Source organism: Rhizorhapis suberifaciens (assembly GCF_014200045.1).
GTDB lineage: Bacteria > Pseudomonadota > Alphaproteobacteria > Sphingomonadales > Sphingomonadaceae > Rhizorhapis > Rhizorhapis suberifaciens.
This window is the reverse complement of record NZ_JACHOV010000001.1, coordinates 113230-167727: the sequence shown is the minus strand read 5'-3', so window position 1 is coordinate 167727 and position 54498 is coordinate 113230. Positions and strand designations below refer to the sequence as shown.

At 58.2% G+C, this 54498-nt stretch carries 62 protein-coding genes and 2 tRNA genes (2 of these 64 cut by a window edge); 37 read left to right on the top strand and 27 right to left on the bottom strand.

Going from position 1 to position 54498, the window contains the following annotated elements:
* The 5 genes from rnpA to HNQ99_RS00835 form a co-directional block, all read left to right on the top strand.
* A protein-coding gene (gene rnpA, locus HNQ99_RS00855) for a ribonuclease P protein component (RefSeq protein WP_184474012.1) crosses the window boundary here: on the top strand, positions 1 to 372 show its 3' portion. 51 nt of this gene lie to the left of the window's left edge; only the last 372 of its 423 coding nucleotides appear in the window; its start codon lies off the left edge, out of view; the stop codon is at positions 370 to 372.
* Positions 369 to 581, top strand: a complete 213-nt coding sequence (gene yidD / locus HNQ99_RS00850) for a membrane protein insertion efficiency factor YidD (RefSeq protein WP_184473749.1) — start codon at positions 369 to 371, stop codon at positions 579 to 581. The genes rnpA and yidD overlap by 4 nt, the downstream gene beginning before the upstream one ends.
* A gap of 34 nt (positions 582 to 615) precedes the next feature.
* Positions 616 to 2313, top strand: coding sequence for a membrane protein insertase YidC (gene yidC / locus HNQ99_RS00845; protein ID WP_184473748.1), 1698 nt, complete (start codon positions 616 to 618; stop codon positions 2311 to 2313).
* Positions 2314 to 2408: 95 nt separating this feature from the next.
* Positions 2409 to 3050, top strand: coding sequence for a ribosome biogenesis GTP-binding protein YihA/YsxC (gene yihA / locus HNQ99_RS00840; protein WP_184473747.1), 642 nt, complete (start codon positions 2409 to 2411; stop codon positions 3048 to 3050).
* Between the two features lie 125 nt (positions 3051 to 3175).
* Complete coding sequence (locus tag HNQ99_RS00835) at positions 3176 to 3838, top strand: glutathione S-transferase family protein (protein ID WP_184474010.1); 663 nt, start codon at positions 3176 to 3178, stop codon at positions 3836 to 3838.
* A 15-nt stretch (positions 3839 to 3853) separates the two neighbouring features.
* On the opposite strand, the gene HNQ99_RS00830 is transcribed toward HNQ99_RS00835, so the two are convergent.
* Positions 3854 to 4303, bottom strand: coding sequence for a cupin domain-containing protein (locus tag HNQ99_RS00830; RefSeq protein WP_184473746.1), 450 nt, complete (start codon positions 4301 to 4303; stop codon positions 3854 to 3856).
* A gap of 50 nt (positions 4304 to 4353) precedes the next feature.
* On the opposite strand from HNQ99_RS00830, the gene dapE reads away from it, so the two are divergent.
* On the top strand, positions 4354 to 5496 hold the full coding sequence (gene dapE, locus HNQ99_RS00825; protein WP_184473745.1) for a succinyl-diaminopimelate desuccinylase: 1143 nt from the start codon (positions 4354 to 4356) through the stop codon (positions 5494 to 5496).
* An 8-nt stretch (positions 5497 to 5504) separates the two neighbouring features.
* Here dapE and HNQ99_RS00820 read toward each other — a convergent pair whose 3' ends face one another.
* Entirely contained in the window at positions 5505 to 6407 is a 903-nt protein-coding gene (locus HNQ99_RS00820; RefSeq protein ID WP_184473744.1) for a pirin family protein, read from the bottom strand.
* A 24-nt stretch (positions 6408 to 6431) separates the two neighbouring features.
* Positions 6432 to 6716 (bottom strand): BolA family protein, encoded by a 285-nt coding sequence (locus HNQ99_RS00815; RefSeq protein WP_184473743.1) that lies wholly within the window; start codon positions 6714 to 6716, stop codon positions 6432 to 6434.
* Positions 6717 to 6767: 51 nt separating this feature from the next.
* Here HNQ99_RS00815 and HNQ99_RS00810 point away from each other — a divergent pair, with 51 nt between their 5' ends.
* From HNQ99_RS00810 to HNQ99_RS00785, 6 genes are all read left to right on the top strand, one after another.
* Entirely contained in the window at positions 6768 to 7382 is a 615-nt protein-coding gene (locus HNQ99_RS00810; RefSeq protein ID WP_184473742.1) for a J domain-containing protein, read from the top strand.
* Between the two features lie 118 nt (positions 7383 to 7500).
* A complete protein-coding gene (cobS, locus tag HNQ99_RS00805; protein ID WP_184473741.1) occupies positions 7501 to 8508 on the top strand; it encodes a cobaltochelatase subunit CobS in 1008 nt (335 codons plus the stop codon).
* 59 nt (positions 8509 to 8567) lie between these two features.
* Positions 8568 to 8729, top strand: a complete 162-nt coding sequence (locus tag HNQ99_RS00800; RefSeq protein ID WP_184473740.1) for a HepT-like ribonuclease domain-containing protein — start codon at positions 8568 to 8570, stop codon at positions 8727 to 8729.
* Between the two features lie 3 nt (positions 8730 to 8732).
* A complete protein-coding gene (cobT, locus tag HNQ99_RS00795; protein ID WP_184473739.1) occupies positions 8733 to 10559 on the top strand; it encodes a cobaltochelatase subunit CobT in 1827 nt (608 codons plus the stop codon).
* 128 nt (positions 10560 to 10687) lie between these two features.
* Positions 10688 to 12163: a cysteine--tRNA ligase gene (cysS, locus tag HNQ99_RS00790; RefSeq protein ID WP_184473738.1), complete on the top strand. Its 1476-nt coding sequence runs from the start codon at positions 10688 to 10690 to the stop codon at positions 12161 to 12163.
* A gap of 156 nt (positions 12164 to 12319) precedes the next feature.
* Positions 12320 to 13693 carry a class II 3-deoxy-7-phosphoheptulonate synthase gene (locus tag HNQ99_RS00785; RefSeq protein WP_184473737.1) on the top strand — a complete coding sequence of 458 codons (1374 nt, stop codon included), beginning with the start codon at positions 12320 to 12322 and terminating at the stop codon, positions 13691 to 13693.
* 214 nt (positions 13694 to 13907) lie between these two features.
* On the opposite strand, the gene HNQ99_RS00780 is transcribed toward HNQ99_RS00785, so the two are convergent.
* Positions 13908 to 15284: a DEAD/DEAH box helicase gene (locus tag HNQ99_RS00780; RefSeq protein ID WP_184473736.1), complete on the bottom strand. Its 1377-nt coding sequence runs from the start codon at positions 15282 to 15284 to the stop codon at positions 13908 to 13910.
* A gap of 342 nt (positions 15285 to 15626) precedes the next feature.
* Here HNQ99_RS00780 and HNQ99_RS00775 point away from each other — a divergent pair, with 342 nt between their 5' ends.
* From HNQ99_RS00775 to HNQ99_RS00725, 11 genes are all read left to right on the top strand, one after another.
* Positions 15627 to 16535, top strand: coding sequence for a PAS domain-containing protein (locus tag HNQ99_RS00775; RefSeq protein WP_184473735.1), 909 nt, complete (start codon positions 15627 to 15629; stop codon positions 16533 to 16535).
* Positions 16536 to 16583: 48 nt separating this feature from the next.
* Entirely contained in the window at positions 16584 to 17159 is a 576-nt protein-coding gene (locus HNQ99_RS00770; protein WP_184473734.1) for a NifU family protein, read from the top strand.
* A gap of 77 nt (positions 17160 to 17236) precedes the next feature.
* The gene (gene tsaB / locus HNQ99_RS00765) at positions 17237 to 17860 is read left to right on the top strand and encodes a tRNA (adenosine(37)-N6)-threonylcarbamoyltransferase complex dimerization subunit type 1 TsaB (protein ID WP_184473733.1); all 624 of its coding nucleotides are present in this window, start codon (positions 17237 to 17239) and stop codon (positions 17858 to 17860) included.
* Positions 17857 to 18351, top strand: a complete 495-nt coding sequence (rimI, locus tag HNQ99_RS00760) for a ribosomal protein S18-alanine N-acetyltransferase (protein ID WP_184473732.1) — start codon at positions 17857 to 17859, stop codon at positions 18349 to 18351. The genes tsaB and rimI overlap by 4 nt, the downstream gene beginning before the upstream one ends.
* 93 nt (positions 18352 to 18444) lie before the next feature.
* Entirely contained in the window at positions 18445 to 18864 is a 420-nt protein-coding gene (locus HNQ99_RS00755) for a MucR family transcriptional regulator (protein ID WP_184473731.1), read from the top strand.
* A 132-nt stretch (positions 18865 to 18996) separates the two neighbouring features.
* Positions 18997 to 19419, top strand: a complete 423-nt coding sequence (locus tag HNQ99_RS00750) for a Fur family transcriptional regulator (RefSeq protein WP_184473730.1) — start codon at positions 18997 to 18999, stop codon at positions 19417 to 19419.
* Positions 19420 to 19701: 282 nt separating this feature from the next.
* A complete protein-coding gene (locus HNQ99_RS00745; protein ID WP_184474009.1) occupies positions 19702 to 20427 on the top strand; it encodes a lysophospholipid acyltransferase family protein in 726 nt (241 codons plus the stop codon).
* Positions 20428 to 20437: 10 nt separating this feature from the next.
* Positions 20438 to 21772 carry a tRNA (N6-isopentenyl adenosine(37)-C2)-methylthiotransferase MiaB gene (miaB, locus tag HNQ99_RS00740; RefSeq protein WP_184473729.1) on the top strand — a complete coding sequence of 445 codons (1335 nt, stop codon included), beginning with the start codon at positions 20438 to 20440 and terminating at the stop codon, positions 21770 to 21772.
* Between the two features lie 116 nt (positions 21773 to 21888).
* Complete coding sequence (locus tag HNQ99_RS00735; RefSeq protein WP_184473728.1) at positions 21889 to 22884, top strand: PhoH family protein; 996 nt, start codon at positions 21889 to 21891, stop codon at positions 22882 to 22884.
* On the top strand, positions 22877 to 23380 hold the full coding sequence (ybeY, locus tag HNQ99_RS00730) for an rRNA maturation RNase YbeY (protein WP_184473727.1): 504 nt from the start codon (positions 22877 to 22879) through the stop codon (positions 23378 to 23380). Before HNQ99_RS00735 ends, ybeY begins: the two co-directional genes overlap by 8 nt.
* A gap of 17 nt (positions 23381 to 23397) precedes the next feature.
* The gene (locus HNQ99_RS00725; protein ID WP_184473726.1) at positions 23398 to 24321 is read left to right on the top strand and encodes a hemolysin family protein; all 924 of its coding nucleotides are present in this window, start codon (positions 23398 to 23400) and stop codon (positions 24319 to 24321) included.
* 28 nt (positions 24322 to 24349) lie between these two features.
* On the opposite strand, the gene HNQ99_RS00720 is transcribed toward HNQ99_RS00725, so the two are convergent.
* From HNQ99_RS00720 to HNQ99_RS00710, 3 genes are read right to left on the bottom strand one after another with little or no spacing between them, the layout of a single operon-like run.
* Complete coding sequence (locus HNQ99_RS00720) at positions 24350 to 25006, bottom strand: glutathione S-transferase family protein (protein ID WP_184473725.1); 657 nt, start codon at positions 25004 to 25006, stop codon at positions 24350 to 24352.
* A gap of 2 nt (positions 25007 to 25008) precedes the next feature.
* Complete coding sequence (locus tag HNQ99_RS00715) at positions 25009 to 25494, bottom strand: VOC family protein (protein ID WP_322790285.1); 486 nt, start codon at positions 25492 to 25494, stop codon at positions 25009 to 25011.
* Positions 25495 to 25497: 3 nt separating this feature from the next.
* Entirely contained in the window at positions 25498 to 26274 is a 777-nt protein-coding gene (locus tag HNQ99_RS00710) for a VOC family protein (protein ID WP_184473724.1), read from the bottom strand.
* A gap of 197 nt (positions 26275 to 26471) precedes the next feature.
* Here HNQ99_RS00710 and HNQ99_RS00705 point away from each other — a divergent pair, with 197 nt between their 5' ends.
* Positions 26472 to 27185 carry a winged helix-turn-helix transcriptional regulator gene (locus HNQ99_RS00705; RefSeq protein ID WP_184473723.1) on the top strand — a complete coding sequence of 238 codons (714 nt, stop codon included), beginning with the start codon at positions 26472 to 26474 and terminating at the stop codon, positions 27183 to 27185.
* On the opposite strand, the gene HNQ99_RS00700 is transcribed toward HNQ99_RS00705, so the two are convergent.
* Genes HNQ99_RS00700 through HNQ99_RS00690 form a run of 3 tightly spaced genes read right to left on the bottom strand, consistent with a single transcriptional unit; the run spans position 27182 to position 30872 of the window.
* Complete coding sequence (locus HNQ99_RS00700; protein ID WP_246414315.1) at positions 27182 to 28714, bottom strand: malonate--CoA ligase; 1533 nt, start codon at positions 28712 to 28714, stop codon at positions 27182 to 27184. The genes HNQ99_RS00705 and HNQ99_RS00700 overlap by 4 nt on opposite strands.
* 31 nt (positions 28715 to 28745) lie before the next feature.
* A complete protein-coding gene (locus HNQ99_RS00695) occupies positions 28746 to 29939 on the bottom strand; it encodes an SGNH/GDSL hydrolase family protein (protein WP_184473722.1) in 1194 nt (397 codons plus the stop codon).
* Positions 29940 to 29957: 18 nt separating this feature from the next.
* A complete protein-coding gene (locus HNQ99_RS00690) occupies positions 29958 to 30872 on the bottom strand; it encodes an ROK family protein (protein WP_184473721.1) in 915 nt (304 codons plus the stop codon).
* Between the two features lie 205 nt (positions 30873 to 31077).
* On the opposite strand from HNQ99_RS00690, the gene HNQ99_RS00685 reads away from it, so the two are divergent.
* Positions 31078 to 32007, top strand: a complete 930-nt coding sequence (locus HNQ99_RS00685) for a Gfo/Idh/MocA family protein (RefSeq protein ID WP_322790284.1) — start codon at positions 31078 to 31080, stop codon at positions 32005 to 32007.
* A 41-nt stretch (positions 32008 to 32048) separates the two neighbouring features.
* On the opposite strand, the gene HNQ99_RS00680 is transcribed toward HNQ99_RS00685, so the two are convergent.
* On the bottom strand, positions 32049 to 32912 hold the full coding sequence (locus tag HNQ99_RS00680; RefSeq protein ID WP_184473719.1) for an SMP-30/gluconolactonase/LRE family protein: 864 nt from the start codon (positions 32910 to 32912) through the stop codon (positions 32049 to 32051).
* Positions 32913 to 32922: 10 nt separating this feature from the next.
* Positions 32923 to 34722, bottom strand: coding sequence for an IlvD/Edd family dehydratase (locus HNQ99_RS00675; protein ID WP_184473718.1), 1800 nt, complete (start codon positions 34720 to 34722; stop codon positions 32923 to 32925).
* A 230-nt stretch (positions 34723 to 34952) separates the two neighbouring features.
* Here HNQ99_RS00675 and HNQ99_RS00670 point away from each other — a divergent pair, with 230 nt between their 5' ends.
* Genes HNQ99_RS00670 through HNQ99_RS00660 form a run of 3 tightly spaced genes read left to right on the top strand, consistent with a single transcriptional unit; the run spans position 34953 to position 36919 of the window.
* Positions 34953 to 35831: a 2-dehydro-3-deoxygalactonokinase gene (locus tag HNQ99_RS00670; protein WP_184474006.1), complete on the top strand. Its 879-nt coding sequence runs from the start codon at positions 34953 to 34955 to the stop codon at positions 35829 to 35831.
* Entirely contained in the window at positions 35828 to 36481 is a 654-nt protein-coding gene (locus HNQ99_RS00665; RefSeq protein WP_184473717.1) for a 2-dehydro-3-deoxy-6-phosphogalactonate aldolase, read from the top strand. The genes HNQ99_RS00670 and HNQ99_RS00665 overlap by 4 nt, the downstream gene beginning before the upstream one ends.
* A gap of 54 nt (positions 36482 to 36535) precedes the next feature.
* On the top strand, positions 36536 to 36919 hold the full coding sequence (locus tag HNQ99_RS00660) for a VOC family protein (RefSeq protein WP_184473716.1): 384 nt from the start codon (positions 36536 to 36538) through the stop codon (positions 36917 to 36919).
* A gap of 143 nt (positions 36920 to 37062) precedes the next feature.
* Here the strand turns inward: HNQ99_RS00660 and HNQ99_RS00655 are convergent, their stop codons facing one another.
* Both HNQ99_RS00655 and HNQ99_RS00650 read right to left on the bottom strand, forming a co-directional pair.
* Positions 37063 to 38853, bottom strand: coding sequence for a tetratricopeptide repeat protein (locus HNQ99_RS00655; RefSeq protein ID WP_184473715.1), 1791 nt, complete (start codon positions 38851 to 38853; stop codon positions 37063 to 37065).
* Positions 38854 to 39041: 188 nt separating this feature from the next.
* Positions 39042 to 39127: transfer RNA gene (locus HNQ99_RS00650), tRNA-Tyr, on the bottom strand.
* A gap of 97 nt (positions 39128 to 39224) precedes the next feature.
* On the opposite strand from HNQ99_RS00650, the gene rlmB reads away from it, so the two are divergent.
* Together rlmB and HNQ99_RS00640 are read left to right on the top strand one after the other, a co-directional pair.
* Positions 39225 to 39965 carry a 23S rRNA (guanosine(2251)-2'-O)-methyltransferase RlmB gene (rlmB, locus tag HNQ99_RS00645; protein ID WP_184473714.1) on the top strand — a complete coding sequence of 247 codons (741 nt, stop codon included), beginning with the start codon at positions 39225 to 39227 and terminating at the stop codon, positions 39963 to 39965.
* A gap of 33 nt (positions 39966 to 39998) precedes the next feature.
* The gene (locus tag HNQ99_RS00640; RefSeq protein WP_184473713.1) at positions 39999 to 40763 is read left to right on the top strand and encodes a hypothetical protein; all 765 of its coding nucleotides are present in this window, start codon (positions 39999 to 40001) and stop codon (positions 40761 to 40763) included.
* A 17-nt stretch (positions 40764 to 40780) separates the two neighbouring features.
* Here HNQ99_RS00640 and HNQ99_RS00635 read toward each other — a convergent pair whose 3' ends face one another.
* On the bottom strand, positions 40781 to 41446 hold the full coding sequence (locus HNQ99_RS00635; RefSeq protein ID WP_184473712.1) for a uracil-DNA glycosylase: 666 nt from the start codon (positions 41444 to 41446) through the stop codon (positions 40781 to 40783).
* Positions 41447 to 41469: 23 nt separating this feature from the next.
* Here HNQ99_RS00635 and folK point away from each other — a divergent pair, with 23 nt between their 5' ends.
* From folK to HNQ99_RS00610, 5 genes are all read left to right on the top strand, one after another.
* Positions 41470 to 41979, top strand: a complete 510-nt coding sequence (folK, locus tag HNQ99_RS00630; RefSeq protein ID WP_184473711.1) for a 2-amino-4-hydroxy-6-hydroxymethyldihydropteridine diphosphokinase — start codon at positions 41470 to 41472, stop codon at positions 41977 to 41979.
* 40 nt (positions 41980 to 42019) lie between these two features.
* Positions 42020 to 42095, top strand: a tRNA-Lys gene (locus HNQ99_RS00625).
* Positions 42096 to 42278: 183 nt separating this feature from the next.
* Complete coding sequence (locus tag HNQ99_RS00620) at positions 42279 to 42539, top strand: type II toxin-antitoxin system ParD family antitoxin (protein WP_184473710.1); 261 nt, start codon at positions 42279 to 42281, stop codon at positions 42537 to 42539.
* 14 nt (positions 42540 to 42553) lie between these two features.
* Complete coding sequence (locus HNQ99_RS00615) at positions 42554 to 42862, top strand: type II toxin-antitoxin system RelE/ParE family toxin (protein ID WP_322790283.1); 309 nt, start codon at positions 42554 to 42556, stop codon at positions 42860 to 42862.
* A gap of 492 nt (positions 42863 to 43354) precedes the next feature.
* Positions 43355 to 44350: a hypothetical protein gene (locus HNQ99_RS00610; protein ID WP_184473709.1), complete on the top strand. Its 996-nt coding sequence runs from the start codon at positions 43355 to 43357 to the stop codon at positions 44348 to 44350.
* A 183-nt stretch (positions 44351 to 44533) separates the two neighbouring features.
* On the opposite strand, the gene HNQ99_RS00605 is transcribed toward HNQ99_RS00610, so the two are convergent.
* The 5 genes from HNQ99_RS00605 to HNQ99_RS00585 all read right to left on the bottom strand — a co-directional run bounded on the left by HNQ99_RS00605 (position 44534) and on the right by HNQ99_RS00585 (position 48255).
* Entirely contained in the window at positions 44534 to 44974 is a 441-nt protein-coding gene (locus HNQ99_RS00605) for a very short patch repair endonuclease (protein WP_281376738.1), read from the bottom strand.
* Positions 44971 to 46020 carry a DNA cytosine methyltransferase gene (locus HNQ99_RS00600; protein WP_184473708.1) on the bottom strand — a complete coding sequence of 350 codons (1050 nt, stop codon included), beginning with the start codon at positions 46018 to 46020 and terminating at the stop codon, positions 44971 to 44973. The genes HNQ99_RS00605 and HNQ99_RS00600 overlap by 4 nt, the downstream gene beginning before the upstream one ends.
* The gene (locus HNQ99_RS00595) at positions 46017 to 46712 is read right to left on the bottom strand and encodes an MAE_28990/MAE_18760 family HEPN-like nuclease (protein ID WP_184473707.1); all 696 of its coding nucleotides are present in this window, start codon (positions 46710 to 46712) and stop codon (positions 46017 to 46019) included. The genes HNQ99_RS00600 and HNQ99_RS00595 overlap by 4 nt, the downstream gene beginning before the upstream one ends.
* 17 nt (positions 46713 to 46729) lie before the next feature.
* Positions 46730 to 47851 (bottom strand): DUF262 domain-containing protein, encoded by a 1122-nt coding sequence (locus HNQ99_RS00590; protein WP_184473706.1) that lies wholly within the window; start codon positions 47849 to 47851, stop codon positions 46730 to 46732.
* 206 nt (positions 47852 to 48057) lie between these two features.
* Positions 48058 to 48255, bottom strand: coding sequence for a DUF5818 domain-containing protein (locus HNQ99_RS00585; protein ID WP_184473705.1), 198 nt, complete (start codon positions 48253 to 48255; stop codon positions 48058 to 48060).
* Positions 48256 to 48666: 411 nt separating this feature from the next.
* Here HNQ99_RS00585 and HNQ99_RS00580 point away from each other — a divergent pair, with 411 nt between their 5' ends.
* Complete coding sequence (locus HNQ99_RS00580; protein ID WP_184473704.1) at positions 48667 to 49311, top strand: hypothetical protein; 645 nt, start codon at positions 48667 to 48669, stop codon at positions 49309 to 49311.
* Positions 49312 to 49432: 121 nt separating this feature from the next.
* On the opposite strand, the gene HNQ99_RS00575 is transcribed toward HNQ99_RS00580, so the two are convergent.
* Positions 49433 to 49903 (bottom strand): hypothetical protein, encoded by a 471-nt coding sequence (locus HNQ99_RS00575; protein ID WP_184473703.1) that lies wholly within the window; start codon positions 49901 to 49903, stop codon positions 49433 to 49435.
* 88 nt (positions 49904 to 49991) lie between these two features.
* On the opposite strand from HNQ99_RS00575, the gene HNQ99_RS00570 reads away from it, so the two are divergent.
* On the top strand, positions 49992 to 50261 hold the full coding sequence (locus tag HNQ99_RS00570) for a hypothetical protein (protein ID WP_246414305.1): 270 nt from the start codon (positions 49992 to 49994) through the stop codon (positions 50259 to 50261).
* Positions 50262 to 50284: 23 nt separating this feature from the next.
* On the opposite strand, the gene HNQ99_RS00565 is transcribed toward HNQ99_RS00570, so the two are convergent.
* From HNQ99_RS00565 to HNQ99_RS00540, 6 genes are all read right to left on the bottom strand, one after another.
* Positions 50285 to 52012 (bottom strand): AAA family ATPase, encoded by a 1728-nt coding sequence (locus tag HNQ99_RS00565; RefSeq protein ID WP_184473701.1) that lies wholly within the window; start codon positions 52010 to 52012, stop codon positions 50285 to 50287.
* Positions 51999 to 52148: a hypothetical protein gene (locus tag HNQ99_RS00560; protein ID WP_184473700.1), complete on the bottom strand. Its 150-nt coding sequence runs from the start codon at positions 52146 to 52148 to the stop codon at positions 51999 to 52001. Before HNQ99_RS00560 ends, HNQ99_RS00565 begins: the two co-directional genes overlap by 14 nt.
* Positions 52145 to 52426, bottom strand: coding sequence for a hypothetical protein (locus tag HNQ99_RS00555; RefSeq protein WP_184473699.1), 282 nt, complete (start codon positions 52424 to 52426; stop codon positions 52145 to 52147). Before HNQ99_RS00555 ends, HNQ99_RS00560 begins: the two co-directional genes overlap by 4 nt.
* Positions 52423 to 52644 carry a helix-turn-helix transcriptional regulator gene (locus HNQ99_RS00550; protein ID WP_184473698.1) on the bottom strand — a complete coding sequence of 74 codons (222 nt, stop codon included), beginning with the start codon at positions 52642 to 52644 and terminating at the stop codon, positions 52423 to 52425. The genes HNQ99_RS00555 and HNQ99_RS00550 overlap by 4 nt, the downstream gene beginning before the upstream one ends.
* A gap of 133 nt (positions 52645 to 52777) precedes the next feature.
* On the bottom strand, positions 52778 to 53416 hold the full coding sequence (locus HNQ99_RS00545) for a hypothetical protein (RefSeq protein WP_184473697.1): 639 nt from the start codon (positions 53414 to 53416) through the stop codon (positions 52778 to 52780).
* Positions 53417 to 53501: 85 nt separating this feature from the next.
* On the bottom strand, positions 53502 to 54498 hold the 3' portion of the coding sequence (locus HNQ99_RS00540; RefSeq protein WP_184473696.1) for a tyrosine-type recombinase/integrase. 158 nt of this gene lie beyond the right edge of the window; only the last 997 of its 1155 coding nucleotides appear in the window; its start codon lies off the right edge, out of view; the stop codon is at positions 53502 to 53504.

Genomic DNA, 54498 nt, shown 5'->3' with positions numbered 1-54498 from the left:
ATGCCTGGTTTCGTCCTGCTGGTTCGCGACCGCGCGGATGGCGATCCGGTGAAACGGTTGGGTATTACTGTTACGAAAAAAATTGGCGGCGCTGTCGTCCGGAACCGGATGAAGCGCCGTTTTCGCGCTCTGGCGCGGGAGTTGCTGCCGACGCTGGGCCAGGCCGGAGCCGATCATATCCTGATCGGGCGCGTCGGCGGCCTGGAGCGGGATTTCGACCTGCTTCGCGAGGAGATGGCGAAAGCGCTGCGGAAGTTGGGGGACAGTGCCAGCTCGCGAAAGCAGGAGCATAGAGGGCCAGAACGTCGGGCTCGTGAACCTGAACCTGGGCTCCTGCCTTCGCAGGAGCACGGGAGCGATGGCAAACCATGATCGCCCGCTTCTTCATCCTGATTGCGCGCCTCTGGCAAGTTGGTCCTTCCCGGGTTCTGCCCCCTTCCTGCCGCTACGCGCCCAGCTGTTCGGAATATGCAATTCAGGCGCTCTATAAATATGGTGCGCTAAGGGGTGGCTGGCTGGCGATCAAACGGCTAATGCGATGCCATCCGTGGGGCGGGTCGGGTTTCGATCCGGTTCCTTGATCGAGCGATAACCAAAGAGATTCGGGAGTTTTACGTGGACGACAAGCGCAACATCATCCTGGCGGTCGTGCTGACGGCATTGATCCTGTTCGGATGGCCCTATGTCGCCGAGAAAATATCCCCGACCCCCAAGCAGCCGCCACGCCAGGCGCAACAGGTTGCCCCGGCAACCGACAATGGCCCGGTAGCCGCGGAAAGCGGCGCGAAGGCCATTCGACCCCTGAAGCAAGTGCTGGGCGAAGATCCCCGTCTCCCCATCGAGACACCCAAGCTTACCGGATCCATCAACCTTAAAGGCGCGCGGATCGACGACATCGTACTTCCCACTTACAAGCAGACGATCAAGAAGGACTCTTCGGACGTCCATCTATTTGCGCCCAGCGGCACCAAAGATGCCTATTTTGGCGGCTTTGGCTGGACCGGCGATGGCCTGAAGGCGCCAGACGCCAACACTATATGGACGGCAAGCGGCAAAAAGCTGACGCCGACAAGCCCGGTGACGCTCAAATGGAACAATGGCCAGGGACAGCTTTTTGAAATCAAGCTGGCTGTGGACAATGATTATATGTTCACCGTCACACAAAAGGTAACGAATACTGGCAGCGGCGCGGTAGGCGTCCGACCTTATGGCTATATCAGCCACAAGGGCGTGTCGGAGGACCCCAGCAGCTGGACCATTCATACCGGACCGATAGGCGTGTTCGACGGCAAGGCCAATTATGACGTCGACTTCAAAGATCTGGACGAAGATGGCGATGCAGGCTTCACTAGTTCAGGAGGCTGGATTGGCTTTACGGACAAATACTGGCTCTCGGCCCTGGTGCCCGATCAGAAGACTGCGGTCAGCTCCAAATTCCGCAAGGGCGACGATGATCTGTATCAAGCCGATTTCAGCCTGAATCCCGCGCTGCTGGTTCCCGGAAAATCCGTCAGCCAGACCTCCCGGCTGTTCGTCGGAGCCAAGGAAACCAAACTGCTCGAGCGCTATCAGGATGAGGGGATCACTTTGTTCGACCGCGCGATCGATTGGGGTTGGTTCTACTGGTTCGAAAAGCCGATCTTCTTTGTGCTTCACTGGCTGTTCGAGGCCATTGGCAATTTTGGCGTGGCGATCATCTGCCTCACCTTCATTGTTCGGTTGCTGATGTTCCCTATCGCGCAGAAGCAGTTCGCCTCAATGGCAGCGATGCGGGCGGTGCAGCCGAAGATGAAGTTGCTGCAGGAAAAATATAAAAACGACAAGCCCAAGCTGCAGCAAGAGATGATGGAGTTGTACCGCAAGGAAAAGGTCAATCCGCTTGCCGGCTGCCTTCCCATGTTCCTACAAATCCCGATTTTCTTCGCCCTCTACAAGGTGCTGATGCTGACGATCGAAATGCGGCACCAGCCATTCGTGCTGTGGATCAAGGATCTGTCCGCACCCGATCCGTTGCACATTTTGAACCTGTTTGGCCTGTTGGATTTCAACCCACCCGCATTCCTGGGCATTGGCGTGCTTGCGTTGCTGCTGGGTATTACCATGTGGCTGCAGTTCAAGCTCAATCCGGCCCAGATGGATCCGACGCAGCAGCAGATATTCATGATCATGCCGTGGATGATGATGTTCATCATGGCCCCCTTCGCTGCGGGCCTGCTGGTCTACTGGATTACTTCCAACATCCTCACCATCGCGCAGCAGAAATGGCTCTACAGCCGCCATCCCGCGCTGCGCGAGCCGGTGAAGGCCGAGTAATGCTTCATGCTCTCGCCATCCCAGCGACGGCGGGATCCTCCGGATGGGTCAGGAGATGGATTCCCGCCTTCGCGGGAATGACGTTTGGAATATAAATGACAGAAGCACCAGAACAGGACCCCATCGAAACTGCGCGGAAGACTTTCGCGGGACCGATCGCGTTCCTGAAATCCGCCCCGGATCTTAAATTCTTGCCTGATCCGGTGGTCAAGGAAGTGGCCTTTGCAGGGCGGTCCAATGTGGGCAAGAGTTCGCTGCTGAATGCGCTGACCGGCCGCAACGGACTGGCGCGCACGTCCAACACGCCCGGCCGCACGCAGGAACTCAACTTCTTCGACGTCGGGGAACCCTTGCTCTTTCGCCTGGTGGACATGCCGGGCTATGGCTTTGCGAAGGCGCCCAAGGATATTGTCCGCAAATGGCGTTATCTGGTGAACGACTATTTGCGCGGCCGGTCAGTGCTGAAACGCACCCTGCTCCTGATCGACAGCAGGCATGGCATCAAGGACGTGGACCGCGATATCATGAAGATGCTGGACGATGCGGCTGTCAGCTACCGCATCGTGATGACGAAGGCCGATAAAGTGAAAGCAAGCGACCTTACCGCCACCTGCGATGCCGTCACCGCCGAAATCCGCAAGCGCCCGGCGGCGCATCCGGACATCGTGATCACCTCCAGCGAAAAAGGCATGGGAATTGCGGAACTGCGGGCCGCCGTGATCGATGCGCTGGAATAGCGCTTAACTCTTGCCCTTTCCCGTCATTCCCGCGTAGGCGAGAATCCATCTCCTGATCTCGCATCAGGCGGATAGTCCGGGAGCTCGATCCCCCTTCGCGGGGATGACGGGGAATATTTATGACCATGAAACTCTTCATAGGAAACAAGGCCTATTCCAGCTGGTCCCTGCGCGGCTGGCTGGCGTGCAAGCAGGCGAGTCTGCCTTTCGAAGAGATTGTCGTTCCGCTTTACGATCAGGAATGGGAAAAGCGCCGCCAAGGCGACGAGTTCGCGCCATCCTCCGGAAAGGTGCCGATCCTGTGGGACGGCGAAACCGTAGTGTGGGACAGCCTCGCCATTGTCGAATATCTGAACGACAAAACCGGCAACAGCCGCTTTTGGCCGGAACTGGCTGCCGCACGCGGCATGGCGCGTTCCATGGCGGCGGAAATGCATTCAAGCTTCAACGCGCTCCGCCGCGAGCACAGCATGAACATCCGCCAGATCTATGAGGCCCACCAGCCCTCGGCGGAAGTCATGCAGGACATCGAACGCATCATGCAGCTCTGGGCCGAGGCGCGGGCCCGCTTCGGCGGCGAGGGGGATTTCCTGTTCGGCGAATTCGGCGCGGCGGACATCATGTTCGCGCCGGTGGTGACTCGCTTCATCACTTACTCGCTCCCCGTCGCCCGTTTTGCCCAATCCTATATGCAGGCAGTGATCAGCCATCCCTTCATGCAGGAATGGATCGGCGGCGCGCAGGCGGAGGACTGGGTGATTGAAAGGTTTGAAAAGCCGGTGGAGTAACCCCCTGTTCCGCACTCAAAATTCGCTGCCATCCTTGCGTCTCTGCCGTCCCACCTTCGCGTCCAGGTGCATGTCGATATCAGGATAGTGACAATCCGTGTCGCTCGGCTTTCCAATGACCACGAACACGCACTCCGACGTACTTTCATTGACGACATGATGCGCGTTACCATCGCCCTTGGGATAGGCCACACAATCGCCGGACCGAAGGAGGGTTCGTCCCGAATTGTCGATCAGCACGGCTTCCCCGGCCAGCATCACCAGGAATTCATCCTCGCCCTCGTGCCAATGTCGTTGCCCGGACCAGGCGCCCGGCTTCAGCACCACATGACTAACCCCAAAATCCCTAATGCCGCTGACCGGCGCCAGCCGCCTATACCAGCGCCCTTGCACCACGTCGGCATATTCAGGCGGATAGCCAGTAGCATTGGTCTGGGGGATCGCTTCAAGGTCGAGCTTCGGCATTGAAACATCTCCTTCTGGTAAAAACCGCGCCGCTGCGCTAACCGGCGCGAATGGATAGCGCCCATTCTTCTTTGACCGATCCGGTGGCCCTTGCAAGCCGCCTGATCGCCTGCCCGTCGGTGACTCCCGCCACGGGCGCGGTCTTCGAAGTGCTGGAGGAGATGCTGGTCGCGCTTGGTTTCGATGTCGAACGCTTCATCAGCGGTTCGGCACCGGATGGGCCGGTCGAAAACCTCCTTGCCCTGCGCGGCAATGGCGAAGGACCGCATTTCGCCTTTGCTGGGCATCTGGACGTTGTGCCGCCCGGCAATGGCTGGTCCACCGATCCTTTTGAGCCGACCCAGCAGGGCGACCTGCTATATGGCCGCGGCGCAGTCGACATGAAGGGAAGCATTGCGTGCTTTGTCGCCGCGCTGGCCCGTTCCGAGGTTCAGCCCGGCAGCATCAGCCTGATCATTACCGGCGATGAGGAAGGCGCGGCGGTTTACGGCACGTTGGCGCTCATGGACCGGATGGCAGAGCGCGGCGTGCGGCCAGACCTTTGCCTGGTCGGCGAACCCACGTCGGTCAACCGCCTGGGCGACATGATGAAGATCGGCAGGCGCGGCTCCGTCAATATGTGGATCAGCGTCAAGGGCACGCAGGGGCACGTCGCATATCCACATTTGGCGAATAATCCGATCAGCCCGCTGATCCGTATTCTTGCTGCCATAGAGGCAATCGACCTGGATCAGGGGACGAAGTGGTTCCAGCCCAGCAATATCGAGATTACCGATCTGGAGGTCGGCAACCCGGCCACCAACGTCATTCCCGCCGAGGCCAAGGCACGCATCAGCATCCGCTTCAACGATCAGCATAGCGGCGTGGAACTGGTGGAGCGAATTCGCGCTATCGTCGAGGCCGAAGGGGGCGAATTGCTGGCGAAGATCAGTGGCGAACCCTTCTTCACTCCTCCGGGCGGATTTTCGGACATGATTTCTGCTGCGATCCGCGATGCAACCGGTGTGGAACCTGAACTTTCCACCAGCGGCGGCACGTCAGACGCGCGTTTCCTCTCGCGGCTCTGCCCGGTTGTCGAATTCGGCCTTTGCAACGCGACCATGCATAAATTGGATGAGGCCGTCGCAGTGCAGGATCTGGAAACGCTGACGACAATCTATAGCGACGTGCTAAGGCGCGCCCTTAGCCGTTGACGTGCTGATCAGGGATAGCTGACCGTCTTCGGCGTTCCTTTTGGGATCGGAATATATTCTTCGGCGTCGCCCGGAATTTTGGCGAAGCGCCCCGCTTCCCAATCTTCTCTCGCGGCCATAATGCGGTCCTTGCTCGAGGATACGAAGTTCCACCAGACATGGCGTGGGGTGGTAAAAGCCTCGCCTCCGCACAACATCACCCGAGCGCCATCGACACTGCGCAACGTGATGCTGGTCCCAGGCCTAAGGACATATAAGGTCATCGGCCGCAATGCGAGGTTGTCGAGCGCGGCATCCCCTCCGGCCAGGTAAATGGCGCGCTCCTCCGCATCGCAGTCGATGGGTATGGCCCCTCCGGGTTGCAGGTTGATGTCCGCATAGATCGTGTTGGCATAAGTGGTGACAGGAGCCGCCTGCCCCCATAATTTGCCCATGATCACCCGTGCTCGCGCCCGATGAGCGTCGACGAGCGGAAGCGATGCTTCGGGAACATGTTCAAAGGCGGGATCCATTTCTTCCCGTCCGTCGGGCAGAGCAAGCCAGGTTTGTATCGCCGAAATCTTCGATGCCTTCGCACGATCCGCATCAGGCGAGCGCTCGCTATGGACTATGCCGCTTCCCGCCGTCATCAGATTGACGGCGCCCGGCTCAATCGGCTGGCAGGAACCAAGAGAATCCCGGTGCAGGAAGCTGCCCTCATACATATATGTCACGGTGGCCAGATTGATGTGCGGATGAGGCCGTACGTCGACACCCTGCCCCGGTTCCAGCTTTGCTGGCCCGGCTTGATCGAAAAAGATGAACGGCCCGACCATCGTGCGGTCCGGCGATGGCAAGGATCGGTAGACCCGAAAATCACCAAGATCATGGCTGACAGGCGTAATAGTCTGGATCACCGGTATATTGGTCATGGGCTTACCTCCAGGTCGGCAGAATCATTCGCCGGGCGCGCTGGCTTTGATGGCAAGCGCATGGACTTTTTCAGCGAGCACGTCCGCAAGAGCTTTGTTCACCATGCGCTGACGGTTGACGCGGCTTTGACCGGCAAAGGCTTGCGACACGATCTCTACGGTAAAATGGCTTTCGCCTGAACCGTCATCGCCCATATGGCCGCTATGCTTGGCACTGTCATTGATGACGGATAGATGAAGGGGAGAGAGAGCTGCATGCAGCCTTTGTTCGATTTCGGTGGCCACGGGGCCTTTCGGTGATTGGGTCATCGTCCCTATATACCGCTTTCGATTCCAACTTTAAGCGTTGACGGCAGAATTTTGGCAACCGGTCCATCAGAAGAAAGAAGAAAGCATGAACGCTTCCACGGGCGCGTAGCGGGGCGGCAAGCATGCTGCGCCGTGGCTGGATGCGATCAGGCAGGTGAATTCCGCGCACCGCAAGAAGGAGGGCGGCAGGGCCAGCCCGATAATCAGGGGTCCTGGCTATGGCTTTGCCTGGATCATGTGCGGGAATTCAATCAACGGTACAATTATTTTTCAGGCATGACGACTGAGGAAATCCAAGAGGCGCAGCGCCCCTATGCCGGGTGGGAACGCGAAACCCGCGCCTTTTCTTCCAGTGCGGCATCTCCGCCTCCCCGCTGGCAGGATTTTGCAGACCCGCTTGATGCGATCGGGGCGCGATACAAGGAAAAGTTAAAAAAAGTGCACGCGCGGCAGGACGGAAAGCCTTTGTCGAGCGACGACCGCAAAGCGCTTCGAACGCTGGGCCTAGCGACCGATGCCGACCGAAAAGCATTGCGCGCGCGCTATACCGAATTGGTCCGCAAATATCATCCTGACAAGAATGGCGGCGACCGCAGCTTCGAGAAAGCATTGCAGGACGTGATCTCAGCTTATACGCACCTGCGAAAGGCACCCGCCTTTGGGTGATTCTGACCTCCGCCCGTCCTTGCGCGGTTAACGGCGTACCAGTGGATGGAAAAACATGTCTCGACTTTGCTCGACATAAGCGGAATTGTGAATTTAGAGATTTTTACAAGGCAAGCACATGACCGACATTCCTAACGCCCAACCTGATACGCGTGCCGAGACGCTGATGGACACGCCCGACAAGGTCGTCAATGTCCGCAAGGTCTTCGGTATCGACATCGATCTGGAAGTCCCGGCCTTTTCCCAGGCGGATGAACGCGTGCCCGACATCGACCCTGCCTATGTGTTCGATCCGGACACCACGATGGCGATCCTTGCTGGTTTTTCGCACAATCGACGCGTGATGGTGCAGGGCTATCATGGCACCGGCAAGTCCAGCCATATCGAGCAGGTGGCAGCGCGACTCAACTGGCCTTGCATCCGCATCAATCTCGACGCGCACATCAGCCGCATCGACTTGGTCGGCCGCGACGCCATCGTGCTGAAAGACGGGCAGCAGGTAACGGAGTTCAAGGAAGGCTTGCTCCCCTGGGCCTTGCAGCACCCTGTGGCGCTCGTGTTCGACGAATATGACGCCGGACGCCCCGACGTAATGTTCGTTATCCAGCGCGTTCTGGAAACCGACGGCAAGATGACCTTGCTCGATCAGAACCGGGTGATTCGCCCCAATCGCTGGTTCCGTCTGTTCGCTACCTCCAACACCATTGGCCTGGGTGATACGACCGGCCTGTACCACGGTACGCAGCAGATCAACCAGGGCCAGATGGATCGCTGGAATCTAGTGGTGACGCTGAACTATCTGCCCGCTGCGACCGAGGCGCAAATCGTGCTCGCCAAGTCCGGCGAATATGATCATGAGGGCGGGAAGAAGACCGTTGAAAACATGATCAAGGTGGCCGAGCTGACACGCCGCGGTTTCATCAATGGCGACATTTCTACCGTCATGAGCCCTCGCACCGTGATCAGCTGGGCGCAAAACGCACTGATTTTCAACAGCGTCGGATTTGCCTTCCGCCTCTCGTTCCTCAACAAATGCGATGAGGCGGAGAGGACGCTGGTGGCGGAATATTATCAGCGCGTCTTCGGTGACGACCTGCCGGAAAGCGTCGTGGGACGAGCGGAGTGACAAAGGCTTCCCTCCTGGCCTGATCGTCGAAGGCAGTTATCAAAATTGGATCTGATTGGATGAGTATTATTGCACCGAACATTCCTACAGGAGCAGTTCGCGGATTGAGCAACATGCTTCGTCATGAATATGATGCGATTGATCTCCGTTCGCTATTTAACACGATAATGGATGATCTTCCGGTGTTGCGGCAAGCCTGTATCTCCGCATTGGTCAAATAAGCGATGACTCAACGCTCCGCCCTGGATGAATTCAAGGCCGTGCTGGGCGGCGCGGCGCGGGCCGTTGCCGCGGATTCTGAGGTGGAATTGAACTTCACGGCCGATCCGCCGCACAGTGCAGGGAAGCATATCCGCGTGCCAATGCCCGGACGCAACCTGCCTGCCGATCAGGTGGCTGAAGCGCGCGGCTTTGCGGACAGTTATGCACTGAAGCTGCGGCATCACAACGCGGCAATACACGCTCGAGGAGCGCCTGGCGACGCGATCGCTCGTGCCGTGTATGACGCCGTCGAGCAGGTCCGGGTCGAAGCGATTGGTTCGCGTCAGATGGAGGGTGTGGCCGCCAACCTTAACCACGCCCTTGCGATGCGGATGCGTTCCGACCCAATCAGCCGCGCACGGAATGTGAATGAAGTGCCGCTTTCCACCGCAATCGGGTTGTTGGTCCGTGAGCGGCTGACCGGTCAAACTCCTCCTCAGAGCGCTCAAGCCGGCGTTGACCTCGTCCGCCAATGGATTGAGGACAAGGCGGGATCTGATCTCGATGCACTGGGTCTTGCCCTGGACGACCAACATGCTTTCCAGACATTGAGCACCGCCCTGCTCGAACATTTGGACCTTGTCGATGCCGAGGCACCTCCTGAACAGGCGGAGGATGAAGGCTCCGACGAACAGGAGGAGGAAGGCCAGGATGAACAGGAAGGCGAGGATCAGGAAAGTCAGGGCGACAGCGATCAGTCCGTAGAATCGCGCCAGCAGCAGGACAGCGGCGACGGCGAGCAGACCGACGCGGAATATAGCGACGAAGACTTCAACTCCGACGGTCAGGGCGATGCTGGCGACATGGGCGAAGAGGGCATGATGCCTGTGCGGCCTAATCGCCCGCCCGCCGACCTCAACGCACAGTTCAACTACAAGATCTGGACCCCCGGCTATGATGAAATTGTTACGGCGGAGGAGCTTTGTGACGAGGAAGAACTGAACCGCCTGCGCGGTTTCCTTGACCAACAGCTTGTTCACATGCAAGGCGCGGTGACGAAGCTTGCCAACCGCCTGCAGCGGCGGCTTATGGCGCAGCAAACGAGGTCTTGGGATTTCGACCAGGAAGAGGGGCTGCTCGACGCTGCCAGGCTGGCCCGTGTGGTCGTCAATCCTACCCACAGCCTGTCCTACAAGGCCGAACGGGACACCGAATTTCGTGATACCGTCGTCACGCTGCTGATCGACAATAGCGGCTCGATGCGGGGGCGCCCGATCAGCATTGCGGCGATCAGCGCGGACATTCTGGCCCGCACATTGGAACGCTGCGGCGTGAAGACGGAGATACTCGGCTTCACCACCCGCGCCTGGAAGGGTGGGCAATCCCGCGAAGATTGGCTGGCCGCCGGTCGCCCTCCCCAACCCGGCCGTCTCAACGACCTGCGCCATATCATCTACAAGAAAGCAGACGAACCCTGGCGGCGCGCTCGCCGTAACCTTGGCCTGATGATGCGCGAAGGCCTGCTTAAGGAAAATATCGACGGAGAGGCGCTGCTCTGGGCGCATAACCGTCTGATCGGCCGGACTGAAGACCGCCGCATCCTGATGGTGATCAGCGACGGGGCGCCCGTCGATGACAGTACTCTTTCGGTCAACAGCGGCACATATCTGGAACGCCATTTGCGTCAGGTGATCGATTGGATCGAAAACCGTTCACCGGTGCAGCTTATTGCTATCGGCATCGGCCATGACGTGACACGCTATTACCGCCGCGCCGTCACCATCATGGATGCCGAACAGCTCGGCGGGACAATGGTGGAGCAACTTGCGGGGCTGTTCGACGAGGATTGATTTGCTTTTATACTGTCGTGGAAGCGAGACCCTTGCACATTGCAACGTCGTCATTCCCGCAAACAGGTGAGACCGATCGATCACCTAAACGTTGATTTTGTCGGCCTACATGCCCAAACACTCCCCGCATGAACGACAACGCACCCCTCCGCCTCTTCAACAGCCTGACGCGCCAGATCGAGCCTTTCGCGCCGATCACCCCCGGCCATGTGCGTGTCTACAGCTGCGGCCCGACGGTCTACAATTATGCCCATCTCGGCAATTTGCGAGCCTATGTATTCACCGACACATTGCGCCGTACGCTGCTATGGAAAGGCTATGATGTCACCCACATCATCAACATCACAGATGTCGGCCATCTGACCTCCGACGCCGACGCGGGCGATGACAAGATGGAGGCGGCGGCCCGCGCTCTGGCGAAGAGCATATGGGATATCGCCGCGCATTATACGCAGGCTTTCAAGCAGAATATCGCCGACCTCAACATAGTCGAACCCACCAAATGGTCGGTGGCGACCGATCATATCAATGACATGATCGAATACGCCAAGCACATCGCAACAGAGCATTGCTACCAGCTTGAAGGCGGCCTTTATTTCGATAGCACGTCGGTGCCCGATTATGGTGTGCTGGCCGGCGCACGCGACGATGCGGGGAACGCGCGCATCGATCCGGTAAAAGGCAAGCGCCATCCCAGCGATTTCGCCATCTGGCGCGCCAGCCCGTCGGGCGAACAACGCCAAATGGAATGGGACTCCCCGTGGGGCAAGGGTGCGCCCGGATGGCATTTGGAATGCTCCGTCATGAGCATGAAATATCTTGGCGAACAGTTCGACATCCACACCGGCGGAATCGATCATCGTGAAATCCACCACCCCAACGAAATAGCGCAGAACCAGGCCTATACCGGCACATCCCGTACTGGCGCCAACTGGTGGATGCACAATAACTTCCTGATCGATCGCGGCGGCAAGATGTCGAAGTCCAAAGGCGGCTTTACGACTCTCTTTTCGCTCATTGATCGCGGCGTACACCCCTTGGCCTATCGAATGCTCTGTCTGTCGGCGCATTACCGGAGCGAATTGGAGTTCTCACCGGAAAATCTTGGGGCGGCGCTTACGCGGCTGAAGCGGATGGTCATGGCCGTCGAAGGACTGAAAGCACGCGCAGAGGCAACAAGCTGGCAATCGGCGGACAAAGCCGTCCTTACTGCCAATCTTCACCCTAAGCTGCAGCCGCTCTTGGAACAGTTCGATGCGGCGCTCAGCGATGATCTGATGGTTCCTCGCGCCCTTCCGATAATCGAAGAGGTGCTGTCGATGAAGAAGGTGCCCGTAGATGACAAGCTCCGGCTGGCGGCGGTAATGGATCAGGCGCTTGGCCTCAACATCTTGATACTCGAGCGATCCGATTTGCGCATTCGGCCAAGAGACGCAACGATTACTGAGCCGGAAATTGAATCCGAACTGGACCGCCGTCAATCCGCACGCGCGGCCAAGGATTTTGTAACTTCGGACGCCATCCGCGACGCGCTGGCAGCAAAGGGTGTTGAAGTGATGGACGGCGATCCGCTTCGCTGGGAATGGACGATTTCGCTGGATTGATTTTTAATGGGCTTCGCCGGGAACGGCTTGAGTCATTTCCTCCTCCCAAGCCACACTTCGCCTAAGGAAAGAATCATCAGTCCTTGGGAAGCTTGCCAAATTCCGGTCAAGCGCTCATAGGGCGGGCCGATTATCTTTTTTGCAGGAGTGCGTGACGTGGCGGCGAATTGGACGCCTGAAAGCTGGCGGAGCCATGAAGGGCGGCAGATGCCCGAGTATAGGGACACCGAGGCGCTGGCCGCCGCGGAAAGGCAACTCGGAAGCTATCCCCCGCTGGTCTTTGCAGGTGAGGCGCGCAATCTGAAGGCCGAACTGGCCGATGTTTCGGAAGGCAAGTCCTTCCTGCTGCAGGGCGGCGATTGCGCCGAATCCTTCGCTGAGTTCCATCCGAACAATATCCGCGACACGTTCCGCGTTCTGTTGCAGATGGCGGTCGTGCTGACCTATGCCTCGAAGCTCCCCATCGTGAAGGTCGGGCGCATGGCGGGCCAGTTCGCCAAGCCTCGCTCCACCCCCACAGAAGAGCATGGCGGCAAGGAACTGCCCAGCTATCGCGGCGACATCATCAACGATATCGCGTTTGAAGAGACCAGCCGCGAGCCTGATCCCCAGCGCATGGTGCGGGCCTATAATCAGGCAGCAGCGACGCTGAACCTGCTCCGCGCCTTCTCCCAGGGCGGCTATGCCAACTTGCATCAGGTCCATGCCTGGACGCTGGATTTCATGGGCCGCAGCCCATGGGCGAAGAAATTCGGTGAGATGGCCGACAGGATCGGCGATGCCTTGGATTTCATGGAAGCGTGCGGGATCAATCCGGACACAGTGCCTCAATTGAAAGCCACAAGCTTCTACACCAGCCATGAGGCGCTGCTTCTGCCTTATGAGCAGGCGCTAACGCGGCAAGATTCGCTGACGGGTGATTGGTACGATACCAGCGCGCATATGCTTTGGATCGGCGACCGCACGCGATTTGAAGGTTCGGCGCATGTCGAATATCTGCGCGGCATCGGCAATCCTATTGGCATGAAGTGCGGACCAAGCTTGGAGCCTGATGCGCTGCTGCGCATGCTGGACACGCTCAACCCGGCTCGCGAGCCCGGTCGAATGACGCTCATCACGCGCTACGGGCATGACAAGATCGAAGCAGGGCTGCCCAAGCTCGTCCGCGCCGTGATGCGCGAAGGACATCCGGTGGTCTGGTCCTGTGATCCGATGCATGGCAACGTCGTCAAGGCCGCCAATGGCTATAAGACACGGCCATTCGACCGCATCCTGGGCGAAGTACGCGGCTTCTTTGCAGTGCATCGCGCCGAGGGAAGTTTCGCGGGCGGTATCCATGCGGAAATGACCGGGCAGAACGTAACCGAATGCACGGGCGGCGCCATCGCTATAACCGATGAGGGACTGGCGGATCGTTACCACACACATTGCGACCCGCGTCTCAATGCAGCCCAGTCGCTGGAACTGGCGTTCCTGCTGGCGGAAATGCTGAACGACGAACTGGCGGAGCGTCGCAAGTCAGCGGCCTGAGAGGCCACTCTTTCGGGATTTATCGACCTGTGATTGAAACCCCGTGTGCTCTTGCAGCCACGGGGTTTCAAAATGAGAGATGCTATCTTTAGAACATCAAGCTTTTAATATAACCCACGTCCCGTTCGTGTCGAGCGACGTCGAGACAGGTAGCCCCAACGCCCCTCGATTGCCCTCGGGACGAAGAGGGTGATCCTCATTTGAGGCGCGACGCTTAGCGGTCGCCGAACTTCCGAACCGCGCCTTGATGTGCACCCACGATCTTGCGGCGACGGAACGGCCGCTTGCGCTGACCTTCCCCTTCGGGACGCGCGCCTTCCTGACGATGTGCCCGGTCGGGGCGGCCCCTGCCTTCGGTATGCGCTCGTGCGCGATCGTCGCGGCCGCGCTGCCCCTCCGGTCGATCTCCGCCACCCTTGCGAGCAGGCGCAGGCTTGGGAAGGTTACGGACCGCCTCAGCGAAACTCTCCGGTAGCGCCACGATTTCACAACGCACCCGCGTCGTCCGCTCGATCTGCTTCAGATATTGCCGTTCGTCGTCAGCAACAAAGCTGATCGCCACGCCTTCCGCCCCGGCCCGTGCGGTACGGCCGATGCGATGGACATATTGCTCCGGCACATTGGGAAGTTCGAAATTGATGACGTGAGACACTCCGGACACGTCGATACCCCGCGCCGCAATGTCGGTTGCAACCAGTAGTTTCACCCGGCCCTGCCGGAAAGCCTGAAGCGCGGTTGTGCGCTGGCCCTGACTTTTGTTGCCATGGATCGCGACCGCTTCGATGCCGGCACCTTCAAGAAAGCGCACGACGCGATCGGCGCCATGCTTGGTGCGAGTGAAGATAAGCGCCCGATCGATATTCTCGCCCTTGATGGTTAAAGTCAGCAACGCCTGCTTTTCAGCCTGGTTTACATAGGTTGCGAACTGACGCACCCGCTCGGCCGTGGACGATTGCGGCGCAACGCTGACCTTGATCGGATCAGTCAGGAACCGGTCGCCCAATTCCGCAATTGTTTTTGGCATGGTCGCGGAAAAGAACAGGCTTTGCCGTTTCCGGGGCAAAAGTTTGTCGATGCGCTGCAGCGGTTGAATGAAGCCAAGATCCATCATCTGATCTGCTTCATCGAGCACAAATATCTCGACGTCGCGAAGATGAATCGCCTTCTGGTCTATCAGGTCCAGAAGCCGACCAGGCGTGGCGACAAGAATGTCCACACCAGCCTGCATTCGCTTGATCTGTCGCCCAATCGGGACTCCACCGAACACCGTCTCCACGGACAGGCGCATGAAGCGGCCATAAGTGCGAAAACTTTCGGCGATCTGTGCCGCCAATTCGCGCGTGGGCGAGAGGACAAGCATACGGCAGCTGCCCAATGGCGAGGGTTTCGGATTGTTATGAAAATAATGAAGCGAGGGCAACGCGAAGGCCGCCGTCTTTCCGGTTCCGGTCTGCGCAATGCCGCACAGGTCGCGGCCCTCCAGCAACGGCGGTATGGCCTGGCACTGGATCGGCGTTGGGTTGTCATAGTTCTTGGCGGCGAGCGCCTTCAAAATGGGCTCGGCGAGGCCAAGTTCCTTAAACTGGGTCAATTAAAATACTCACAAAAAAGCGGAAGCCTGGGCGCGCGAATCGGCGCACCCAAGCGATCGCGGGTGGCGAAACGACCCGCGTGAAAAGGGAAGCCTCAAGCAAAACGCATTGTCATTGGCCGGTCCGACTCTATTCTGATCGGACGATCACGCTGCCAATTGCTCCAGGACGGATACCGTCCATTGCTGCGCAGCGCCGCATATGGCTGAGAACCCTGCCGATTGCAAGCATCTATGCCGAGGGTGCCGCTCCAACTTGCGTCAGATTGGCGCAATCCCCTAGCTCTACCAGGTGCAAAGATCGGCTATTCTGCAAGAATGGCCAATGCTCCACATCGGCGAATGGCGGTTAACAAACAGGGCGTTACCGCCACAGAAATCGTGCGGCATTTTTCAGAGTGGCAGGATCGCAGCAGCGAGCGACCAGTGACCATCCTTCATCATGGGCGCCCCCGCTCCATCCTGATTTCCGCTGACCATTATAGCAAATTACTGGCCGCCCAGGGGGGGAGCGACGAGCATGCCGAGCAGCTTCGTGGACAGCTCGACGTGGTGCTTGCAAGAATGAAAAGCCTCTTCATCCAGTTCGATCAACATCAGCAGGTCCTTCGCATTAACGGCGTTGCTGCGCGTTTCATCGGCAGAAAGCCGGGCGAAGTTCTGGCCCAGCAAGTCTCGCGACTTTTTGACGAACAGGTGCGGGATTGCATTGCAACAGCAATTCAATCCCTATTCTCCAGCGGCTCGCCCCAAATTCTTGCACTCTCTTTGGATTCTGCGCGGGAACGTTGCCATCAGGTGGAAATCGTTCCATTCCCCGGAGGCGGCGTCCTGTTCGCCACAGACATCACCTCCGAAAGCACGGCTGACGAGTTGCTGGCTCGGCAGGACGCTGAACAACAATTGCTATCGATGATGGTCGGCTGCGCCGTCGGATCGATCGAACCTGACGGAACGCTGCTTCAGGTTCATCCCAGCTTGACCCGGCTGGTGCGGTTTCGCGCTCATGCGATTAGTCAAAAATCTTTTTGCGAGTTGTTCGAAGGTCAATCGCAACGCAAATGCAGTTTGCATATAGCGCATATATTCGAAGGAAAAGGGCCGGTCTCCTGCCGAGCGGACATCGTTACACGAGATCGAGGGGCTGTGCCGGTTCGCCTCTTCCTTGCCCCAAAGATGCTCAAGGGCCAGGTGAACGTGGCCTTGTTTGCAATTCTGGATGACGCGCTGGGTTTCCTCCCAATGAGATAGGCCCACTCTCTACTTGATCCTTCCGTTCGGCAGCCCCAAATAGCAGCCATGCTGATAGAAACTGAAGCCACGCCCAATCCGGCGACCCTGAAATTCCTGCCTGGCCGGAAGGTCATGGACATGGGAACGCGCGATTTTGCCACGCCCGAAGAAGCAGAGGCTTCGCCCCTTGCGGACGCGCTTTTTTCACTAGGTGACGTCCAGGGCGTTTTTTTCGGCAGCGATTTCATTTCGGTGACTGCCGGGCCAGGCGCATCATGGAGCGACCTCAAGCCCGATGTTCTGGGCATTTTACTTGACCATTTTTCGGCAAACATGCCTCTCTTCCGATCCGGAACAGCTGAGGGGATTGCGGTTCCGTCGGAGGACGAGGATTTTGAGGACGATCCCGCCGATGCTGAGATAGTCGAGCAAATCAAGGAACTGATTGAAACACGGGTCCGCCCCGCCGTCGCGAATGACGGAGGCGACATTATTTATCGCGGCTTCGATAACGGAAAAGTTTATCTGCGGATGCAGGGCGCCTGTTCGGGATGCCCCTCTTCCACAGCGACACTCAAAAACGGAATAGAGCAGTTGCTGAAACACTATGTGCCAGAAGTGACCGAGGTCCGCGCAGTCTGACATAAGCGTGCGGACCAGACGTTGGCAAATCGCCTTCCATCGGTTAACTGAGGCAAGCTTCAGCGTGGGGATGGTGTTTGCGGACTTTGGTGATCGATACGGCGACCGAAGCCTGCTCGGTTGCGCTGTTTGAAGACAATGTGCTGATTGCATGTGAACATCTAGTGGTTGGGCGCGGCCATGCTGAGCGCCTTCTCCCGATGATCGAACGGTTGCCCGAAATGGGAAAGGCTGAGCGAATCGCCGTCGACGTGGGTCCAGGCAGCTTCACCGGCGTCCGGATCGGCATAGCCGCCGCGCGCGCTCTCGCCTTCGCATGGGAAGCCGCGCTGGTGGGCTACAGCGCGCTCACCATGATTGCGGCCGCAACCAAGGACGAGGCCGAGGCTTCTGATGACGAGACCATTGCTGTCACCATAACTGGCGGACATGGCGAACTTTTCTGGCAATGCTTCAACAGCCAAACCCTGCGCCCCCTGAGCGAATTGGCCTCAACGCCGATTTCCATTCTGGCAAAACAATTAGACCAGCATTGCGTCTTCGGCCCAGGCGCACCTGCTCTTGTGGCGGCACGAGGCTGGGGTGAAGCGATTTCGAGGCACCCGAATGCGTCGGATTTTTTCATGTTGCCGCATGGTTCTGCCAACCTCCCTCCGCGCCCGCTCTACGGCCGCGGCGCAGATGCACGGCCTTTGGCATGAGCGAACCTGCCCCCTCCATTATTTGCCGCCCTGGCAGTCACGGCGATTTGACGCAGGTCATGCAGGTGATGGGGCGAGCATTTGACTCCGCCTTTGGAGAAGCCTGGACGCGCTCTCAGGTAGAAGGCATGCTTGACATGCCGGGCAGTTGGATGACTATTGCGCAGTGTGGCCAAAAGATTATCGCATTCAGCTTAATGCGTTCCGTTTTGGACGAGGCAGAGTTGCTTTTATTGGCGGTGGATCCCGCCTGGCAGGGGCAGAAAGTTGGTCGCAATTTGCTCATGGACAATATTTCGGCGGCCATCGAACGGAACATTAGACATATTCATTTAGAGGTACGTTCGACAAACAAGGCCGTTAACTTGTATAAATCGGTAGGATTTTCGCATAGAAATACTCGTAAGTCCTACTATCGCGGCGAAGCGGGACAACTCTTTGACGCACATAGCTTCCTGATGGACTTGGCAGATCATGACAAAAGCCCTTGAATCGCAGCCAATAAATAGTTATTGCTGCAGCGCCTAAATATTACCGTGCAGAAGCACGGTGGGGTCGCCAAGAAAACATAAAGGAGCTTAAATATGGAAGAACAGTCCGCTCAGGGCGAAATGCTGATTACACTTACGTCGGATATCGTTGCTGCACATGTCTCCAATAACAGCGTGGCCGTATCTGACCTGCCGCTGTTGATTCAGAACGTGTACGGGGCACTGTCACAACTGTCCAGCACACCGGCTGCTCCCGAAGTGAAGCAGGAGCCGGCTGTTTCCGTACGCGCTTCCGTAAAGCCCGACTATATTGTGTGTCTCGAAGACGGCAAAAAGCTGAAAATGCTCAAGCGCCATTTGATGACGCATTATCAGATGACCCCCGAGGATTATCGCCTGAAATGGAATTTGCCCGCGGACTATCCCATGGTCGCGCCCAATTATGCCGAACAGCGCCGTAGCCTGGCCAAAAAGATCGGCCTGGGCACAAAGCGCCGCCGCCGGACAAAGTAACTTCTGCTTAGCGAAAAAATTCTACAGGGCGGGGCGTCATCCTTTCGCCCCGCCTTTCCATTGGCGGCCCTTTTCCGTCAGCCAAAAAACGGCTAGTCCTGAGCATATTCAGGAATCGGATCGCGAGTTGTAATGAACCGGAAAATCGACGTTGAAGCGCTATGTGCGGAAAAAGGCCTGCGAATTACTGAGCAGCGCCGGGTGATTGCACGCGTTCTGTCTGAAGCGGAAGATCATCCGGACGTGGAAAAGCTGCACGAACGCGCGAATGCAATTGACCCTGGCATTTCCATAGCCACCGTTTATCGCACCGTACGGCTGTTCGAGGAAGCCGGCATCTTGGAGCGTCACGATTTTGGGGACGGCCGATCCCGTTATGAGGCCGCGCCGGAATCGCACCATGATCATCTGATCGATGTTGAAACGGGAAATGTGATTGAATTCGTCGATCCGGAATTGGAACAGCTTCAGCGCCAGATTGCGGAGAAACTTGGTTTCCGTTTGGTCGATCACCGCATGGAACTTTACGGCGTTGCGCTCGACCGCAAGAATTGAGGATTTTCCTGTCCTGACTCCAGATCAACTGTGCAGGGCCAGGACGATTGATTTCTCCCAGCCGTCCTCCATTCGAAGTTCCAGCGCCACTTACGGACGCCAGATATCAGGATTGTCCTGTTCACGTGAGGCCGCTGGTCCTAGGCTAAAACCGCGCCTCGTTCAAAACAAATGGACATGAATTTATCTGATCGGGACAATGGGCTGCTGGGCATTGCATCCTCTGCCGATGCGACGCATGTCTCTTCTTCGAACCGGCCGCCAGCCAGACTCCGGCGCGCCATGCGTATTGGCCTGCTCATCGCCAGCCTTTTTGCCTGTTTGCCGCCACACCTTCTCTATCGCCTTTTCCGGCGCCCTTCGCCATGGCCGTCCCGCTTTCTTGCCCTCGCAGCGCGATCGGCAGGCGCACGGGTCCACATCGAGGGCAAACCCATGGGCCATGACGCCTTCTATGTCAGCAATCATGTCAGCTGGATCGACATTCTAGCTTTAGGGGGGCACTCAGGTTGCGCTTTCGTCGCACATGACGGCATAGCGCGATGGCCGCTTATCGGCTGGCTGGCAGCACAGAATAACACGATCTTTGTTTCCCGCGAAACGCGCCGCGATGTCCATAAACAAGTCGACGAGTTGCGCGGCGCGCTCGCGCGTCACCAGCCCATCGCCGTCTTTCCCGAAGGCACCACGGGCGATGGTGTGTCACTCCTTCCTTTCAAGCCTTCGTTGCTTGCTGTAATGGCGCCCCCGCCCAGGGACATGCTGGTACAGCCCGTCTTTATCGATTATGGCGATGCCGCGCCCGATATTGCCTGGATCAACGGTGAGCCTGCCGGCAAGAACGCGGCTCGCGTGCTCGCGCGGGAAGGCCAGTTGCCAGTGACGTTGCGCTTTCTGGAGCCTTTCGATCCGGCACATTTTTCGGACCGAAAGGCGATTGCTATAGAGGCGCGAAAAAGAATAGCGGCTTGTCTGTCCGCTTTTGCAGGTACGGGCGGCCATGTATAGATGAATGAAGATGACTCGCGAAAAACCAAAAACTTTCCACGTTAAATCCTTCGGCTGCCAGATGAACGTCTATGACGGCGAACGCATGGCCGAAATGCTTACTGCCGAGGGGATGACCGCCGCCGAGGGCACGGATGCGGACATCGTGGTTCTAAACACCTGCCATATTCGCGAGAAAGCGGTTGAGAAGGTCTATTCGGATATTGGCCGGTTGCATCGCGAGGATGGCACGCGGCCGATGATCGCCGTCGCGGGCTGCGTCGCCCAGGCCGAGGGGGCGGAAATTCCCCGCCGCGCCCGCGAAGTCGACATCGTGGTGGGCCCACAGGCTTACCATCGGCTGCCCGGCCTGATAGAAAAGGCAAGGTCGGGTCAAGCAGCGCTTGATACCGACATGCCCCCTGCTTCCAAGTTCAAGGAGCTTCCCAGCCGCGCGGTACAGAAGCGCCCGACCGCCTTTCTGACCGTGCAGGAGGGCTGCGACAAGTTCTGCACATATTGCGTGGTGCCCTACACGCGCGGCGCAGAAATCAGCCGGCCCTGGGGCGCGATCATGGATGAGGCGAAGGCCCTCATCGACGGCGGGGTCAAGGAGATTACCCTGCTAGGGCAGAATGTGAATGCCTGGCAAGGTGAGGACGAGACTGGACGCACACAGGGCCTTGACGGGCTCATCCGAGCGCTGGACCGCTTGGAGGGTCTCCAGCGTATCCGCTATACCACCAGCCATCCCAATGACATGACCGACGGCCTTATCGCGGCGCATGGCGATGTCGAAAAGCTGATGCCCTATCTCCACCTCCCGGTACAGGCGGGGAGCGACCCCATATTGAAGGCAATGAACCGCAGCCATAGCGTGAAGAGCTATCTCGACCTGCTCGACAAGGTCCGCCATAGCCGGTCCGACATCGCGCTTTCGGGAGACTTCATCGTCGGTTTTCCTGGCGAAACCGAAGCGGATTTCGAAGCTACGCTGCAGATCGTCCGGGATGTACGCTACGCGCAAGCATTTTCCTTCAAATATAGCCCTCGCCCCGGAACGCCGGCCGCAGCCATGGAAGGTCAGGTTGCCGCGGAAGTGATGGACGATCGGCTGAAGCGACTTCAGGCGCTGCTCGGCATATATCAACTGGAATTCAACCAGGCCACAATCGGGAAATCAACCAGCCTGCTTCTCGATCGACCGGGGCGGCGGCCGGGACAGCTGGTGGGCAAATCGCCCTGGTTGCAGTCAATCCATGTGCAAGAAGAAGGCGCGGCGATCGGTGACATGATCGACGTGGATATTGTTTCTGCCGGCCCCAACAGCCTGCACGGCGAAGTGAAGAAAAGGAAAGCTGCCTGATGCAATTCCTCAACATTCCCGCGAAGGCGGGAAGCCATCTTTCCGGCCTTCAACAAGCAGGCGACGGGAGATGGATGATCCCCTGTGCAGGGATGATGACAGAGAGGAGCTGCTAAATGGCGAAAAAGCATGTCCAGGCCGAGGTCGGCGATCGGGGGCGGCTCGAGGTCAATTTCGAAAAACCTCATCTGCTCGGCGCGCTCTTTGGCGAATATGACCAGAACCTGGTCGCCATCGAAAACAGGCTGGGCGTCTATATCGCCGCGCGCGGCAACAAGCTGCAAATCGAAGGCGATGCTGAGGCAGCGGCAAGAGCGCGGGACGTGCTGACCGGTCTCTATAATCGCCTCGTCAAAGGTCAGGAAATCGATTCCGGGGCGGTGGAGGCCGTGATCGCCATGTCCGCCGAACCGACGCTGGACGGGATTATTCGCACCGACGTAAGCCAGCCCCCGACGGTCATGATCCGTACGCGCAAAAAGACCATTGTCCCGCGTTCGGCGACTCAAATCCGCTATATGGAGGCACTGGCCAGGGATCAGGTGATCTTCGCCCTTGGTCCGGCAGGCACCGGCAAGACTTACCTCGCGGTCGCGCAGGCCGTCAGCCAGCTCATAACCGGATCCGTGGATCGCCTGATCCTCTCCCGGCCCGCTGTCGAGGCGGGAGAGCGCCTGGGATTCCTGCCCGGCGACATGAAGGACAAGGTCGACCCTTATCTGCGCCCGCTTTATGACGCGCTATACGATACGCTGCCCGCCGAGCAGGTTGAACGGCGCATAGCCAGCGGTGAGATCGAGATCGCTCCGCTCGCCTTCATGCGTGGTCGTACGCTCGCCAACGCCTTCATCATTCTGGACGAGGCACAGAACACCTCGACCGCGCAGATGAAGATGTTCCTTACCCGTTTTGGCGAAAACAGCCGGATGGTAATTTGCGGCGACCCCAAGCAGGCGGATTTGCCGGTCCCGGGCGCATCGGGCCTTGCCGACGCCGTGTCGAAGCTGGAAGGCGTGGATGGCATCGCGACTGTCCGTTTTGGCGCGTCCGATGTCGTACGCCACCCGATCGTCGGTCGCATCGTCGAGGCCTATGAGGGCAAGGATGCTTGATATCGCCGTACAGAATGACGGCGTATGGCCGGGGGACACGAATTGGGAAGAACTTGGTACACGCGCGGTTACGGCGGCCATCGCGCATAGTCCCTATGCTGAATTTATCGGCATGGAAGCGATGTTCGAGATAGCCATAAAGCTCACCAGCGATGCTGAAGTGCAGCAACTGAATGCGCAATATCGCGGCAAGGACAAGCCCACCAATGTGCTTTCCTTCCCACTGGTCCAAGCCGATTTACTGGAGGCGCAGTCCAATGGAGATGATGGGGAAGTCCTGCTCGGCGATATAGTGCTCGCCCGCTGTGTATGCATTTACGAGGCGTCTGAGAAGAATATTTCAGTTGCCGATCACGCGGCACACCTTATTGTTCACGGGACTTTTCATTTGCTGGGCTATGACCATATGGAAGAAGCCGAAGCAGAGGCGATGGAGGCCTTGGAAATCGAGGCCCTCCGGTCCATCGGCATTTCCGATCCTTATGACGACAGGTAAAGGACATAAGACACTCAATGGCTGACGACAGTAGCCAACCCGGCCAGAAAGAGCCGGAAAGTAGCGAAGGCGGGCGATTATGGCGGGGCCTCAGGTCCCTGCTTTTCGGAGATGACAGCGAGCATTCCCTCCGCAAAGAGCTGGAAGAAGCCATCGACGAATATGACGAGGATGATGATGGTGCCCAGCCAACTAATGGCGATCTGACGCCGCTGGAGCGGCAGATGCTCCGCAATCTCCTTCATTTCAGCGAACATACCGTAGACGACGTCGCCGTGCCGCGTGCCGACATCATCGCGATCGAGGAAAGCGCGAGTTTTGATGAACTCGTAACATTGTTTGCCGAGGCGGGACACAGCCGCATTCCGGTTTACAAGGAGAGCCTGGATACGATTGTGGGCATGATCCATATTCGCGACGCGTTCGCAATCCTTGCCAGCACTGAGCCACCCCCGAAGAGCTTGTCACCGTTAATCCGTCAGCCGCTTTATGTGCCGGAAACGATGGGCGTGCTGGACCTGCTGGCTGAAATGCGTGCGAAACGCACTCACCTTGCCATTGTCCTCGACGAATATTCCGGGACCGAGGGGCTCGTGACTATTGAGGACTTAGTTGAAGAAATCGTCGGCGATATTGAAGACGAACATGATGAGGAACCCGAAGCGCTTCTGGTTCCCTGCGATGACGGCTTATGGGAAGCAGACGCCCGTGCTGAACTGGATGATGTCGCGCGCGCAATCGATCCAGCCCTGGCCAAGGTGGAGGAAGATGTCGATACGATAGGCGGGCTGGCTTTCGTCATTGCCGGCCACGTGCCTCAGCCCGGCGAAGTCCTGACTCATGAGGACAGCGGTTGGCGGCTCGAAATTCTGAACGGTGATCCAAGGCGGGTGACGCGCTTGCGGCTGCATCCGCCTATAAACGAGACTGTTATAGAATAGAGCGTTGCTAGCCTGGCATTATCGCGCTTCAGTCACGGTCGGGAGCTCCCGGCGGGAAAAAAGAGCGGTAAGGTCGCGCCTCATCCACGCAGCGTTTGACCGACGGCCGCTGCAGAAGGCGGGCACGGTAGGCCCGCAGCAATGGATAATCTGCCGGCATCTCGTGCACCCAGTCGGCATAGAAGAGTGACGGCGCCGCGGCGCAATCGGCAAGGGTGAAATCTTCGCCGCACACAAAGATCCGGCCTTCCAATCGTTTCTCCAGCCATGCGTAAGATCGGGTAAGCGTTTCTCGGGCGACGGCCACACCTTGGGCGTCCCGGTCTTTTTCTTCGCGGATATAATCGAAAACGGTCGTCTGCATCGGTGCCATCACGTAATTGTCAAAGAACCGGTCAAGCATCCGCACATCAAGAGCTGCATCGGGATCGGACGGGATGAGACGCAGCGCTCCAGGATAGTGAACCTGCAGATATTCAATGATCACCGATGTTTCGAACACCACCCGACCATCATCGACCAGTACCGGGAACTTGCCCTGCGGTGAGAGCGCCTGAAGCCGCTCGCTATTTTCGGGGTGCTCTGGATCCAGCATCCGAAAGGTGAAAGGCGTTTGGTTCTCATAGAAAGCAATAAACGCCTTCCAGGTATAGGAAGAGAAGGGATGCCCGAATATTTCAAGCATCTCTACTCCCCCTTGGCAGCGGCTTCGAGAGCGGCGATATCCATTTTCGTCATTTCAAACATTGCCTGCATCGCCCGCGCCGCGGCGGCATGGTCAGCCGAACCCAGTAGTTCAATCATCCGGCGCGGCACTACTTGCCAGGAAAGACCGAACCGATCCTTGCACCAACCGCACTGACTTTCGCTACCGCCATCGGATGTAAATGCCGACCAGTAATGATCTACTTCGGCTTGATCCGCGCAGTCGACTTGAAAAGAAACCGCTTCAGTGAAGGGGAACTGCGGACCGCCATTGAGGCCAGTAAACGCCCGCCCTGCCAATGTGAACTGGACCATCAGGACCTCTCCCTTCGACGCGGAGGGGGTATCCACAGGCGATCGATTGATGACATCGATGCGGCTGTCGGGAAACACGCCGACATAGAAATTGGCCGCTTCCTCCGCATTGCCATCGAACCAGAGACACGGGGTGATCTTTTCCATTGCCATTGTTCAGTCCTTTCTTGCACCGACCAGCGCGAAGGTCGCTCCCTGGGGATCGACGCCGATGATGATCCATGTACCGCCGGGAACCTGGTGCGGCCCATTCACAACCCGTCCGCCGCCGCTGCCGATCTTTTCGATCGCGGCATCAATGTCCGGCACTTGGAAATAATAGGTCCAGCCCGTCTTGCCCCCTTCTGCAATATAGGGCGATATTGCGCCTATGGTCATTCCGTTCTGGACGATGAACTGGTAATCCGCCACTTCACCCATGGGCATCGCGTCTCCTTTCTCCCAGCCGAAATGCTGCTGATAGAATGAAATCGCGCCCGCCTGATCCCGTGTGGACAGCTCGTTCCACGCACAATGACCAACGTCCGATTGGGAAAACGCCGTGCTGGCGCCTTCGCTTGCCCCTCGCATCACATAAAAGGGATTGCCTTCGGGATCGGCAACCATGGCAATCCGGCCCACATTGGGAATGTCCATGGCCGGCATCTGGATAGTGCCCCCGCCGCCGCTGATCGCGGCCACCGTATCATCAACATCTTCAACGCCGATATAGCCCAGCCATATTGGCCGTCCGCCGCCAGAGATCATGTCTTGCGTCAATTGCATCAAGCCGCCAACGCCGTCTCCATTTGCTTCTAGAATGCGGTAGTCCATCCCCTCTTGCCCGCTGTCGGCCGCCGTCCAGCCAATGACATCGGCATAAAATGACTGCGCCTTGTCGGCGTCGGTCGTCAGCAGCTCGTACCAAATGAAATCGCCATGTGGGTTGGTCATTTTTCCTCTCCTCAAGCAGGTTCGGTCACGAAGTCGGCATGTTGCGCCTTAAGTGCGGCCTGGAACGCAGGGCGCCCTTCCCCACGCGCTAGATTGCCGCTTCGGGGCAAATGGGCATTTTGATGCTCCTGTTGCTGAACAACCGCGTGCCGACTCATTATTGACCATCATGTCGATGTGAGTTACAAAAAGCAACCATGAAGTCATCTAAACACACGGATACGAGTCAAATAGATAAGAAACGCTGGTATGTCGACGGCTGCGGCACGGCTTTTGCCTTGGAAATGATCGGAGAGCGCTGGGCCATATTGATCATGCGAGAGCTCATGTTCGGCCCTCGCCGCTTCAGCGACCTGCGACGGGATCTCCCCGGCATCAGCGCCAATATCCTGACACAGAGACTGGAAGGACTGGAGGCGAACCAAATTCTTCACCGACGCAAGCTGCCGCCCCCCGCCAGCGTCCAGGTTTATGAGCTCACCCAATGGGGCTATGAGGCCCAACAGTTGCTTGGGATCCTTGGTCGATGGGCCACTCGCCATCCAGGGCATGATCCGACACTGCCACTAAGCGCCGTGTCATTGATGCTTTCGTTTCAGACGATGATCGACGCCGGACGCGCCGACGGGATGGATGTGAGAGTAGGTTTTCGGCTCAATGATGAACGCTTTGTGGCACATGTGCATGACGGAATAGTCGACGTGGTACGCGATGAGCCGGATTCCGCCGCCGCCACCTTTACCGGCGATCCCACGGCGGTTGCAGGCGCCGTCTATAGTGGGGCGCTGCTGCGCGACCTGGAAAAAACCGGAGCCCTTCGTATCGAGGGTGACCGGGCTTTGGCGGAAAAATTCGTTACGCTATTTGTCTTGCCGGAAAAGCTGCCGGTGCGTGACATGCCGTCGCGTTAGGAGGCCGCGTCAGTGAACAGTTGCGCATGCTCCTCCCTCAGCAGCTTCTTCTGTATCTTGCCCATGCTGTTACGCGGCAATTCAGGGACAAACAGCACATGCCGGGGCTGCTTATATCGAGCGAGTTGATCCGCCAGTGCGAAAAGTATTTTTGCCTCGTCGAGCGAGGCGTCCTTCGATTGCACCACCGCGACGACCGCTTCGCCCATGTCCGGATGAGGCAAGCCGATGACGGCGCTTTCCACGATTCCGGGAATGGCATCCACAACCGCCTCCACCTCTGCGGGATAGACATTGAACCCGCCTGAAATGATCAAGTCCTTTGCCCGTCCGTCGATGCAGACATACCCACGCTCATCCACATGGCCCAGATCCCCCGTGATGAAGAAGCCATCGGCTCGAAAATCCTCCGCCGTCTTTTCCGGCATTTGCCAATAGCCCTTGAACACGTTGGGACCGCGCACCTCTATAATTCCGACTTCGCCTTTCAACGGTTGACCGCTTTCCGGGTCCGCGATGCGCAACTCTACTCCCGGCAAAGGAAATCCGACGCTGCCCGGTACGCGTTCGCCATCATAAGGATTGGACGTGTTCATATTCGTCTCGGTCATGCCATAGCGTTCCAGGATCGCATGCCCGGTGCGCGCGGCAAATGCCTTGTGCGTCTCAGCCGACAAGGGAGCCGAGCCTGAAACAAACAGCCGCATGTGCGAAACCAGTTCCCTGGTGAAGCCCTCTTCCGCCAGCAGGCGGGTGTAAAATGTCGGCACGCCCATCAAGGTCGTGGCGTCGGGCAAATGCCGCACCAGTTCCTTGGCATCGAAGCGCGGGAGAAAGATCATCGAAGCACCCGCCGCCAAGATGGTGTTCGTCGCCACAAACAGCCCATGGGTGTGGAAGATCGGCAGCGCATGCAGCAAGCGGTCTTCGTGTGAAAAGCGCCAATATTCGCGCAGCGTCTCTGCATTGGATCGGAGATTGCCGTGCGTCAGCATAGCGCCCTTGGATCGGCCGGTGGTGCCGGACGTATACAAGATTGCAGCCAAGTCTTCCTCACCCCGATCCGCGTCCGTAAATGTGGCAACCTTCGTGCGCGCCATAGGAAGCAGACTTCCTTCCCCAGAGGCCCCTAGCGTCAATAGGTTTGGGACCCCGACCTCGCGTGCGAGTTCCTGCATCCCTGGCGCATCGTCGGGACGACAGATGAAAAGCGCTGGCTTTGCATCGCTCAGGAAATAGCGGACCTCCGCGGTCGTATAGGCAGGGTTAAGGGGCAGATACACCGCGCCGCTCCGAACCGCAGCCAGATAGACGAGCAACGCGTCCGCGCTTTTTTCCGTCTGTGCCGCCACCCGGTCTCCGGGTTGCAGGCCAAGACTGCAGAAAAGATTTGCGAGACGACCGGTTCGATCGATCAGGTCGGCGTAGGAAATATCACGCTGGTCTGGCAGGATTAGGAACGGCTTTGCCAAATCGCCGGGAAAGCGGCTTTGGAAAAAGGAGAACAGATCGTTGGACATTTCGTCCATTTGCCCGATCTCCGACACTGCGGCAATGTTGTTAGCGAAGAAGCAGGTTCAGATCGATGGCGTGCGCCATTGCTGCATGTCCTGCGTCATTGGGGTGGAGGAAATCTCCCGAGTTGAACTGTGGCGCAAGCCGGGATGGATCGGCGGGATCTGCCAATGCCCTATCGAAGTCCACATGCCCGTCCGCCTCTTTGTTATCCCGGATCCAGCTGTTGACGGCCCTCCGGACATTTTCTCCATAGTCGCTCCAATATCCCGCGCCCTTGAAAGGGAGGATGGTGCCCAGGACCGCTTTCACGCCATGTTCGTGGGCCCGCTCGATAAGCTGCCTATAGGCTGAAATCAGATCCTCTGCGGACGGAGGAACTGGATCTTTCGCTCGCCATGCCGCGCCGATATCATTCACCCCTTCAAGGATGATGGCATGGCTGACCCCGGGAACCGCCAGCACGTCGCGATCGAACCGCGCCAATGCGTTGGGGCCGGACCCGTTGCGCAACACACGGTTGCCGCTGATCCCCGCATTGGCGACGCCGACGGCACCCTTTGTTTCAGGCAAGAGGCGCTCAGCAAGAATATCCGGCCAGCGCCTATTGAGATCGGGGCTGGTGTTGGCTCCATCGGTAATCGAATCGCCAAGTGCGACAATCGTGCGGTGAGGCTGCCTGTTTTGAACCTCCACCGCCGACAATATCAGCCGACGATCGAAGCGGCCCGCCCTTTCAAGCATGGGAGCGCCCACCTGATTGCCGGGACCTATCCAGCCAGTAGCATAGGAGTTCCAGTGCAATGTTCCTCCCACCGCTCCTTCAGGGAGATACATGCTGATCGCAATGCGGCTGAGCGCCTTCACCGGCAGCCTGACCGCGTCGCTGACAAGAGGCGCCTGGGCGGGAAGGTGAAAAGCGGCTTTGCGACCAAATGTCACGATCCTGCCCGTGTCCGGCAGGATCTGACCGGCCTTATCGACAAGCGCGACGTGAACCGCGCCGACCAGCACCGCCTTTTCCGACAGCTCATTGCTAAGCCGGATGCGGATCAGGTCGCCACCATCGCTCAGGCGAACGACCTGACGGATCGTGCTGTCACGAATGTCGGGAACGGCAGGATCGGGAAGCGGGGCGACAATCCTGTGCGGCACGGCGGACCAGCTTCGCGACCAGCCCTGGGCCTGTACGGATATGGGGAGAAGCGACAAGAACGCCGCCATCAAGATTTTCAACATTTTCCCCCTTTCGTCTCGTTAACGTTTTTTCGTCCCAAGCTTTCGACCTTCCAGGGCACGTTCCGCCAGAAGATAGGCTCCGATCAGCCCCGAAGGCTCCTGACAACGCGGCGGGGTGATGCGTTGCTCCATTACCGCCATGTCGCTCGCTCCGCCGAAATAGCCCGCCAGCAAGTCCAGCACTTTCTTCCGGATCAGCGGGAACAGGCGTTCCTGCTTCATAACGCCGCCGCCCAATATGATGTGCATTGGTGCGACCATGAGGAACAGCGATGCGCAAAGCTGCGCCAGATAATAGCTTTCGACCTCCCAGAAGGGATGATCGTCCGCAAAATGGGAGGACATCATTCCCCAGGCCTCCTCGATAGCCGTACCGCTGGCAAGGCCCTCGTAACAGTCGCCATGGAAGGGGCAGACCCCAGCAAAGCCGGCATGCGCCTCATGCCGCCGGGGCCAGCAATGCCCTGCCTCAGGGTGACCCAGCCCATGGACGGGCTTACCGTCGATAACAAGGCCCACTCCGATGCCGGTGCCCACCGTGACATAGGCCAGACTGGTGGTCCCCGTACCAATCGCAGCCGCCTCCGCCAGAGCGGCGGCGTTTACGTCCGTATCAAGCGCGATCGGCACCTTTGCGATCTTCGCGACGCTTCCAACGAGATCGGCCTGTCCCCACAAAGGTTTGGGCGTACGCAAGAGCCGGCCATAGGAGGGGGACAGGGGATCAAGATCCAGAGGTCCGAAGCTGCCTAATCCGATGGCCTGCACTTGGCCATGTCGTGCGGCCGAACGAAAAAAGGCTTCCACGTCGGCAAAGGTCGTGTCGGGATCACGCGTCGGAATAATGGCCGTTTCCAGCGAGCCAGTCTGCGCGTTGCCGACACCGCACACAAACTTGGTGCCGCCCGCTTCAATGGCGCCAAAGAGGGTCATCGCGTTTCCGCACTGACGGCGGGATACTCGCACCAGGTGGAAGTGACGCCATCAATCACTCCGGCCATATTAGATAACCTCCATTAGCGCGGATCGGCCGCTTGGTGCCGGCCAAGGCATATGCGATAGCGACGATGGAATTCAAGAGAGCGCCAGGCAACTCTCAGTCGCTAAAATGCGTTGCGTACACAAAGGTGATTTTCCTGTGGTACAAACTCGCATCGCCCTCGTCGGTATCGGCAAAATTGCACTGGACCAGCACATCCCGACACTGAGAGGGAGCGACCAGTTCGAGTTGGTTGCAGCAGTCACCTCTCGAACATCGCCCGATGGCATTCCCGGCTTTGCCACCCTAGGCGAAATGGTCGCCGCCATCCCCGATATACAGGCCGTTTCAATCTGCACTCCGCCCCGAGGCAGGCTTTTATTGGTGACCGAAGCTTTCGCGAATGGCCTCGACGTGATGATCGAAAAGCCCCCGGCCGCTACGGTTAGCGAAGCCGAATCCTTCGCCCCCCTGGCGCAGCGCTGCGGGCAAATTCTCTTCGCCACATGGCATGCACGGGAAGCTGCGGCAGTCGAGCCCGCACGGCAATGGCTGCTGGACAAAAAGCTCCGCCGGGTCGATGTCCGCTGGAAGGAAGACGTCCGCGTCTGGCATCCGGGCCAGGAGTGGATTTGGGAACCTGGCATCGGCGTCTTCGATCCCGGCATCAACGCCCTTTCCGTGCTGACTGCAATCCTCCCTGGGTCGCTTCGCATGGAGTCATCTGAACTTCGTTTCCCATCGAACCGCGCCGCCCCCATTGCCGCAAAGCTGGCCTTCAGCCATGACGAAACGGTTCCCGTTGCGGTCGAATTCGACTTCGATCAGCGGGGACAGCAAAGCTGGGACATTGAAATCGAAACAGAGGAAGGCCGTCTGGCTCTCACTCATGGCGCGTCTCGCCTTACCATTGACGGAATCGAGGTCGACGTCGGGAAAGAAGCTGAATATCAACGTCTTTATCGCCATTTTGCAGAACTTCTGGCAAAACGCACCAGCGATATCGATCTGACGCCTTTCCATCACGTCGCCGACGCCTTTCTCCTCGGACGAAGGATAACAGTTGCACCTTTCGAATGGGATAGCTGATATGAGATGTAGCTCGGATCGGGCAATGGTGAACCGGTTCTTCAGCCGGCGAACATCCCCGGCTCCAACCCCCTAACACCGGCGTCTACTTCGAACAGGCAACCCGCATTCACCTCGCTCGTCATATTCTCGGCAGCGGAGGTCACGAACATCCGGTCAAGATTTTCCCCAGCAAAGCATATGTTCGTAATCTGGCTCGCAGGAAGATCGATCTTGCAATTGAAACCGCCATCGGACGCAAAGCGGCTGATCCGTGATCCGCCCCAATGCGCGACCCACAAATACCCTTCCGCATCGCAGGTCATGCCATCGGGAAGGCCCCAATCGTCCAGAAAGCGGACGAACGGCTGTTTCCCAGTAAGGACGCCATCTTCGTGCAGTTCAAAGCGATAGATCGTCCGGGCCGGGCTGTCGGTGTGATACAGCCATTGCTGGCAGGGGCTGATCGCAGGACCGTTGGCAACGCTGTAACCGCTGTCGACTTTTACAACGCTGCGATCGGGGTCGAGCCGGTAAAGCCCGCCTTCCGCCCTATCGGAATCAAGCGGCATCGTCCCTGCCCAGATGCGCCCCCATTGATCGGCTACGGCATCGTTCAGCCGGTTTCCCGGGAGATGAGGTTCCGGGTCGCAAATGGGCACGACTTCCACCGGATCGAACCGAAGCTCGGCAAAGCCATTGCGAAAGCCAGCGATGAACCCTGGAGCATTCCGCCGCTCAATAACCCAGCCGATCAGGTCGGGCATCGTCCAGCGGTCGACCTGACCGCTGGCTAGCGACAGCCGGTTAAGCGCGGGCGACAGGATATCCGTCCAATAGACCGCATTTTCTCGGCGCGACCAAAGCAGCCCTTCTCCCAATTGGTCGCGTGTCTCGCCGCGGTCGATGATGCGGTAATCGACCAAATCTCATCCTTTAATGACTATGGCGAGGAACGCCGACGGTCTGCGCCAGCCGTTGATAGGAAATAGCTGGTTCAAGCACCGCGCCGGTCTCCAGTTGCCCGGTCCAGGCGCGCTGCATTTCCTGCCACGGGGTCTGGCTCGCGGGATAGGCATAGCCGCCCGCTGCCTCCAACTCCTCTCGCCGCCGGGCCAGTTCCTCATCCGACAGCAGAACGTTGGCCTCGCCCTTGCGCAAATCGATCCGCACGCGATCGCCCGTTCGAAGAAGGGAAAGATTGCCACCCGCCGCCGCTTCAGGCGAAGCATTGAGAATAGACGGGCTGCCCGAGGTCCCGGACTGCCGGCCATCACCCATGCAAGGCAATGAATGAATGCCCCCCTTGATAAGATCGGCTGGCGGCCGCATGTTCACCACCTCCGCTGCGCCCGGGTAGCCGACGGGACCTGCGCCGCGCATGATGAGCAATGTATTTTCGTCAATGCCGGCCGCTGGGTCGTCGATCCGCCGATGATAGTCTTCCGGGCCGTCGAAGACGACCACCGGCCCTTCGAAAGCCTCGGGATCATCAGGGTTGGAGAGGTAGCGCTGCCGGAATTCCGGAGAAATCACCGACAATTTCATTACCGCGCTGTTGAACAGATTTCCGCGCAGAACCGAAAAGCCCGCCCCTTCCTTCAATGGATCATCGAAGGATCGAATGACGCGTTCGTCCTCGATCCTTGCATGGCCGCAATTCTCGCCCACCGTGCGGCCATTGACGGTCAAAGCGTCTTCAAAGATCAAGCCCTTGCGCATCAGTTCGGCAATTACAGCAGGTACGCCACCTGCATGATAATAATCCTCGCCCAGATACTCGCCCGCAGGCTGCAGGTTTACTAATAGCGGGATGTCGCGACCATGTTTCTCCCAGTCGTCGATGGAAAGGTCTGTTCCGACATGCCGCGCCAGGGCATTCAAATGGATCGGCGCGTTGGTTGAGCCCCCGATGGCCGAATTCACCCGGATAGCGTTGAGAAACGCCTCCCGGGTCAAGATATCGGAAGGCTTCCGGTCGGCGGCGACCATTTCGACAATCTGTTTGCCCGTCTCATAAGCCGCCTGCTGACGGTCCCGATAGGGGGCCGGGATGGCCGCAGAGCCGGGCAGCGACATCCCCAGCGCTTCGGTCAGGCTGTTCATCGTCGTCGCCGTGCCCATGGTGTTGCAATAACCCGTCGATGGGGCGGAGGAGGCGACCAACTTGATGAAGCCTTTATAGTCGATCTCACCTGCTGCGAGCAGTTCGCGCGCTTTCCAGATGATAGTGCCGGAGCCTGTCCGTTCTCCCTTGAACCAACCGTTCAGCATCGGCCCGACCGAAAGTGCGATCGCCGGAATATTGACCGTGGCCGCCGCCATAAGGCAGGCAGGCGTCGTCTTGTCGCAACCGATGGTGAGAACCACGCCGTCCAGCGGATAGCCGAAAAGTATTTCGACCAGAGCTATATAGGAAAGGTTGCGGTCCAGCCCCGCAGTGGGCCGCTTGCCGGTCTCCTGGATCGGGTGAACCGGAAATTCCAACGCGATGCCGCCCGCCTCGCGAATGCCTTCGCGGACTCGGTCCGCCAGCACCAGATGATGGCGGTTGCAGGGCGCTAAATCACTTCCGGTCTGCGCAATGCCGATGATTGGCTTGCCGGACTGTAGCTCTTCAAGGCTCAGCCCGAAATTCAGATAGCGCTCAACATATAAGGCCGTCATGTCAGGATTCGACGGATCATCGAACCATGCGCGGGAGCGAAGTCTCGGCTTGAGAAAATTCTGACTCATGTGCACCTGTTATTCATGGTGGAGAGCCGACAGAATATACGCCGACAAATTACAAACGGCTGAGAGCCGACACAAGCATAATCCGGCGTTGCAGGGATCATCGGAGGCCTCACCACGTTGAAGCAGCGTGCGCCGGATGCCTGGGGTCAGCTTCAGCACAGCCGCTGACTGCAGCATTGCGGGTGGGCCAGTCATCCTGGTTCTTGCAACCTCTTAGCTATGTGGTGGTGATGCGCGAACAATGCTTCCTTGCCGTGGATTGGGGCACAACTAACCGACGAGCGTACCGAATTGATCCCTCCGGCTCAGTGGAAGAAAGCCAACGCGACGATCATGGCGTGCTCGCTGTGCACCCAGACCAGTTCGCCGCAGAAGCGCAGGCCGTTCGGGAGCGGATGGGAGACCTGCCGATGCTTTGCGCCGGCATGGTGGGATCCGATCGCGGATGGGCGGCAGTCCCCTATGTGCCCTGCCCTGCTGGCATCGCCGATCTGGCGTCTGGAACGCAATGGATAGAGCCAGGCCGAACCGCCATTGTCCCTGGAGTCGCTTGGCATGGCGATGGTCGCAATGACGTGATGCGCGGGGAGGAAGTGCAATTGCTGGGGGCAGTGCTCTCAGGCATGGCGCCCGCCGATGCGCTACTGTGTCAGCCGGGTACGCATTGCAAATGGGCACGGATGGAAGGAGGCCGCATCAGCCGCTTCGCCACCGCCATGACGGGCGAAATGTTCTCCATTCTTAAGAAGCACAGCCTGATAGGCGCGCAGATGGCGGGAACCGTTTCCCCCGATGCGGAATTCCTGCGGGGCGTCGAGGATGCACGGGACTACACGCTTCTGACACGCCTCTTTGGCGTCCGAGCTGATTTCGTCACGGGGGCAAGGAAGGGAGATTATGCGGCCTCCTATGTAAGCGGACTGCTGATCGGATCGGACGCCCATGCGCAGTTGAGGGACGTTCCGGCGGACGTCCATATTCTCGCTGATCCACAACTGGGCGATCTCTACAGCGCCGCTATAGAAGCGGCGGGGGGACGTGCCATATTGCTCGACAGCCATGATGCTTTCGTGGCCGGGATTCAGAAAATTTGGAGAGCATTATCATGACGATGCCGATCGACTTTGCGGCCGCCCTTCAGCGCTGTCCCTTGGTGGCCATCCTGCGCGGCATTCAACCTGACGAGATCGAGGCAGTCGGTTCGGCCTTGGCCGACGCGGGTTTTTCCCTGATCGAAGTTCCCTTGAATTCACCCGATCCGATCCGCTCAATCGAACGGCTCGCGAGGCATCTCAAGGGCCGGGCTGTTGTAGGAGCCGGAACTGTCCTGACCCCAGCGCAGGTGCGGGACGTGGCGCAAGCGGGAGGACGCATCATCGTTTCACCTAACACCAACCGGTCGGTCATAATGGAAACCGCCAAGGCGGGACTTGCCTCCCTCCCTGGCTGCTTCACCGCCAGCGAAGCCTTTGCCGCCATAGCGGCAGGAGCCCATGCGCTGAAGGTCTTCCCCGCCGAAGCCATGACTCCCGCAGCGCTAAAAGCACTCTGTGCAGTCTTGCCAATGGAAACCCCAAAGCTTGCGGTGGGCGGGATCGCGGCGGATACTATGGGCCCCTGGGTGAAGGCCGGTGCAAATGGATTTGGTCTGGGGTCGGCGCTGTACAGTCCGGGCGCTTCGGCTGAAAAGGTGGGTCAGAAGGCGCAAGCCTTTATCAGCGCCTGGTCCAAACTGAAGATGGCAGAAGCGTCGAATTGATGCCTATGATCTAATAATTAGACGTGCCTCCTACATCGGAAGAGGATTAATGCCATGACGGTAGAATTGAACCACTCAATTGTCTGGTGCAAAGACAAGGAGCGTAGCTCGGCTTTTCTCGCGGACATACTTGGACGACCCGCGCCGACAGAGTTCCATCACTTCCGTGTCGTTGGGCTGGATAATGGCGTGTCACTCGACTTCATGCAGAAAGAAGGGCCGGTAGCGCCTCAACATTATGCCTTTCTGATTGGCGAAAGCGACTTTGACGGCGTATTTTCGCGCATTCAGAGCGCCGGGCTTGCCTATTGGGCAGATCCGGGAAGGTCCCGTTCAAACCAGATCAACCATAATGATGGCGGACGGGGTATGTATTTCGAGGACCCCGACGGTCACCTTCTCGAGGTTCTTACCCGGCCTTATGGCAGCGGCGCATAGGCTTTCTCTAAAAGCTTTAGAGCGTAACGACTGTCATATTTTGACCCGTTCTTCCCGCGCGAGGCCAGGGACGCTGGCTTGGAACGAACGTCTCGACTTCGCTCAATACGAACGGATGGGAGCCATCCTAATGTTATTAGGGTCTAAAGCCTGTCCATGACCAGCCAGCGCCGATCCCCCAGCCATGCGTTGGTAAGCGCCGCTTCACTCGCCGCCGCGCCGGATCGGTCGCCCATGGTCCGCTGCGTCCTCGCCAGGCCATATAGCGCCCAGCCATTATTAGGCGCCTGCGCCAGGGCCTCCAAGAAAGCCTGACGCGCTGCCTTCAAATCACCGAGCCGATAGAGCGACGCACCTAAAGACTGCTGGACCGGATAATACCAGAAAGGCGGCTCCATATAGGGAATGGTGTCTTTAATGGCGATTGCCTGACGGTAAAGATTGGCGGCTGTCTTGTATCTCGCCTGGGCATGGGCAAGCCTTGCTTCGGCTATTACTTCTGAAAGCCGCAAAAGTTCGGGTGCGGGCACGCCCTGGTCGACCATCGGCTTGAAATCTGTCCCTTCGCGAATTTTCCGGATGGCGGCCAGTTCTTGTCGGACTGCCGCTGCATTCTTGTTCTGCGCATAGGCGACCGCCCGCGAATAATGCCACATGCCCGTGACATAAGGCAGCCGCTCGTCAGGAGCCTTCAGCGCCAATATGTCCTTGGGCGCGGCGAATTGCGCATAGGCGAGATATGGCGCGGCGTTGACGGGTTGCAGCCAGGGCACCTTGGATGTGATATCGACATTCAATATGTTTCCGAGCTTTTGGGCCTGCTCAATCGCCGTGTGCATGTCCCCTGCCATCTGGGCCGAACTGACGATGAAATGCACGTTGTGCGGATAATAGCCAAAGCGATACAGGCCAGCCGTGCCGGATTTCTGCAGATAAGCCTCATCGGCCTTCGCCGCATCCAGATTTACTCGGATCGAATCCTTGAACCGGCCAACACGATAATAAAGATGCGCCGGCATGTGGACCAGATGACCGGCCGCCGGCACCAAAGGTTTGGCGAGCCTGTCGGCATAGCTTTCCGCGCGTTCCGGATGAGCCGAAGCCTCCATCAAATGAATATAGAGATGCTCCGCCTGCGGATGGTCAGGATTGCGCTTCAAAACGCCTTCCACCAACGCAATCGCCTTACCGATATTACCCTTGGGTGTCTGCAGATCGGCTTCCCAATAGTTCCAGGGCTGCGTGTCCATGACGGCTTCGGCGGCAAGCACGGCGACATTGTCGTCCTGGGGAAAGCGCTCTGCCACTTGCATCATCTTTTGCGCATAGCCCTGATCCAGGGTGGCACGATCCGCCGCCGGATCAGGCGAGTAGCGCGTGGCAAGCGCCTCGATCAACGCCTGCTCCAACGGCGTTGCCTTGCCTTTTAGCGCAGCTGCATGCTGCGTCGCCGCCACCGCCTGGGCGTTGACCTGAGGGTCCATCGGCGCGTTGATATTGGGACCGTGCGCCAGCGCCTCTCCCCACCAGCACATCGCGCATTGGGGATCCTTGCGCTGCGCCTCGCGGAATGACCGGATCGCCTCTTCATGATTGAAGCCATAGGTCAACATCAGTCCCTGATCGAAAAAGCGCTGCGCGTCTGCATTTTGTGTCGTGACCGGATAGGTCAGGGCGCCAAGCCCGGTGAACAGAGCAGGAGCCCCCTGCCCCCCAGGCATATTGGCCATCGCCTCCTGAGCATATTGCAAACGCTTGCGAAGCAGGTCGCCCGCCCTGCGCGATCCGCCGCACATTGCCAGCACCTGACGGGAAGGATCACGAAGCCGCAGCGCCTCTTCGGAAAAATCGGATGAGACCGGCATGGCGCTCGCAGAGATCGCACCCAGCGTGCCGAGCGAAAGCAGGCCAAGCCATTTGCTTGTTCCAGGCATAAATCATCTCCCGCACCTTAATCAGGGCCAGGTCCCTAAGGCGCGCAGTTTTATGAGGCTTCGCCAACAGGCTGGCCGCGGCCCGATGATTAGTCCTGCGCCGAGGCAATCTGCGCCCGGCCGCACGCAAGGTCAAGCTACCCAAATGGGCTGATTTTCAGGAAAATATCAGGTTATTCTTGGGGAGATGGTGGACAGGGCTGGATTCGAACCAGCGTACGCTCTCGCGGGCAGATTTACAGTCTGCTGCCATTAACCACTCGGCCACCTGTCCATGGAGCCGCCGGATTGTGAAAAAATCCGTAGGAGGCGCGTCTTTGACGAATGGAGGCTTGCCTGTCAATGCCGGTCCGTGGAAAAGAGCCACAATCATGAAACGAGGACATCGAACAGGAAAGCCCAAGGGTGGCTATCCCCGCTTCTGGGGCCGCCACGCCGTCACCGCAGCGCTCGCAAACCCGGATCGGGTGGTGCGAAAGGTCTGGGGTACCCGCGACGCATTGGCGCAGCTTGATCTGCCGCCAGTGCTGCCCATCGTCTATTCCGACGTCGCCGATTTGGGCCGCATGGTGCCTTATGACGCGCCGCACCAGGGTCTGGTAGCCGAGGTCGAGCCGCTGGAAGACATCTGGTTGGGCGATATGCTGGAACAGGGCCAGGACGATATGCGGCCCATATTGGTGCTCGATCAGGTGACCGACCCGCATAATGTTGGCGCGATTCTCCGATCGGCGGCTGCCTTCGACGCCCTTGGCATCGTAACACAAGACCGCCATGCGCCGCCGGAATCGGGAACGATTGCCAAGGCCGCCTGCGGCGCGCTGGAGGTTGTTCCATGGGTGCGCGTCGTCAATCTTGCCAGAGCGCTCGATGAGATTGCTGAGGCCGGCTACTGGCGCATCGGCCTTGATGGGGAAGCCGAAGAGTTGCTGGACAAAGCGGTCGGCAATTCAAAGGTCGCGCTGGTGCTCGGGGCGGAGGGCGAGGGCCTGCGGCATAACAGCATGGCGCATTGCGACATACTGGCCAAACTGCCCATCAGTCCGCGCATGGAAAGCCTGAACGTATCCAACGCCGCAGCGATCGCGCTTTACGCGACAGCCAATCGCTGATCTATCCGTTTGGGGCGAAAAAGGGGGGAAATCATGTATCCATATCGTCAGATCCTGTTCGCCTTGCTTGCGCCCTTATTGCTCAGCTCCTGCTTGCTGACACCGGGAAAGTTCGATTCCACCCTCGACATCCGGGGGGACCGCAGCTTCACCTTTACCTATAAGGGCGAAGTCATCATCTTTGACATGGCCAAGGAGATGACAAAGAAGTTTCCTTCCACCTCTTCGGATGAAGACAAGGATGAGCTAAAACAGGAAGGGACCTCTGACAGTTCCTTCGCACCCATGGATATATCGGCGGACCAAGCGCCAAAGACTGGCGGTGATGCCCTGAAAGGCGAAGGAGATGACGAAACCAAGATGAAGGCAATTGCCGACGCCTTGTCAAAGGAGACCGGGTACAAGTCCGTGCGCTATGTGGGGAATGACACATTCCTGATCGACTATGAAGTTCACGGCACGCTGGACCACGCGTTCGTCTATCCCTTCAACGTCGATGCTGAAATTGTTTTTCCATTCATCATTGTTGAATTGCGTGGCAAAGACATGGTGCGGATGAAAGCCCCCGGTTTCGCCAACAGCGATAGCAAAAATGGGGGCTTGGGCGGCAGAGGTTCGGCCGATCCGCTGAGCAAATTGGACGGTACGTTCACGCTCATCACCAATGCCGAAATCGTGAGCCAGAATAGTGAAGATGGAGCAGCCGCAGCACCGGGCGGACGGAAGATCGTGTGGCGCGCCACGGCTCTCACCAAGGATGAACCGATGGCGATGTTGAGAGTAGCGCCACTGCCCTGATCCTTCGCTCAACGGCCTTATGTCGGCAACTGCTTCACCAATTCAACGGCGCGTGCGAATACAGCCTCAAACATCGGCGCCGTCAGTCGCCCGGTGTTGGTGTTGTACCGCGAGCAATGGTAGCTATCGATCAACCAGCGGCCGCCCGGCATCTTATGCTCCGCGCCATGGCCAAATTTCGCCTTGGGAAGCCTTCCTCCCAATACTTTTACGGTCGACTGATGCGCGATCTGGCCCAGCGGGATGAATATGCGCGCGTTGGGCAGTGCGGCCACTGATCTTTCCAGAAATTGGCGGCAGGTGCGTATTTCTTCGGGTACCGGCTTGTTCTGCGGCGGCAGGCATTTGACGGCGTTGATGATGATCGCATCCTGGAGCGTCAGATTGTCATCCACCCTGGATTCATACTTTCCAGTCGAAAGTCCGAACTTCTCCAGCGTGGAAAACAGCAAATCACCTGCATAATCACCGGTAAAAGGCCGGCCGGTCCGGTTCGCGCCGAATTTGCCGGGCGCGAGGCCTACAATCGCGATCCGAGCCGCAGGATCGCCAAAGGCAAGCACGGGCGCATTCCACCAGTCAGGGAATTCGATCCGTACTTGCTCACGATAGGCAACGAGCCGGGGGCATAGCGGACAATCGCGTGGCGGCTCGGTTTCCGGAATGGGACTTTCAATCTGCATAGAGGCGCGATAGGCGCAATGCCATGCACAGGGCAAGCTACGCCATAGGATTGGGCTCTAATCGGCCGCACCACCGCCATGGCTCGCCCCGCGGCGTCATCATCGCGGCATTGCAGGCGCTCAATAGGGCGGGGCTGCACCTCCGCGCTTCTTCGCCTATTATAGAAAACCCTCCCATCGGACCCTCCCGGCGCAGATTTGCCAATGCGGCGGCGATTGTGGAGACCGAATACGACCCCATCGCCCTGCTCGCCCGCCTGAAGCGCATAGAGCGTCAGTTCGGCATGCGAACCGGCCAACGCTGGAGCGCACGAACGCTGGACCTGGACATTATTCTGTGGTCCGGGGGCATTTGGAAGCACAAGCACTTGTCCATTCCCCATAGCGCCTACCGAGAACGCAATTTCGTCCTGGCCCCCCTCGCCCGCATCGCCGCTTCCTGGCGGGACCCGATCACGGGCCTGACGGTGCAGCAACTCCACAGCCGTGTAAAAAAACCAAAGCCGGTTGACCGCAAACCAAAGCCCGACTAGGGGAAACCCCTCACCCGCCAACCGCGCAAGCGCGGTACAAGGGCCCTTAGCTCAGTCGGTAGAGCAACTGACTTTTAATCAGTAGGTCGCTGGTTCGAATCCAGCAGGGCTCACCATGTTTTCAATGATTTAGCGTTGGTTTGGGACCCCGGCATAGCCGTGAGTACCGGCGGGGTATCACTGGGGTACCAGACTTTTCGCTCGAAAATACGGGCATCTCTCTCAAGATTGCCCTTGGGCACACCTCCATTGAAATCCTATGCGAATAGGATTAAATCCTACTGATGTAGGAGGTTCCGATGCGTTCGACTCAACAATTCAGCGTGACGTTGCCTAATGAGATGGCAGCACTTGTTCGGGCCAAGGTGGCGTCCGGAGAATATGCAAGCGAAAGCGAGGTCATCCGGGAAGGTCTTCGCGCGCTCAACGCTCGCGAACGTGCCCTGAATGATTGGCTGACCCAGCAGGCTCTCCCTTCCTACGACGCCTATCGTGCCGATCCGTCGAAGGGCATCCCGTTGGAAGAAGTCCGGGCGACCATCGGCAAGCGGAACGGCTGAGTGAGACCAGAAGAATGACGATGTCCTATCGCATCGTCTTCACACCAGAAGCCCGCGATCAGCTCGACCGTCTCCATGCCTACATCTCGGCCGCCGCTGACGTCGAGACCGCTTCACGCTTCACGGACGGGATCATCGACCATATCGATGGTCTGAGCGAGTTCCCCAAACGAGGAACGCCGCGAGACGATCTCCGATCAGGCCTGCGTACAATCGCCTGGCGCCGCCGGGTGACGATCGCTTTCGTAGTCGAAGAAACCGACGTGGTGGTGGTCGGCATCTTCTATGGCGGCAGAGATTTTGAAAGCCTACTTGAAGGCTGAAGGAGCGCTATTGGTCTTCGGGTCGGCCTTTTAATCAGTAGGTCGCTGGTTCGAATCCAGCAGGGCTCACCATATATTTCAATTACTTATACGTGATTAAAGTGGTACGCGATGCCCTAAAAGGCTGTTGGGGTACCGATGGGGCATCAGAGTTTGCCTTCAATTGTCTAAAATTTGAAGTTCGCAGGCGTAATGGGAGTTGCGTCACCTCATCCACACGCTAAGATTTTAAGATGCCACTGATTTCTATCTTCGAGACAGCACCCGAAAGTGTCGCGAAATTCAGCATAGAACAAGTAGTCTCGACTGCCGGTGATGGCATGTTGAAAGACGATACTAGCTGCTCTGCCGAACTGAGGGAATATCTAGGAAGGATAGGGAACAGAAAAGATCGCCGATTATGTCCACCATTGCCTTTCGGTTCCTTTCCAAAAGAGCGGTCTGGTTCTACAAGACCTGGTCAACGAGCTAGGCCGTCGCCTCGACTATGAAGTGATCAATGGTCGCTATCACGGCACCCAAGGCAAGATCGGGTTCGATGGACTATGGCTGTCGCCTGAGGATCATACGCTCATCGTCGAGGTGAAGACCACCGATGCCTATAGGCTTTCCCTTGACACGCTGGCTGTCTATCGCGCGAAGCTTGCCGAGGCTGGCAAGCTCTCATCGGAGTCGTCCATCCTAATCGTGGTGGGCCGGCAGGATACGGGTGAGCTTGAGGCGCAGATTCGCGGGTCGCGGCATGCCTGGGATATTCGCCTGATAAGCGTCGAGGCGCTCATCAAGCTCGTCCTGCTCAAAGAAAATACCGAAGCGCTTGAAACGGGGCTGAAGATGCGTAGCCTGCTCACCCCAATAGAGTATACGCGTCTCGACCGCATGGTCGACGTAATGTTCACCACCGCAACAGACGTCGAGGAAGAGCCTGATCCTGAGGTCGAGGAGTCGGCGGACGCAGCGGAACGGCAATCTGCGAACACGTTGGTCCCACCCGTTATTGGTTCGACAATGTCACGGCCTGTCCGCACCAAGGGGACCTGGCACTTCACCGACGCGGAACTTTTGCAAGCTAAGCGCGAGGATGTGATCGCGGCGTTGAGCCACCGGGAGGGAACCAGTCTAGTCCGCAAGAGCCGTGCGCTCTATTGGAACGCGCAACGCGATGTCCGCGCAGCTTGTTCGATGTCCAAGCGCTACACCGGCAAAAACCAAGCGCCTTATTGGTATGCTTATCATCCGCAGTGGGAAACCTTCTTGGCCGAGGCCGGTCGTGGCTATTTCGTCCTTGGGTGCATGGACCGCGATACTGCCTATGCAGTCCCACATTCCGCAATGGGCCCACTCCTGCCCTTGCTACACACAACAAGCAACAAGCCTGGCAGCACCTATTGGCATATCCACTTGGTAGAGTATAGCGAAAGCCTCGCTATATCAGTTCCGAAATCCTCTCCCTTGGACTTGCGCCCTTTCGAGATGGAGATTAGCTAAGCACCAGACTCGCTGAACGAATAATCTTTGGCGTATCAATAGCATTATTGGCAATTTAATTATTGATCCATATCATAATGCTAACGATGGGATATAAAGCGGCAAAGATTAAGCCTCAGAGACCATGTTCCGCAGACACATTGACATTTGAGACTGTGATTTAATTTAGGGTCTGGTAGTCACCTATTCGGTTTGACAATTCCCTGTAGTGGATGGTGCTAGCGCTACTAGCACTTTGGAATCCAATTTCACCGGGTTCCTCGTCTCGCATTCCCAGACGACCAAGACCTGCCAACCGTCTGCACGCAGTGCATCTTCATTGCGACGGTCGCGAGCGATATTGGTTGCGAACTTGTCCTGCCAGAAATCCTCTCTGGTCTTTGGTGTGCTCGCTTTCGAGCAGCCTGGATGTCGATGCCAGAAACAACCATGGACGAATATCACTGTCCTGTATCTCGGCAATACAATGTCTGGCCGTCCGTGCAGATCAGCTTGATGGAGGCGGAACCGGTATCCTAAGCGATGCAACGTCCGTCGCACCAACATCTCTGGTTTGGTATCCTTCGGCCCTACACGAGACATGAGGGCCGAACGTTGTGGGGAGACTGGCGGATCGGTGGTCAACGCTCCGAGCCGAAAGCCTTCACGTGATCGACCAGAATCCCGCCTATGAACTCGCCCAAGAGGACCGGCACCGCGTTGCCGATCATGCGTCCGAGCGTGCTGAAATTGATCGATGCTCCCTTCGGCACGAAGGCGTAGTTTTTCGGGAAGCTTTGTAGCATCGCTGCCTCTCGAAGACTGATCGCCCGATCCTGCTCAGGATGTCCGAACCGGCCGTTGCCAAAGCCGTAGCATTGTGTGGTCATCGTCGGTGCGGGCGCATCCCATTCCATGCGCCCATAGACAGAAGGAAAGGTACTACCGGTCGGTCGCGTGTGGCAGGCCGCAACGAGTTCGTTGGGCCAATCGCGCCATGTACCACCCGGCTTCGAGTGGCGGATTCGAGCGAGATTGAGATCACTCAGCGAGGCGGCGGCATGAAGCGGATCCTCAAGGTCGGACGATCCAGCCGCCAGCGGAGGAAGCTCGGAAATAGTTTGCCGTACGGTTGCTTGCGGCTTGTCCGCGTCAGGAATGACGATCGGACCGAGCAGTGATGCAACCAGCACTAGACGCTGCCGGCGTTGCGGCAAACCGATGCCGCGTCCGTCCACCACCTTGAAATCGAGATCGTATCCAGCTCCGTGCAAGTCTGCGACGAAATCCTTGAATATCTGCTGCTTCAACAGCGGCGGGACATTTTCCATCGTCACCAGCGTCGGCCGTACCGCCAGCACGAGCTTGGAGAACGACTTGAGAAGCTCCCAATCTTCATGCGGTGTAGCGCGCTTAGCCGCTTGCGCATACGATGAGAACGGCTGACACGGTGCACAACCCGCCAGCAGCGTGATCTGGGCATCGCCGAACGCCATCCGCACGTCGGAAGGTAACAAGTTTGCAACGTCGGCTTCGAGAAACTTCGCCGCGTTATTTTTTTCCATCGGATAGCGGCAGGCCGGGTCAAGATCGACGCCGAGTTCGACCTTCACGCCAGCTTTGGTTAGGCCGTGCGTCAACCCCCCAACCCCACAAAAGAGGTCGACTGCAACGATCTGCTGAGTATTCACGCTGCGGCCTGTTGTTGCGCGAGATAAGCTTTCGAGTCGAGGAATGCCCCGTAGGACTCTGTAACGGCTTTAAGGAACGGCAGAATCCGCCCACCCAAGGCTGAGATTTCGTCCAGGGTATGATCGTGAGCCCCCTCCTCGAAGGTTGTCGCTCCATGGGCGATCGCATTTCGACGGCTCGCCAGATACTTCATTGCGGTCATCTCGTTCCGGTAAACTTTTTCAAACGCTGCCCGCTTGATAGCATTGGAGAGAACAAGTCGGCAACCGAGACGTTCTGCCACCTTCTTGATAGCTTCATCGTCCCAGCTTCCCGGCTCGCCCTTTATCTTGAAGGCGCTCGGCGCTTCCCCGGACGCAAGGACGCTGCTGATGCCGGCGAGCCTTGTGACAGCACCTTCCCCCAAGCGATCCTCGCCGTCCCATATGGCAGCGCGGACCCATTCCCTGAGCACGACCTCTTTCCACAGTTTCGGTTTCTCGGTGACGATCGTCTGCCCGACGATATCCATGGTCCGGGTCGTGACGGCTTCGACAATGTTGTACAGATGAATGAGCAGGCCAGACTTCAAAGTATTGACATGCCGTACCTCGACTTGGGCCGTGTCCGCACCGGTCGCGTCATCTACGCGAGCCTCCAGCAGGCGAGCTACGAACAAATGCCGCTCGAACTCCGATCTCCGCTCCTCCAAGTAGTCGAGAACCTCCCTCATTGCTGCAACAACCAATTTCGAGTGAGCCTTATGCGATTGAGCAGCTTGCTTTTCACATTCGCCGCATCCGATTTCGTAGCCTCCAGGAAATCGAGTGATTCGAGCAACGGCGTCATATCCGTCGCACGATCCGGAACCGTGGAATCAGCTCGCAATGCAAGCGCAGAACCAACGGCGATGGACTCAAACCTAACCCGTGGCACTTGTTTGCCGGTTTCGGATTTGGTGAATCCGTTCGGAGAGACCGAGTGAATGAACCCCAGGGCATTCGCGAAGTCTGTGCGCATCGCGGCAATCGTCTGCGACTGCTGACCATTCTCCTGTTCGAGCGTGATCCGGTCGTTCATTTCTTTTACGAACTGGAAGAAAAACCGGCGCGGTTCCTCTCTGTACGACACGATGTCGCCGTCCCCGTCGTTCGCAGCCGGATCGAAGCTGTTCAGATACGCGAAGAAGCGGGTCACCAATTCCTCGCGCTCACGTTTGTTGACCAGTTCCGCACTGATCGGCGTAAGCTCTACGAACGTCTCGTCGTTCGCCAGTTCGATCACGAGATCCATGAATGGCCCGGGAAGGCTCCCTCTCCGGATTTCGGCATCGTTAGCGGTCGTCCCGCCGGTGTTGATGCGTGCAAACATCTCCGTCCGCGTTTCCGCATCCGTGGTGTTGTCCAGAATGATGACGCGGATCGGAATCTCACCGAACTTCAGTTGGCGTGATGGCGGCAGATCAGAGAACCGAAAGCCGTTGAGGGCCGGGATGGTTTCCAGATCACGCAAGGCGAATTTGTCCGCCATGAAATCACGAATCGTACGCAGACGCTGCGAACCGTCGACGATCTCCATCCGACCATCCTTGTCCTGCCAAAAGAACACGAAAGGGATCGGCAAACCCATGAGCACTGATTCGATGAACTTCGACTTTTTAGTCGATGTCCAGATCAATTCCCGTTGATATTCCGGTACGTAATATCGTTCGGCATTAAGCTTCTGCACGATAAACTCGAACGAATACTCTGTAACAGTAAACTTTACCGTCTTAGAATAATCGATGATTTGCCGCTCAGCTTCTTCGATCCGCTCGGGAGCGAGGGATGCCTTCTTCCTCCTTTGTGTCATACTTGGCCATTTTCCGATTTATGTGTCGTGTTCGATGAAGATAACTCAGATCGCGATGTCAATCTGGTCGGGGTAGGAATCCTCTAGAGATACAGGGTACCCAATGACCATTTCGCTGCGCATCTGCAAGCGCTTGATCGTAGATGCGGCAACAGCCAGAACACTGCAAAGAGTACTACTGTGAGTCAAGGCGCGGTTTCAGCCGCTCACAGCCGATGCACGTCCAGCAGATCGAACCCGGAGCGTGCGCCTTCCACAGTAATGCGCCGATCAACATGGCGCCTAATGCGCCAGATCATGCCGAGGTCCAGCCTCCACATGCCGCCGTCGTCCATTTCCAGCGCATAGCCAAGGCGCGTCCAGCGCAACGTTCCCGTAAGGGTGTGTCGGGTGCCTCTCGGCATTCCCTTTCTCCCCGGAAGTCGATGGCGGTACGCCCCCGCTGTTCGACTTCACACCTGATCCTGGTGATCGGGGAGTTGGTAAACCGAAGTGAATCGGTCCCTACGACCTTTAGGCTGGGAAGCCCTGGACATACGCCGCAGGCTCCCCGACCATAAGGGTCAAGGATGTGTGGACCGCATCGGGCGATCCAACCGTTCACTTTCGGGGTTACCACGCCCCGGAAACCGTGCGTGGCGGTTCCGATGCCTGTATGAGAAAGAAACGCCTGTAACTCAACGACAACCTGCCCCAAGACGCAGGATTTCGGAGAAGAGCCAGCTAAAGCGACGCAGAGAACGGGATCGCAGACGCATTGACTTCGTCCGCAGAGCCGAAGTCTGGGCCTGAGACCCAGCGCCTTCGGATGTATAATGCCGCCATCAATCATGGAGGTGACAATGGGCGGGATCGGATCAGGCGCGCGTCGTTCAACGAACATCGGAAACATCGAGGACGCGTTGGCACTCGACATTCGCGCTTTGCGGCGGCTGGGCGTAGTTCGACCCGGCGAATGCACATGTAACACGGTGCACTGGTTGATTGGCGATCTAAGCGCATTCAGTCGCCTTCGTATCGATCTCAGCGACATTGAACGCGGCGGCGTCATGGCGATCGACGCCGATATGCCCGGTGGCACCATCAAACAGCACGTCGCTATCGAAATGGTGCCGTCGCCGTTCGGGGGCCATCGCTGCTACTTCATCTGCCCGTTCATCGCTCGGCGCTGCGAAGTGATCTACTATGCCGGAGGCCGGTTCGGCTCACGCGAGGCGCAACGGCTAAGCTATGCGGTGCAGGGGATGAATGAATGTTCCCGTGCCCGTCGCAAGGCCGCCAAGCTACGCAGCCGCCTGTCTGGGTCGGGAAGTCAGCCGATCCCTCGCGGACGCAACCGGATCGACACGGTGCAACGACTCCGGCAGGCGGAGTTAGAAGCGAAGACGCTATGCCTTGATCGGCTGCGCAATCTTACTGATCGGTCTGGTGCCCGACGGATACCCGACGACGCCCGTTAACGGGTTCGAGATTCGGATTTCCGGCTGTTTGGGCAGGACGATGGCCTCATTTACAATCAGTGGGTCGGGGCCGGACGTCGGGGGTATGTCGCCCGGATTTTCTTGAACGAGGTCAGGGAAATCAGTGGGTTCGTTCCGTTTTCAGCTCCCTCGTGGCCAAGGCGGTAATCTCCTTTATCGCTTGGGCGACCGCATAGCTCCCGGCGTCCAGAACTTCAAACCAGCCGTCATAGTGGTCGTCCAACACCTTGTTCATTGCCTCGGCTCGTTCTTTGACGGCAGGATCGAGCAACCAGACCTCTCGCCCGACAACGCCCCGAAGAATCTTTCGGGCGCTGCGGTAGCTGGCACCGCGCTCTTCAACAATTTCGTCCGAGGGGTCACGCCTCAACATCGCATCGTTCATGCTGACAGTGAACCACGCATCCATTTCGTGGAGGGCTTCGAGGATTGCGCCATAGGCGTTCGCTTTCCGGTCCCAGAGCTTCTCATTTTGCGATCGCCTCCACGCAAAATGGGAGGTCATCCAAACAGCGATCAAGGTCGTGACCGGCGCAATGACAAAACCAATAGTTGAGACCCAAACCGGCATTTTCCTGTTCCTTCTGGGATTTACCCTGACAAGCCTTCCGAACCCGTCTTAATGGAAATGTCGGTCCCAACCAAAGGAGATGACCGACATGACCACGACCGAAACCGAGAAGCCCAATGCTCCGATTACCGAGGCGAAAACCGACGCAGGCAAGCCTGCCGTGGTCACGCTCGACCAGCTTGCCCGAGAAATGAAGATAACACCGCGCGACGCTCGGATGCTGCTGCGCCTTGCGGCCAAACAGACGCGGCAATATCCAAACCTTGGCAAGGAGCATGTCGCCCGCCAACCGTGGCAGTGGGCGGCAGGGTCAAAGGCGCTGGATGAAGCGCGAAAGGCCCTTACCGCCGACCGTTGAGCGAAAAACTGGCCAGAACTCCCCTATAGGATAATATTGGCCAGTTTCCAGCGTTGTCCGGCCTTGATGACGCCCAGCGACTTGGCCGCGCGCCGCACGGTACGGGCCGAATGCGAGCGTTTTTCTCCGTCGGCTATGACTTCCGCGATCCGGCGTTCGCCCTTAGCCAGCGCCGTTTCGAGGAACTCGATGGCGGCTTTGACTTCGGTATCGGGCCGTCCGACCTTCTCAACGGATTTGAGGAAGTCCTCAGGCCCTAGCTCACACTCGCCTTGCCACTCGACCACCGGAATGATCCGCTTCTCGCGGTCGCCGTCTACCAGCGCATAGATCTGCGAGGCACCCCGTTCGGACAGGTTGTGCTTGATGTGGACCATGACCTTGAGGTCGTCATTTTCCGGGTGCTGGCCGATAAGTACCGCAGAACGGGCAGCCGCCGTGATGTCGACCGAGCCCAGCCCGCGAAAAATCGCCTTGTCCTTCTCTCCCTTGGTCAAATGGCGCAAGGCAATCACCGTGACATTGGTTGCTTTCGCCAGTTCCGCAAGCCGGGCCATGAATGGGCGGGTTTCGTTCGCCTTGTTCATGTCGATACCACCTTGCATGTAGGCCAGCAGTGGGTCGAGGATGAGCACCGCCGCCTTTTGTGCGACAATGTGTTTCTCGATCCAGCCCAGCGCCTCCTCCTCCAATCGGAAGAACTTCTTGGAAAAGGTGATGCGCAACAAATCGGCGTTCATCCGGGTGAGACGCCGCACAAGCGTGGTTTCGGGATCATCCTCGGCGCTCATGAAGAGGACATTGGCCGCCCCGCCCTTCTTCTGTCCCGGCAAGGCCCGTCCACTTGAGATCGCCGCCGCCAGTTCGCACAGCAGGTAGGTCTTGCCGACATTGGGATCACCTTCGAGCAGGTTAATCGCCCCGCGCACGAAATAGGGCTCCCACAGGAAATCCACATCACGCGGCGTCACATTCGCCATGGTCTCGAACAGTTCATCGTCGGCGGGATCATAGCGCATGACGCTGGATGCGATCCGTTCGATGTCCTGGTCGGGCAAAGGCGGACTGCAATGGTCAGCGTTCACCGCATGGAGCGCGGTGGCGATCACCGCATCATCGAAGCCCTGTCGTCTGAATGGCCCGGCTAAGCTGGTCAGGCGGTTATCGCGCGACCCTCGGCGAAGAATCCCCTCACCAGCTTTTGCCTGCTTGCGCTTAGGGGAATTGCTCCGCGCCAGAATGGCATTGAGCACCCGCCCCGGCAACTTAGCAATAGGTGCTGCCGGTTCATCCGATCGGTAACGCCCGCCTTCGGGATGTGCGGACTCCGGGAGCAGCACATAACCGGACGCAATGATGTCCAGCTTGGGCTCCAAGCCGATCTTGCTTCCCCTGATCCGCCCAGCGTGGTGGAAATAGAGGTGCCGTCCATTGCGGGTGATCGTTTCGCGCGTGGGAGGCAGCGGCCCGAAACGTTTCAGCGCCGCCTCTCCTTCCGGTCCGTCCACGTCAATAATGAGAACCGGCGATGCCTTCGCCACAGCTCCAAGGTTGATCGACGGATCTTCGCTCAGCCATTGCTTGACGATTAAGGCTTCCTCGGTCGCGCTATCCGCCCCGCTGGCGCAAAAGCGCGTGTCAGGCACCTTGGAGCGGGGTTGTAGCGCGACTACACGCATGGATGCTTTCAGGGCGGCTTGCGCCGCCCCGAATTTACGTTTGGCCAGAGGCGTGAGCTCAATCTTGCTCATCGTCCGCCTCCTCGGGTTCGCCAGCGTTATAGCTTGTGTCGCCAGTTTCTTCGACCGCGATCCGATAAGTCACATATTGCCCGCGATTGTCCGGGTCTGGCGCATGAAGATAGAGATATCCAAGGAATCGCGTCATGCGTCGCCTCCCTCGGAATCATCACGAACCGCTCCTACCCGCTTCGCCTCCACCTGAACCAAATCCATGATGCGCGTTATGGCCCCGGTGGTCCCCAACCATTGCCGTATGTCCTCAAACGGAAGATAGGTTTCGAACCCCATCCGTTCTTCGGTCTTCTCGATCTCGGTTCCACAGCATCGACACGTGGAGATTACTTCGAAGTCGATGTGCACCACGTTGTTGATAAGCGGCTCACCGAAGCCGATCTTTTCACCCCTGTAATCGAAGATCATCACGCCACCTCCCGCAACGCGGCAAGCGCTTCGATATGGGTATGAATTTCGGAGGCCAGCCAGGCGACCGAATGCGCTCCGATGCGGACGCGCTTGGGGAATTTCCCGGCCGCTTCCAGCCGCAACATGGTGGAATTGGACAGATTGATCCCAAGGCGCACCAAATGCTTACGCGTGTATAGCAAGCGGCGATCCGCCGCTCGAACAGGCAGTTCTGACATGACATTATCCCTTCATCTTCAATGATAAAGGGTGCGCACCCTCAAACTCCGACGTCGTGCATGTTTGTGCCGCATCCTGAGCCGGCTTGCCATCGAAGGTCTTGACGATCTCAGCCCAATCCGGGCCGAAGCGTCACACGCCCATTCTGACCAATTCCTTGAAATGGTCCTCAAGCTGCGGTTTGGCCTCACGGGTAATCTCGACATAGGCGAGTTTCATTGCCGCGAAGAAGGGTGAGGCATTGCCTTTGCCGTTCCCGTCATCGACACCGGTATAAGATCGCTGAACGTCGAGATTGGGCGCGTGGCGGCGAACCACCTGCGCGATCCAGAAGAGGAATTCGCGGCGCATCTCAATATTGTGGCTGAAATGCCGGGACTCGGAACGGGCGGTAAGATCGTCGCGCAAATCGGCCGCGAACCGTTCCAGCCGCGCGAGGCTCTCAGCTAATGAATACCGCTCATCTGCCGCCAAAGCCGATGTGTGATTTTCCGGGTACTGCGCGAATTTCGGATCATCAGCCAAGGCGTTGCGCAATGCCTCAGCCGGGTTGAGTATCTGCTGTTGCAGCCACCGCGCCCGCTTGGAGAGAGACATATCGTCAGGGCCATGGTCGAAGCTGGACGGCGTGGCATCGATAATCGCGCGAATGCGTTCACCAACCGCTAGGAAATCGCGCCGCGCCGCCTCGATCTTATCGTCTAACCCAAGATGCGCCGACAGCTTGCGCATCGCTGCGTCACCAAACATCTCCGGCCATGGCAGATACATGATGCCCCTTACTGTCGTGCAGTCGTGACCAATGCCCCCACTCTCCGGGCTGGCGCGAGTCCGCCGGTCGGTTGCTCGGAAAATCCTATACGATTGGGCTCAATTCCGCGAGCCGCTGCCCCCACATCTCCAATGCCTCGCGCATTTCATCGGCATAATTATGCCGGTTATACACCGCCGCAACGCCTGACACGATGCCGCTGACATGATTTAGAATCTTCTCGGTCACAGCTTGCGTAACCCCCAACTTGGCAAGGTTGGTCGCAGCGGTTCGGCGCAAGTCATGATAGCGCCAGTCGGAGGTTTCGGATTCGGCGGAGAGGCGACGCAGCCACTTTGAATAGCCACTGACAGGCGTTTGGCGCGTGGTCGTGAAGACGTAATCGCAATCGAGGAAGCGCGGAACCTCATTAAGGATTTCGAGGGCGAAGGTGCTGAGCGGCACATAATGCTTCTTGCCGTTCTTGGCGCGCTCGGCCGGGATCACCCAAAGCTTCTCCTCAAGATCGATTTCGCTCCAGCGCATCTCAGTCAGTTCGCCCCGGCGTTGTGCTGTCGCCAGCAGCATGGGAACGATCTGCCGAAACGGATAGACCTCGTTGCGGCATGCCCGCAGAATGCGAACCAACTCATCATCGTTCAACACACGCTCGCGGGACACCTCCTTGGTGGGAGGTTTCACGCCGGCGATCGGGCTGGCTTCGAGAATCCCGCGTTCGATACACCAGTTGAACAGCTTGCGGATATGCGAGAGGATGCGGTTGGCCTGATAGCCTGCTCCCCGCTCGATGGCTGCGTCCATCAATTCCAATATGTCGTACCGCTTGATCTCGCGGATATCGCGCGGACCATGCGCGCTTATGAATTCCTGTTCCAGTATGCGCTCGGCTTCGCGCCAACTCTTGTTGCGGGTCTGCGCATATAAGCGGATGAACTCGCGGCAGACGGTCTCGACCTTCATGTCGGGTCTGCGCCGTCGCTTGGTTGGGTCGATCCCTTCATCGGCCTGCCGGAGTAAATCGATTGCCTTCTCGCGGGCCGTTGCCAACGACAGGCGCGGATATACGCCAAGCGTGACCCGC

Excerpts from the sequence above, each read along its gene's own strand:
- HNQ99_RS00715 (WP_322790285.1), bottom strand. The coding sequence starts at position 25,494 with ATGGCAATGGAAAAGATCACCCCGTGTCTCTGGTTCGATGGCAATGCG.
- HNQ99_RS00615 (WP_322790283.1), top strand. The coding sequence starts at position 42,554 with ATGACGATGTCCTATCGCATCGTCTTCACACCAGAAGCCCGCGATCAG.
- HNQ99_RS00750 (WP_184473730.1), top strand. The coding sequence starts at position 18,997 with ATGAACCGGAAAATCGACGTTGAAGCGCTATGTGCGGAAAAAGGCCTG.
- HNQ99_RS00580 (WP_184473704.1), top strand. The coding sequence starts at position 48,667 with ATGCCGCCATCAATCATGGAGGTGACAATGGGCGGGATCGGATCAGGC.
- HNQ99_RS00675 (WP_184473718.1), bottom strand. The coding sequence starts at position 34,722 with ATGAGTCAGAATTTTCTCAAGCCGAGACTTCGCTCCCGCGCATGGTTC.
- HNQ99_RS00670 (WP_184474006.1), top strand. The coding sequence starts at position 34,953 with ATGCGCGAACAATGCTTCCTTGCCGTGGATTGGGGCACAACTAACCGA.
- HNQ99_RS00655 (WP_184473715.1), bottom strand. The coding sequence starts at position 38,853 with ATGCCTGGAACAAGCAAATGGCTTGGCCTGCTTTCGCTCGGCACGCTG.
- folK (WP_184473711.1), top strand. The coding sequence starts at position 41,470 with ATGCACAGGGCAAGCTACGCCATAGGATTGGGCTCTAATCGGCCGCAC.
- HNQ99_RS00830 (WP_184473746.1), bottom strand. The coding sequence starts at position 4,303 with ATGCCGAAGCTCGACCTTGAAGCGATCCCCCAGACCAATGCTACTGGC.
- HNQ99_RS00560 (WP_184473700.1), bottom strand. The coding sequence starts at position 52,148 with ATGACGCGATTCCTTGGATATCTCTATCTTCATGCGCCAGACCCGGAC.
- miaB (WP_184473729.1), top strand. The coding sequence starts at position 20,438 with ATGACTCGCGAAAAACCAAAAACTTTCCACGTTAAATCCTTCGGCTGC.
- HNQ99_RS00815 (WP_184473743.1), bottom strand. The coding sequence starts at position 6,716 with ATGACCCAATCACCGAAAGGCCCCGTGGCCACCGAAATCGAACAAAGG.
- HNQ99_RS00820 (WP_184473744.1), bottom strand. The coding sequence starts at position 6,407 with ATGACCAATATACCGGTGATCCAGACTATTACGCCTGTCAGCCATGAT.
- HNQ99_RS00550 (WP_184473698.1), bottom strand. The coding sequence starts at position 52,644 with ATGTCAGAACTGCCTGTTCGAGCGGCGGATCGCCGCTTGCTATACACG.
- rimI (WP_184473732.1), top strand. The coding sequence starts at position 17,857 with ATGAGCGAACCTGCCCCCTCCATTATTTGCCGCCCTGGCAGTCACGGC.
- HNQ99_RS00700 (WP_246414315.1), bottom strand. The coding sequence starts at position 28,714 with ATGGACGAAATGTCCAACGATCTGTTCTCCTTTTTCCAAAGCCGCTTT.
- HNQ99_RS00745 (WP_184474009.1), top strand. The coding sequence starts at position 19,702 with ATGCGTATTGGCCTGCTCATCGCCAGCCTTTTTGCCTGTTTGCCGCCA.
- dapE (WP_184473745.1), top strand. The coding sequence starts at position 4,354 with ATGGATAGCGCCCATTCTTCTTTGACCGATCCGGTGGCCCTTGCAAGC.
- HNQ99_RS00835 (WP_184474010.1), top strand. The coding sequence starts at position 3,176 with ATGAAACTCTTCATAGGAAACAAGGCCTATTCCAGCTGGTCCCTGCGC.
- HNQ99_RS00800 (WP_184473740.1), top strand. The coding sequence starts at position 8,568 with ATGAGTATTATTGCACCGAACATTCCTACAGGAGCAGTTCGCGGATTG.
- HNQ99_RS00755 (WP_184473731.1), top strand. The coding sequence starts at position 18,445 with ATGGAAGAACAGTCCGCTCAGGGCGAAATGCTGATTACACTTACGTCG.
- HNQ99_RS00665 (WP_184473717.1), top strand. The coding sequence starts at position 35,828 with ATGACGATGCCGATCGACTTTGCGGCCGCCCTTCAGCGCTGTCCCTTG.
- HNQ99_RS00720 (WP_184473725.1), bottom strand. The coding sequence starts at position 25,006 with ATGCTTGAAATATTCGGGCATCCCTTCTCTTCCTATACCTGGAAGGCG.
- HNQ99_RS00635 (WP_184473712.1), bottom strand. The coding sequence starts at position 41,446 with ATGCAGATTGAAAGTCCCATTCCGGAAACCGAGCCGCCACGCGATTGT.
- HNQ99_RS00565 (WP_184473701.1), bottom strand. The coding sequence starts at position 52,012 with ATGAGCAAGATTGAGCTCACGCCTCTGGCCAAACGTAAATTCGGGGCG.
- HNQ99_RS00575 (WP_184473703.1), bottom strand. The coding sequence starts at position 49,903 with ATGCCGGTTTGGGTCTCAACTATTGGTTTTGTCATTGCGCCGGTCACG.
- HNQ99_RS00710 (WP_184473724.1), bottom strand. The coding sequence starts at position 26,274 with ATGACCAACCCACATGGCGATTTCATTTGGTACGAGCTGCTGACGACC.
- HNQ99_RS00770 (WP_184473734.1), top strand. The coding sequence starts at position 16,584 with ATGCTGATAGAAACTGAAGCCACGCCCAATCCGGCGACCCTGAAATTC.
- HNQ99_RS00690 (WP_184473721.1), bottom strand. The coding sequence starts at position 30,872 with ATGACCCTCTTTGGCGCCATTGAAGCGGGCGGCACCAAGTTTGTGTGC.
- cobS (WP_184473741.1), top strand. The coding sequence starts at position 7,501 with ATGACCGACATTCCTAACGCCCAACCTGATACGCGTGCCGAGACGCTG.
- yihA (WP_184473747.1), top strand. The coding sequence starts at position 2,409 with ATGACAGAAGCACCAGAACAGGACCCCATCGAAACTGCGCGGAAGACT.
- HNQ99_RS00660 (WP_184473716.1), top strand. The coding sequence starts at position 36,536 with ATGACGGTAGAATTGAACCACTCAATTGTCTGGTGCAAAGACAAGGAG.
- HNQ99_RS00620 (WP_184473710.1), top strand. The coding sequence starts at position 42,279 with ATGCGTTCGACTCAACAATTCAGCGTGACGTTGCCTAATGAGATGGCA.
- HNQ99_RS00705 (WP_184473723.1), top strand. The coding sequence starts at position 26,472 with ATGAAGTCATCTAAACACACGGATACGAGTCAAATAGATAAGAAACGC.
- HNQ99_RS00590 (WP_184473706.1), bottom strand. The coding sequence starts at position 47,851 with ATGACACAAAGGAGGAAGAAGGCATCCCTCGCTCCCGAGCGGATCGAA.
- HNQ99_RS00695 (WP_184473722.1), bottom strand. The coding sequence starts at position 29,939 with ATGTTGAAAATCTTGATGGCGGCGTTCTTGTCGCTTCTCCCCATATCC.
- yidD (WP_184473749.1), top strand. The coding sequence starts at position 369 with ATGATCGCCCGCTTCTTCATCCTGATTGCGCGCCTCTGGCAAGTTGGT.
- HNQ99_RS00775 (WP_184473735.1), top strand. The coding sequence starts at position 15,627 with ATGGCGGTTAACAAACAGGGCGTTACCGCCACAGAAATCGTGCGGCAT.
- HNQ99_RS00735 (WP_184473728.1), top strand. The coding sequence starts at position 21,889 with ATGGCGAAAAAGCATGTCCAGGCCGAGGTCGGCGATCGGGGGCGGCTC.
- HNQ99_RS00725 (WP_184473726.1), top strand. The coding sequence starts at position 23,398 with ATGGCTGACGACAGTAGCCAACCCGGCCAGAAAGAGCCGGAAAGTAGC.
- cobT (WP_184473739.1), top strand. The coding sequence starts at position 8,733 with ATGACTCAACGCTCCGCCCTGGATGAATTCAAGGCCGTGCTGGGCGGC.
- cysS (WP_184473738.1), top strand. The coding sequence starts at position 10,688 with ATGAACGACAACGCACCCCTCCGCCTCTTCAACAGCCTGACGCGCCAG.
- HNQ99_RS00585 (WP_184473705.1), bottom strand. The coding sequence starts at position 48,255 with ATGCCGAGAGGCACCCGACACACCCTTACGGGAACGTTGCGCTGGACG.
- rlmB (WP_184473714.1), top strand. The coding sequence starts at position 39,225 with ATGAAACGAGGACATCGAACAGGAAAGCCCAAGGGTGGCTATCCCCGC.
- ybeY (WP_184473727.1), top strand. The coding sequence starts at position 22,877 with ATGCTTGATATCGCCGTACAGAATGACGGCGTATGGCCGGGGGACACG.
- HNQ99_RS00570 (WP_246414305.1), top strand. The coding sequence starts at position 49,992 with ATGACCACGACCGAAACCGAGAAGCCCAATGCTCCGATTACCGAGGCG.
- HNQ99_RS00640 (WP_184473713.1), top strand. The coding sequence starts at position 39,999 with ATGTATCCATATCGTCAGATCCTGTTCGCCTTGCTTGCGCCCTTATTG.
- HNQ99_RS00545 (WP_184473697.1), bottom strand. The coding sequence starts at position 53,416 with ATGTATCTGCCATGGCCGGAGATGTTTGGTGACGCAGCGATGCGCAAG.